The 56,595-nt window shown below is 60.8% G+C and carries 58 protein-coding genes and 1 pseudogene (1 of these 59 only partly in view); 56 read left to right on the top strand and 3 right to left on the bottom strand.

All coding sequences use genetic code 11. The features are described 5' to 3' along the window. The 43 genes and pseudogenes from flgK to AAEZ05_RS10465 form a co-directional block, all read left to right on the top strand. On the top strand, positions 1-2,000 hold the 3' portion of the coding sequence (gene flgK, locus AAEZ05_RS10675; RefSeq protein WP_350647302.1) for a flagellar hook-associated protein FlgK. 25 nt of this gene lie to the left of the window's left edge; only the last 2,000 of its 2,025 coding nucleotides appear in the window; its start codon lies beyond the left edge, outside the window; its stop codon occupies positions 1,998-2,000. A gap of 14 nt (positions 2,001-2,014) precedes the next feature. After that, positions 2,015-3,604: a flagellar hook-associated protein 3 gene (locus AAEZ05_RS10670; protein WP_350647300.1), complete on the top strand. Its 1,590-nt coding sequence runs from the start codon at positions 2,015-2,017 to the stop codon at positions 3,602-3,604. Between the two features lie 341 nt (positions 3,605-3,945). Further along, positions 3,946-4,872: a ketoacyl-ACP synthase III gene (locus AAEZ05_RS10665; protein WP_045058880.1), complete on the top strand. Its 927-nt coding sequence runs from the start codon at positions 3,946-3,948 to the stop codon at positions 4,870-4,872. Between the two features lie 241 nt (positions 4,873-5,113). Next, entirely contained in the window at positions 5,114-6,808 is a 1,695-nt protein-coding gene (locus tag AAEZ05_RS10660; protein WP_350647297.1) for a flagellin N-terminal helical domain-containing protein, read from the top strand. A gap of 86 nt (positions 6,809-6,894) precedes the next feature. Then, positions 6,895-7,239, top strand: a complete 345-nt coding sequence (locus AAEZ05_RS10655) for a flagellar protein FlaG (protein WP_350647295.1) — start codon at positions 6,895-6,897, stop codon at positions 7,237-7,239. 81 nt (positions 7,240-7,320) lie between these two features. Next, on the top strand, positions 7,321-8,694 hold the full coding sequence (gene fliD / locus AAEZ05_RS10650; protein ID WP_045058883.1) for a flagellar filament capping protein FliD: 1,374 nt from the start codon (positions 7,321-7,323) through the stop codon (positions 8,692-8,694). Between the two features lie 153 nt (positions 8,695-8,847). Then, positions 8,848-9,228 carry a flagellar export chaperone FliS gene (gene fliS, locus AAEZ05_RS10645; RefSeq protein ID WP_045058884.1) on the top strand — a complete coding sequence of 127 codons (381 nt, stop codon included), beginning with the start codon at positions 8,848-8,850 and terminating at the stop codon, positions 9,226-9,228. Between the two features lie 33 nt (positions 9,229-9,261). Beyond that, a complete protein-coding gene (gene fliT / locus AAEZ05_RS10640) occupies positions 9,262-9,558 on the top strand; it encodes a flagellar protein FliT (protein ID WP_350647293.1) in 297 nt (98 codons plus the stop codon). A gap of 173 nt (positions 9,559-9,731) precedes the next feature. Further along, the gene (locus tag AAEZ05_RS10635) at positions 9,732-11,207 is read left to right on the top strand and encodes a sigma-54 dependent transcriptional regulator (RefSeq protein WP_045058886.1); all 1,476 of its coding nucleotides are present in this window, start codon (positions 9,732-9,734) and stop codon (positions 11,205-11,207) included. 128 nt (positions 11,208-11,335) lie between these two features. After that, positions 11,336-12,502 (top strand): annotated as a pseudogene (locus tag AAEZ05_RS10630) (sensor histidine kinase); the annotation flags it as partial. 125 nt (positions 12,503-12,627) lie between these two features. Next, positions 12,628-14,001, top strand: a complete 1,374-nt coding sequence (locus AAEZ05_RS10625; RefSeq protein ID WP_205891939.1) for a sigma-54-dependent transcriptional regulator — start codon at positions 12,628-12,630, stop codon at positions 13,999-14,001. A 115-nt stretch (positions 14,002-14,116) separates the two neighbouring features. Beyond that, positions 14,117-14,446, top strand: a complete 330-nt coding sequence (gene fliE, locus AAEZ05_RS10620) for a flagellar hook-basal body complex protein FliE (protein ID WP_045058888.1) — start codon at positions 14,117-14,119, stop codon at positions 14,444-14,446. A 15-nt stretch (positions 14,447-14,461) separates the two neighbouring features. Next, positions 14,462-16,249 (top strand): flagellar basal-body MS-ring/collar protein FliF, encoded by a 1,788-nt coding sequence (gene fliF, locus AAEZ05_RS10615; RefSeq protein ID WP_205891940.1) that lies wholly within the window; start codon positions 14,462-14,464, stop codon positions 16,247-16,249. Beyond that, positions 16,242-17,261 carry a flagellar motor switch protein FliG gene (gene fliG / locus AAEZ05_RS10610; RefSeq protein ID WP_045058890.1) on the top strand — a complete coding sequence of 340 codons (1,020 nt, stop codon included), beginning with the start codon at positions 16,242-16,244 and terminating at the stop codon, positions 17,259-17,261. Before fliF ends, fliG begins: the two co-directional genes overlap by 8 nt. A 7-nt stretch (positions 17,262-17,268) precedes the next feature. After that, on the top strand, positions 17,269-18,069 hold the full coding sequence (gene fliH / locus AAEZ05_RS10605) for a flagellar assembly protein FliH (protein ID WP_045058891.1): 801 nt from the start codon (positions 17,269-17,271) through the stop codon (positions 18,067-18,069). Then, positions 18,059-19,417: a flagellar protein export ATPase FliI gene (gene fliI / locus AAEZ05_RS10600; protein ID WP_045058892.1), complete on the top strand. Its 1,359-nt coding sequence runs from the start codon at positions 18,059-18,061 to the stop codon at positions 19,415-19,417. Before fliH ends, fliI begins: the two co-directional genes overlap by 11 nt. 6 nt (positions 19,418-19,423) lie before the next feature. Continuing rightward, complete coding sequence (gene fliJ, locus AAEZ05_RS10595; protein WP_045058893.1) at positions 19,424-19,873, top strand: flagellar export protein FliJ; 450 nt, start codon at positions 19,424-19,426, stop codon at positions 19,871-19,873. A gap of 85 nt (positions 19,874-19,958) precedes the next feature. After that, positions 19,959-20,258 carry an STAS domain-containing protein gene (locus AAEZ05_RS10590; RefSeq protein ID WP_045058894.1) on the top strand — a complete coding sequence of 100 codons (300 nt, stop codon included), beginning with the start codon at positions 19,959-19,961 and terminating at the stop codon, positions 20,256-20,258. After that, positions 20,255-21,970, top strand: coding sequence for an ATP-binding SpoIIE family protein phosphatase (locus tag AAEZ05_RS10585; protein WP_350647291.1), 1,716 nt, complete (start codon positions 20,255-20,257; stop codon positions 21,968-21,970). Before AAEZ05_RS10590 ends, AAEZ05_RS10585 begins: the two co-directional genes overlap by 4 nt. Positions 21,971-22,001: 31 nt before the next feature. Continuing rightward, complete coding sequence (locus AAEZ05_RS10580) at positions 22,002-22,373, top strand: Hpt domain-containing protein (protein ID WP_045058895.1); 372 nt, start codon at positions 22,002-22,004, stop codon at positions 22,371-22,373. An 82-nt stretch (positions 22,374-22,455) separates the two neighbouring features. Then, entirely contained in the window at positions 22,456-23,739 is a 1,284-nt protein-coding gene (locus AAEZ05_RS10575; RefSeq protein WP_350647288.1) for a flagellar hook-length control protein FliK, read from the top strand. Positions 23,740-23,933: 194 nt separating this feature from the next. Next, positions 23,934-24,434, top strand: coding sequence for a flagellar basal body-associated protein FliL (gene fliL, locus AAEZ05_RS10570; protein ID WP_045058897.1), 501 nt, complete (start codon positions 23,934-23,936; stop codon positions 24,432-24,434). Positions 24,435-24,443: 9 nt separating this feature from the next. Further along, entirely contained in the window at positions 24,444-25,412 is a 969-nt protein-coding gene (gene fliM / locus AAEZ05_RS10565) for a flagellar motor switch protein FliM (protein WP_045058898.1), read from the top strand. A gap of 66 nt (positions 25,413-25,478) precedes the next feature. Continuing rightward, entirely contained in the window at positions 25,479-25,937 is a 459-nt protein-coding gene (fliN, locus tag AAEZ05_RS10560) for a flagellar motor switch protein FliN (RefSeq protein WP_045058899.1), read from the top strand. Then, positions 25,938-26,378 carry a flagellar biosynthetic protein FliO gene (gene fliO, locus AAEZ05_RS10555; protein ID WP_350647286.1) on the top strand — a complete coding sequence of 147 codons (441 nt, stop codon included), beginning with the start codon at positions 25,938-25,940 and terminating at the stop codon, positions 26,376-26,378. It begins immediately after the preceding gene. Beyond that, positions 26,378-27,136: a flagellar type III secretion system pore protein FliP gene (gene fliP, locus AAEZ05_RS10550; protein ID WP_205891945.1), complete on the top strand. Its 759-nt coding sequence runs from the start codon at positions 26,378-26,380 to the stop codon at positions 27,134-27,136. The genes fliO and fliP overlap by 1 nt, the downstream gene beginning before the upstream one ends. Continuing rightward, the gene (fliQ, locus tag AAEZ05_RS10545) at positions 27,133-27,402 is read left to right on the top strand and encodes a flagellar biosynthesis protein FliQ (RefSeq protein WP_007948918.1); all 270 of its coding nucleotides are present in this window, start codon (positions 27,133-27,135) and stop codon (positions 27,400-27,402) included. The genes fliP and fliQ overlap by 4 nt, the downstream gene beginning before the upstream one ends. Before the next feature lie 3 nt (positions 27,403-27,405). Further along, positions 27,406-28,191, top strand: a complete 786-nt coding sequence (gene fliR / locus AAEZ05_RS10540) for a flagellar biosynthetic protein FliR (protein ID WP_350647284.1) — start codon at positions 27,406-27,408, stop codon at positions 28,189-28,191. A gap of 3 nt (positions 28,192-28,194) precedes the next feature. Continuing rightward, the gene (gene flhB, locus AAEZ05_RS10535) at positions 28,195-29,334 is read left to right on the top strand and encodes a flagellar biosynthesis protein FlhB (RefSeq protein ID WP_205891946.1); all 1,140 of its coding nucleotides are present in this window, start codon (positions 28,195-28,197) and stop codon (positions 29,332-29,334) included. A gap of 236 nt (positions 29,335-29,570) precedes the next feature. Next, a complete protein-coding gene (gene flhA / locus AAEZ05_RS10530) occupies positions 29,571-31,700 on the top strand; it encodes a flagellar biosynthesis protein FlhA (RefSeq protein WP_350647282.1) in 2,130 nt (709 codons plus the stop codon). 11 nt (positions 31,701-31,711) lie between these two features. Next, positions 31,712-33,037: a flagellar biosynthesis GTPase FlhF gene (gene flhF, locus AAEZ05_RS10525; RefSeq protein ID WP_045058905.1), complete on the top strand. Its 1,326-nt coding sequence runs from the start codon at positions 31,712-31,714 to the stop codon at positions 33,035-33,037. A 116-nt stretch (positions 33,038-33,153) separates the two neighbouring features. Further along, on the top strand, positions 33,154-33,984 hold the full coding sequence (gene fleN / locus AAEZ05_RS10520) for a flagellar synthesis regulator FleN (RefSeq protein WP_045058906.1): 831 nt from the start codon (positions 33,154-33,156) through the stop codon (positions 33,982-33,984). Continuing rightward, positions 33,981-34,721: an RNA polymerase sigma factor FliA gene (gene fliA / locus AAEZ05_RS10515; RefSeq protein WP_045058907.1), complete on the top strand. Its 741-nt coding sequence runs from the start codon at positions 33,981-33,983 to the stop codon at positions 34,719-34,721. Before fleN ends, fliA begins: the two co-directional genes overlap by 4 nt. Positions 34,722-34,885: 164 nt before the next feature. Continuing rightward, a complete protein-coding gene (locus AAEZ05_RS10510) occupies positions 34,886-35,257 on the top strand; it encodes a chemotaxis response regulator CheY (protein WP_003183998.1) in 372 nt (123 codons plus the stop codon). A gap of 22 nt (positions 35,258-35,279) precedes the next feature. Then, entirely contained in the window at positions 35,280-36,068 is a 789-nt protein-coding gene (locus tag AAEZ05_RS10505; RefSeq protein WP_045058908.1) for a protein phosphatase CheZ, read from the top strand. A gap of 21 nt (positions 36,069-36,089) precedes the next feature. Continuing rightward, positions 36,090-38,327, top strand: coding sequence for a chemotaxis protein CheA (locus AAEZ05_RS10500; RefSeq protein WP_045058909.1), 2,238 nt, complete (start codon positions 36,090-36,092; stop codon positions 38,325-38,327). Between the two features lie 50 nt (positions 38,328-38,377). Then, the gene (locus AAEZ05_RS10495) at positions 38,378-39,514 is read left to right on the top strand and encodes a protein-glutamate methylesterase/protein-glutamine glutaminase (RefSeq protein WP_350598701.1); all 1,137 of its coding nucleotides are present in this window, start codon (positions 38,378-38,380) and stop codon (positions 39,512-39,514) included. Continuing rightward, on the top strand, positions 39,514-40,254 hold the full coding sequence (locus AAEZ05_RS10490; protein ID WP_045061205.1) for a flagellar motor protein: 741 nt from the start codon (positions 39,514-39,516) through the stop codon (positions 40,252-40,254). The genes AAEZ05_RS10495 and AAEZ05_RS10490 overlap by 1 nt, the downstream gene beginning before the upstream one ends. A gap of 15 nt (positions 40,255-40,269) precedes the next feature. Beyond that, positions 40,270-41,163, top strand: a complete 894-nt coding sequence (gene motD / locus AAEZ05_RS10485) for a flagellar motor protein MotD (protein ID WP_045061204.1) — start codon at positions 40,270-40,272, stop codon at positions 41,161-41,163. 42 nt (positions 41,164-41,205) lie between these two features. After that, complete coding sequence (locus tag AAEZ05_RS10480; protein WP_045061203.1) at positions 41,206-41,994, top strand: ParA family protein; 789 nt, start codon at positions 41,206-41,208, stop codon at positions 41,992-41,994. Positions 41,995-42,119: 125 nt separating this feature from the next. Then, on the top strand, positions 42,120-43,001 hold the full coding sequence (locus AAEZ05_RS10475; RefSeq protein ID WP_045061202.1) for a CheW domain-containing protein: 882 nt from the start codon (positions 42,120-42,122) through the stop codon (positions 42,999-43,001). 75 nt (positions 43,002-43,076) lie between these two features. Beyond that, positions 43,077-43,562 carry a chemotaxis protein CheW gene (locus AAEZ05_RS10470; RefSeq protein WP_007946765.1) on the top strand — a complete coding sequence of 162 codons (486 nt, stop codon included), beginning with the start codon at positions 43,077-43,079 and terminating at the stop codon, positions 43,560-43,562. Continuing rightward, complete coding sequence (locus tag AAEZ05_RS10465; RefSeq protein WP_045061201.1) at positions 43,563-43,955, top strand: DUF2802 domain-containing protein; 393 nt, start codon at positions 43,563-43,565, stop codon at positions 43,953-43,955. It begins immediately after the preceding gene. A 112-nt stretch (positions 43,956-44,067) separates the two neighbouring features. On the opposite strand, the gene AAEZ05_RS10460 is transcribed toward AAEZ05_RS10465, so the two are convergent. Then, on the bottom strand, positions 44,068-44,397 hold the full coding sequence (locus AAEZ05_RS10460) for an EscU/YscU/HrcU family type III secretion system export apparatus switch protein (protein ID WP_045061200.1): 330 nt from the start codon (positions 44,395-44,397) through the stop codon (positions 44,068-44,070). After that, positions 44,394-45,959 (bottom strand): flagellar hook-length control protein FliK, encoded by a 1,566-nt coding sequence (fliK, locus tag AAEZ05_RS10455; RefSeq protein ID WP_045061199.1) that lies wholly within the window; start codon positions 45,957-45,959, stop codon positions 44,394-44,396. Before fliK ends, AAEZ05_RS10460 begins: the two co-directional genes overlap by 4 nt. A 197-nt stretch (positions 45,960-46,156) precedes the next feature. Here fliK and ccmA point away from each other — a divergent pair, with 197 nt between their 5' ends. The 13 genes from ccmA (at position 46,157) to AAEZ05_RS10390 (ending at position 54,965) form a co-directional block, all read left to right on the top strand. Continuing rightward, positions 46,157-46,792: a cytochrome c biogenesis heme-transporting ATPase CcmA gene (gene ccmA, locus AAEZ05_RS10450; RefSeq protein WP_045061198.1), complete on the top strand. Its 636-nt coding sequence runs from the start codon at positions 46,157-46,159 to the stop codon at positions 46,790-46,792. Continuing rightward, positions 46,789-47,457 carry a heme exporter protein CcmB gene (gene ccmB, locus AAEZ05_RS10445; RefSeq protein ID WP_045061197.1) on the top strand — a complete coding sequence of 223 codons (669 nt, stop codon included), beginning with the start codon at positions 46,789-46,791 and terminating at the stop codon, positions 47,455-47,457. Before ccmA ends, ccmB begins: the two co-directional genes overlap by 4 nt. A 94-nt stretch (positions 47,458-47,551) precedes the next feature. Then, positions 47,552-48,307 carry a heme ABC transporter permease gene (locus AAEZ05_RS10440; protein WP_045061196.1) on the top strand — a complete coding sequence of 252 codons (756 nt, stop codon included), beginning with the start codon at positions 47,552-47,554 and terminating at the stop codon, positions 48,305-48,307. Continuing rightward, complete coding sequence (ccmD, locus tag AAEZ05_RS10435; protein WP_008055370.1) at positions 48,304-48,480, top strand: heme exporter protein CcmD; 177 nt, start codon at positions 48,304-48,306, stop codon at positions 48,478-48,480. Before AAEZ05_RS10440 ends, ccmD begins: the two co-directional genes overlap by 4 nt. Continuing rightward, positions 48,477-48,932, top strand: a complete 456-nt coding sequence (ccmE, locus tag AAEZ05_RS10430) for a cytochrome c maturation protein CcmE (protein WP_045061195.1) — start codon at positions 48,477-48,479, stop codon at positions 48,930-48,932. The genes ccmD and ccmE overlap by 4 nt, the downstream gene beginning before the upstream one ends. Before the next feature lie 3 nt (positions 48,933-48,935). Then, positions 48,936-50,939, top strand: coding sequence for a heme lyase CcmF/NrfE family subunit (locus AAEZ05_RS10425; protein ID WP_350647278.1), 2,004 nt, complete (start codon positions 48,936-48,938; stop codon positions 50,937-50,939). Next, a complete protein-coding gene (locus AAEZ05_RS10420; RefSeq protein ID WP_045061193.1) occupies positions 50,936-51,472 on the top strand; it encodes a DsbE family thiol:disulfide interchange protein in 537 nt (178 codons plus the stop codon). The genes AAEZ05_RS10425 and AAEZ05_RS10420 overlap by 4 nt, the downstream gene beginning before the upstream one ends. Further along, on the top strand, positions 51,469-51,942 hold the full coding sequence (locus tag AAEZ05_RS10415; RefSeq protein WP_045061192.1) for a cytochrome c-type biogenesis protein: 474 nt from the start codon (positions 51,469-51,471) through the stop codon (positions 51,940-51,942). The genes AAEZ05_RS10420 and AAEZ05_RS10415 overlap by 4 nt, the downstream gene beginning before the upstream one ends. Then, positions 51,935-53,134 (top strand): c-type cytochrome biogenesis protein CcmI, encoded by a 1,200-nt coding sequence (gene ccmI, locus AAEZ05_RS10410; RefSeq protein ID WP_350598713.1) that lies wholly within the window; start codon positions 51,935-51,937, stop codon positions 53,132-53,134. Before AAEZ05_RS10415 ends, ccmI begins: the two co-directional genes overlap by 8 nt. A 12-nt stretch (positions 53,135-53,146) precedes the next feature. Further along, entirely contained in the window at positions 53,147-53,548 is a 402-nt protein-coding gene (locus AAEZ05_RS10405) for a hypothetical protein (RefSeq protein ID WP_045061190.1), read from the top strand. A gap of 78 nt (positions 53,549-53,626) precedes the next feature. Continuing rightward, entirely contained in the window at positions 53,627-54,208 is a 582-nt protein-coding gene (gene phnN / locus AAEZ05_RS10400) for a phosphonate metabolism protein/1,5-bisphosphokinase (PRPP-forming) PhnN (RefSeq protein ID WP_350647275.1), read from the top strand. Between the two features lie 140 nt (positions 54,209-54,348). Then, complete coding sequence (locus AAEZ05_RS10395; RefSeq protein ID WP_045061188.1) at positions 54,349-54,561, top strand: type II toxin-antitoxin system HicA family toxin; 213 nt, start codon at positions 54,349-54,351, stop codon at positions 54,559-54,561. Continuing rightward, positions 54,561-54,965, top strand: coding sequence for a type II toxin-antitoxin system HicB family antitoxin (locus AAEZ05_RS10390; protein ID WP_045061187.1), 405 nt, complete (start codon positions 54,561-54,563; stop codon positions 54,963-54,965). Before AAEZ05_RS10395 ends, AAEZ05_RS10390 begins: the two co-directional genes overlap by 1 nt. A gap of 53 nt (positions 54,966-55,018) precedes the next feature. Here the strand turns inward: AAEZ05_RS10390 and AAEZ05_RS10385 are convergent, their stop codons facing one another. Further along, entirely contained in the window at positions 55,019-56,224 is a 1,206-nt protein-coding gene (locus AAEZ05_RS10385; RefSeq protein WP_350647273.1) for an MFS transporter, read from the bottom strand. Between the last annotated feature and the right edge of the window lie 371 nt (positions 56,225-56,595).

Here is a 56,595-nt window from a genome sequence, read left to right as displayed (position 1 = left end):
CGGGTCTCAACGCCAGTCAGGTGTCGTTGGCGACTGTCGGCAATAACATTGCCAACGCCAACACCGCCGGCTATTCACGCCAGCAGACCATTCAGACCAGCAATGCCTCGAACCTCAATGGCGGGGTGTTCATCGGCAGCGGCACGACCCTGGCGGATGTGCGTCGGGTATATAACGCCTATCTCGATCAGCAGCTGCAGACCAGCACTTCGCTGAGCAACGATGCCAACTCCTACCTTGAGCAGGTGAACCCGCTCGACAAGCTGTTCTCGGACAAAACCACCGGCATCAGTGCGGTGCTGAGCAGCTTCTTTGCTGCCGTGCAGACCTCGGCCGCCACGCCCAGCGACACAGCTGCGCGGCAGTTGCTGCTGACCAATGCGCAGACCCTGAGCAACCGCTTCAACGCGTTGTCGTCGCAGATGCAGCAGCAAAACGAAGGCATCAACAGCCAGCTGACCACCATGACCGAAAAGGTCAATCAGCTGACGGCCTCCATCGCCTCGCTGAACCAGCAGATTTCCCAGGCCGGCAGCTCGAACGGCAGCGGCCCGAACAACTTGCTCGATGCGCGTAACGAAGCCGTGCGCACACTCAATGAACTGGTCGGCGTGACCGTCCAGGAACAGAACGGCAGCTACAACGTATCCCTCGGTACCGGCCAGTCGCTGGTGTTGGGCAACACGTCCAACACCCTGACGACCGCCCGCACCGGCATCGACAAGAACCAGGTAACTATCCAGGTCAAATCGCCGTCTTCAGTGAGCGATGTGACCTCTGTCGTCAGCGGCGGCAAGATCGGCGGACTGCTGCGCTACCGCGACGACGTGCTGGTGCCGGCAATGAACGACCTGGGCCGCACCGCCATCGTGGTCGCCGACAAGATCAACCGCCAGCTGGGCCAGGGCCTCGACGCCAATGGCGAATTTGGCGCATCGCTGTTCTCCAGCATCAACAGTGCCGCAGCGATCAGCCAGCGCAGTCTCGCCGCCTCGAGCAACAGCGCGGGCTCGGGCAATCTCGACGTCACCATCACTAACACCAGTGCGTTGACCGCCTTCGATTACGAAGTGACGTTCACCGCTGCGGACAAGTACACGGTCAAGCGCTCCGACGGCAAAAGCATGGGCAGTTTTGATCTGAACCCGGCGGCCGAGATCGATGGGTTCAAGCTCAATCTCAACGGCGCTGCCCTGAGTGCGGGCGATACCTTCAAGGTGATCCCGACCCGCACCGGTGCCAGCAACATCACCACCCAGATGACCGACTCCAACAAGCTGGCCTTTGCCGGCGCCCTGGTCGCGACCAGCAACACCGGCAACGGCGGCACTGGCGCCTTGACCGCGCCCGCGCTGACCGTGCCGATGGATATCTATGCCGGCGCTGACCTGGCCGACCTGCAGGCCGGGATCAAGAATTCCATGCCGGTGACCCTGACCTTCAAGGACGCTGTCGGCGGCAGCCAGGGCTACGAAGTGTTCAACGCCAAAGGCCAGAGCATTGGCATCGGCACCATCGTGCCGGGGCAGGGCAACGACCTGACGATCAACGTGCCGATGCTCGACGCGACAGGCACAGCGATCCCGGGCAAATCGTTTTCCTTCAACACCACGGTCAGCGGCTCACCGTCGAAGAACGACAAGTACGAAGTCGCCTTCAACGTCGACGGCAAGAAAGACAACCGCAACGCCAACGAATTGTTGGGCCTGCAAACCAAGGCCACGGTCGGCGTCAGCGGCGGCAACGCCGGCATGAGCATGACCACCGCCTACAGCCGCCTGGTGGAACAGGTCGGCGCCAAGGCCAGCCAGGCCCTGGGTGACAGCACCGCCAGCGGGGCGATCCTGGCCCGCGCCAAGTCCGAAGTCGCCTCCGTGTCCCAGGTTAACCTGGACGACGAGGCCGCCGACCTGGTCAAGTTCCAGCAGTACTACACCGCGTCGTCGCAGATTATCAAGGCCGCGCAAGAAACCTTCAGCACGCTGATCAACAGTCTTTAAGGGAGTCTTCGACGATGCGAATTTCTACAGCCCAGTACTTTGAGACGAGTGCGGCCAAGTACCAGAACAACTTCTCCTCGATTGTGAAGACTCAGGAGCAGATCACTTCGGGCGTGCGTATTCAAAGTGCCGGTGATGATCCTGTCGGGGCTGCGCAGTTGTTGATGTTGCAGCAGCAGAAGGCGATGCTGGGGCAATACAGTACCAATATGGGCAGCATCAAGAGTTCGCTGTCTAACCAGGAGAGCGTCCTTGAAAGCCTGAATACCTCGATACAGCGCGGTCGCGAACTGGCGCTGCAGGCCGGCAACGGTGGCTACAGCGATGCTGATCGAAAGTCGATTGCCAGCGAAATCGGTGAGATCGAAGAGCAAGTATTGGGCCTGCTCAATAGCAAGGACCCGTCCGGCAACTACATGTTCTCCGGCTCGAAAACCCTGACTCCCCCCTATGTGCGTAACAACGATGGCACCTACTCTTATCAGGGTGATGACAACCAGTTGAGCTTGCAAGTCTCTGACATTTTGTCGATTGCGACCAACGACACCGGTAAGAGCGTCCTCGAGTCGGCCACGAACTCAGGTCGCACCCAGGCGGTACTCGATCCTTCCAAGCCTAATGACGGTACGGTTTCAGTGTCGGCAGGCCTGATGAAATCGAATGCGGCCTACACCAAGAACTTTGCTGCAGGCGAGCCTTACGAACTGAAGTTCGTCGACAGTACTCACTACACCATCGCTGATAAGGATGGTAACGACGTGACCACCGAAGTGTCCGGCAATGGCACTTTCGATGCGAGCAAGCAGGGTGGCTCGACCATCAATTTGCGCGGAGTGGAGTTCGACATCACGCTGCGACTAAAGGCGCCTATCGATCCGGTGACCACGTTGCCGATGACGCCTGATGAAGAAGTGAAGGATCACATTTTTTCGCTGGGCACCAAACCTGACAGCTTTAACTCTTCACGCACGCCGAGTAATACCTCGACTGCTCAGATCACCGGTTCTGGCGTCTCCAGCCAATCTGACTACGTCAACGGATTTCCTAACAGCGGCGTGGTGGTCAAATTCACCGATGCAACAAACTACGAAGTCTTTGCCCAGCCAATGGGCTCGGACAGCAAGCCAATCGGTGCTGGGGTGCTGGCTGCGGGCTCGATCACTGTAGCGGGGGTCAAGCTCGACTTCACCGGCGCCCCGGCAGCAGACGATCAATTCGTAGTAGGTGCCAGCAGCCATAAAACTCAGAGTGCACTGGATACATTGAGTCAGTTGCGCCAGGCGCTCGAAACACCTGCCGACGGCAATGATCTGGCTCAGATCAAGCTCAAGGACGCGGTGAATGCGGCAATCAGTAACCTGTCCAACTCCAGCGAGCAGATCGACAACGTTCGCGGGTCGATTGGGGCTCGATTGGGTGCGATTGACATCCAGAGCGCCGAAAACACCAGCATCGGTCTGGTAAACACCAGTACCCAGGCCGCCATTGGCGATACTGACGTGGCAACAGCATCTATCGACCTGGCCTTCCAGCAATCCTTGCTGCAAGCCTCCCAGCTGGCGTTCGTGAAAATCGCTCAATTGAGCCTGTTCAACAAGCTGTAACCCTCCTTGATTACCGGCACCCCAGGGTGCCGGCGATGCCTCGTTGACGCTCTTGTCTCCCTTCGTTTGATCTTTTTTACCCTCCAGTCGGCGGTTGATCGCCTGTTTGTGACTGGATGTTTGGTATAAGCCACGCATAATGCGTGACCTGCGAGTCATAAAGCGCATCTTCACTGTATTGTGTAAAAAAGGATGGGCAGGGGGCTGACCCTTGTCGGGCGTGTTTTCCGGATTGGCGGAGCGCCTGCGCCGTATTTTTTCACTCGGCGAAGTCCAGTATTGTCAGTACCTCTCGGTCTTGCGAGCGGTGATCTCCAGCTATTTAGTATTGGGAAGCCACAATGATTGGCATAAAAAGCATTGCCAGCTACGTGCCAGCGAGTGGGCTGGATAACTATGCTCAGGGTGCGAAGTTCGAAAAGGATGAAGAATTCATCCTTGGAAAAATCGGCTCGGCGTTCCTGCCGCGCAAGGACGCTGCCCAGGAAACCTCCGACCTGTGTGTCGAGGCCGCCAACGCGTTGTTCGCCAATAATCCGCAGCTCGATCGTCAAGCCATCGACGTATTGATCGTCGTCACCCAGAACGGTGACGAAGAAGGGCTGCCGCACACTTCCGCGATCGTCCAGGACAAGCTCGGCCTGTCGACTAACGTCGCAGCCTTCGACATCTCCCTTGGGTGCTCGGGTTATGTCTATGGCATCTACGCCATCAAGGGCTTCATGGAAGCTACAGGCCTGAAGAATGGCCTGCTGATCACCGCCGACCCGTATTCGAAGATCGTCGACCCTGAAGACCGCAACACCACCATGCTGTTCGGCGACGCCGCCACGGCCACCTGGATGGGTGAAGATGCAGCCTGGCAGCTCGGCAAAGCCAAGTTCGGCACCGACGGCTCCGGTGCTCCGCACCTGAAAGTCACCGACGGCGTGTTCTATATGAACGGCCGGCAGGTGTTCAACTTTGCCCTGCTCAAGGTGCCGGCGCATCTGCACGAGCTGCTCGATGAGTCTGGCCTGGTATCCCAGGACATCGATGCGTTCTGCATCCACCAGGGCAGTGCGGCCATCGTCGACGCTGTGGCCCGTCGTTTCGAAGGCGAGCCGGAGAAGTTCATCAAGGACATGGTCGAGACCGGCAACACCGTGTCGTCGAGCATTCCGCTGCTGCTGGAAAAGCACATGTTCGACTCCAGCTGGAAGCGCGTAGCGATCAGTGGTTTCGGTGTGGGTCTTTCCTGGGGTTCGGCAATTATTCACCGCCCCTGACGCGCCAGTTAAATAACGCCAAAAAAACGCCCATGGCCGCGAGGTCATGGGCGTTTTTGCTTTCTGGCGTGTCGATGTAAGCGCTTGAATCGCAAGGAGTGGCACGGTGCTAGTAAAAAAAATCAAAAAAGCGCTCAAGCAACCTGCTTTTACGACGATAACTATTACGAAGGTTCTCTAGGCCACACCCGGCGGTTGCCAGGGCCGGAAGCCGCAGCACCCAACCAACGAGGAATTCGTCATGTCTTTATCTGTTAATACCAACATCACCTCCCTGGGCGTTCAGAAAAACCTGAACAAGGCTTCCGATGCTCTGAGCACCTCGATGAGCCGTCTGTCTTCCGGCCTGAAAATCAACAGCGCTAAAGACGACGCTGCCGGCCTGCAGATCGCTAACCGTCTGACCAGCCAGATCAATGGTCTGAACGTTGCCGTGAAAAACGCCAACGACGGTATCTCCATCGCCCAGACTGCTGAAGGCGCGATGCAAGAATCCACCAACATCCTGCAGCGTATGCGTGAACTGGCTCTGCAATCGGCGAACGGTTCGAACAGCGATGACGACCGTACTTCCCTGAACCAGGAATTCACCGCACTGTCGGGTGAACTGAACCGTATCTCCAACACCACCACCTTCGGTGGCAAGAACCTGCTGGACGGTTCGTTCCAGAACACCAGCTTCCAGGTAGGCTCCAGCGCTAACGAAACCATTTCGTTCGGCATGGGTAACCTGAGCGCTTCGGGTCTGAAGGGTTCTTACAGCAGCGCCTCAGTCACTGGCGGCAACATGTCTGCCATGGCTGCTAGCGTACAAGGTACAACCACTACGCTCGCATCGACTACCGTAACGGGTGTTGCCGGTTCTGGCTACATCCCAACCGGTGATGAGAAGCTAAGTATAAACGGCGTTGATATTACGCTTACCGCAGCCATGGACGACAATACCAAGGTGGCAGCTGCTATCACTTCGCAGTTAACCACTGCTGGTGTAACAGGTTTTACTGTCACGGCAACTGGCGCTGATGCACTTAATATCGTAAATGCTTCTGGTCCTGTTTCTATCGCTGGTGCTGACGCCGGCAAATTCGGTCTGACCACTGGCACCACCAGCAACAATACTGTTGCTGCATCCACTGTTCCAAAAGCCGGCAGCATCAACGTTAACGGCACTGACCTAGTTATCGGCTCTGGCGATAGCATCACGTCTATTCTGGGCCAAATCAAAGGTGTGGCTGGTATTGGTAGTGCGACTATCACCAACGGCCAAATCTCCATCACGTCTAAAGACGGTACGGCGCTGACTCTGGCAGACAGTGCTGGTTCGACTAACAGCGGTTCGCTTTCGATGTTGGGCCTGAAAAGCGGTACTTCCGACGTTAAGATGTCCGCTGATTCTTCGCTGAAAATCGGAAGCACTGAAATCAAGATCACCAAGGGTAGCGATCTTGACTCTGTTATTTCCTCGATCAACAGCGCCAGTGCTGGCGCGACTGCAACCAAGACCGCCGATGGGAAGATTCAGCTGAGCGGCAAGGCTGACATCGTAATCTCGGCCGGTACCACTGGCTCGTTGGGTGATCTGGGCCTGACTGCCGGCGTTACCAATGCCAGCACAACCCAAACCACCGTTGGCGACCTGGACATCCTGTCCGCTGCCGGTTCCCAGCAATCGGTACAAGCTCTGGACGCTGCCATCCAGCAGATCGACAGCCAGCGCGCCGCACTGGGTGCCGTTCAAAACCGTTTCGACAGCACCGTAGCCAACCTGCAAAGCATCGCCCAGAACTCCACCGCTGCCCGCGGTCGCGTTCAGGATGCTGACTTCGCTTCCGAAACTGCCGAGCTGACCAAGCAACAAACCCTGCAACAGGCTTCCACCGCGATCCTGTCCCAGGCTAACCAGCTGCCGTCCGCTGTACTGAAACTGCTTCAGTAATTCCAGCGTCTGGTGATTGAAATGGAAGGGCGCGTCTAACGCGCCCTTTTGTTCATTCCGTTGGTTTCTCATGTGAGGAGATGGTAATGGACATGAGTGTCACGTTGAATCAAGCCCCGCCCGTGAATCCGGTGCAAGGGACAGTCAGCGCAAAACCGTCGGCGCAATCTGTCGATGTGAGCACAGTTACAAAAGTGGAACAGCCCAAGCGGGCAGAATTGGAAAAAGCAGTGACCGAGATCCGCGACTTTGTGCAATCGACCAAGCGCAATCTGGATTTCTCCATCGATGATTCGACGGGTCGAGTCGTGGTCAAGGTCATTGCTACAGAGAGCGGTGAAGTCATTCGCCAGCTACCTTCAGAAGCAGCATTAAAACTGGCAGCGAGCCTGCACGACGCCAGCAGCCTTTTGTTCGACGAAAGAGCCTGATCTGGCACGGGTTTTGATGCTGGCTGTTAAAGGTTAATCGCTCGTCAAGAACATGGCGACCGTCCGGGAAGGAGAAGAAACATGGCAAGTTCAACCGTCAGTGGCATTGGGTCAGGGATTGATACCCAGAAAATTGTCACCGCTTTGGTCGAAGCCGAAAAAGCGCCCAAACAAGCCCAGATCGACAAGCAGACCGCTTCCACCAGCACCACGCTGTCGGGTCTGTCGATCATCAAGAGCGCGCTGGACACCTACCGGGCAGCGATTGCCAAACTCAATACAGCCACCGCATTCGGCAGCATTTCCGGTGCGTCTTCGGATGAGAAAATCGCCAAGACCACGGTCAACGATGCCGCTACCAACGGTAGCTACGCACTTGAAGTGACCAAGCTGGCCACGGCCTCGAAGGTCTCCACGGCTGTGTTTGCCGGTGGCGCTTCGAGCGTAGTGAACAGCGGGACGCAGGCAACCACCCTGACCATTTCCCAATCGGGTAATGATTACGGTGTGATCATTGAGCCGGGTGCCACGCTGCAGGAAACCCGTGACGCGATCAACGAACAGCTTAAATCGAAGAACATCAGTGCCAACATTCTGACCGACGCCAACGGGTCTCGTTTGGTCTTGAGTTCGAACACCACCGGCAAAGGTACTGAGCTGACCCTCAGCGGTGCCGAGGAGCTGACCAAGGATTACGTGGTCACCACTGTTCCGCAGAATGCCGAGTACACACTTGATAATGTGAAATTGGAGTCTGCTTCCAACTCCATTTCCTCGGTGGTGAGCGGTGTTAACCTGGAGTTGATCACAGCAGGCAAGTCCACGATTACGGTGTCGAGCAGCACCGCGCAGCTGAAAACGTCTGCCCAGGCTTTCGTTTCGGCCTACAACGCGCTGATGACTGCCATCAATACACAAACCAAGGTGACTGCTACGGCGACCGCGACTGGCGGTGCGACAACGACTGCTGGAGCCCTGACCGGTGATGCGACCATGCGCAGCTTGGTGTCGTCAGTGCGCAATGAGCTGGTTTCCGCTGAAGCTGGGTCAGGCAACAGCGGCCTGAGCATGCTCTCGCAACTGGGCATCAACACTGACAAAAGCACGGGGTTGTTGACCCTTGACGATGCCAAATGGGACAAGGGCGTGAAAGCATTTGGTCCCCAGGTTGTCGAGCTGTTTACCGGCAAGACTGGGCTGATCAGTCGCATGACCAGCGCGACCGATGCGTTTGCAAAATCCGACGGAGTCCTGGCTCAGCGCCAGACCAGCCTGACTGAATCCCTGGATTCGCTCAAGGTCGATCAGGAAAGCCTGACACGCCGCATAGCGACCTTGCAGACCACGTTGACCGCCAAGTACACCGCGATGGATACCCTGGTTGCCCAGTTGAACGCGAGCTCCAAGAGCATCATGACCACGCTCAACGCGCTGAACAAAGTCAACGCCGACTGATGATTGCCTGACCGACAACCCGGACTCCTGTGCTCAGGCGCTCCGGGGTTTTTTTGTCTGGCGCGCCGCTCCAAGACTAAAGTTCTGCCGGCTTGGGTCGATAAAAAGTCATGGTAGATAATTGACCGTTTACAGTTTTTCAAGGAATCGAACATGAACCCTATGAGAGCCCTACGCCAGTATCAGAGCGTTAACTCGCACGCGCAGACTTCCGAGGCTAGCCCGCACCGCCTGGTGCAGATGCTGATGCAAGGCGGCCTTGATCGTATTGCCCAGGCAAAGGGCGCGCTGGAGCGCAACGATACTGCTGGCAAGGGCCTGTGCATCGGCAAGGCCGTGGCGATCATCGGTGGTTTGCGTGAGGGCCTGGACCCAGAGAAATCGCCAACGCCTTTGGCAGATCTCGACAGTCTTTACGACTACATGATGCGTCGCCTGACGGAGGCGAACATCAAAAGCGATCCGCTCATTCTCGATGAGGTCGCCGGGTTGCTCAGCAACATCAAGGAAGGATGGGATGCCATCGCGCCCTGATGGTCTTCGCTTTAATTCTCGAGGAACAACGCCATGAGTCAAGCATTGCAACGGATTGAACAAACCCGCGAAGCGCTCATCGATGCGCTGGCCGAGCGTGATTGGGATGCGATTGGCGAGCTGGATACGGCCTGCCGGGAATGCGTCGACGAGGTGCTCAGCGAAGCGCCAGTCGACGAGGAGGCGGTGCGGACCAATCTGGAAAGCCTGCTGGCGGTGTACAAGGATTTATTATCGGCGACGATGGGCGAGCGTCAGGCGATAGTAGACGAGATGTCGCAGATCACCCAAGCGAAGAGTGCGGCGAAGGTTTACCATCTGTTTGGCTAATTAATCCCCGGTTAATCCAGACATCTGCGCCATATATTTGACTATGCACGGTTTTTTGACTTAACTAGTGGCTGTTTACTGATTTCAGGCGTCTCATAGGCTTAACAGGTCTGCAAGCGTCTAGCTTGCCCACTCATTTCGGGCATCGAGTTGACTAGGGAAGTTGCTATTGCATGTGGCGTGAAACCAAAATTCTGCTGATTGATGACGATAGCGTCCGCCGCCGCGACCTGGCGGTGATTCTTAATTTTCTCGGTGAAGAAAATTTGCCCTGCGGAAGCCATGACTGGCAGCAGGCTGTGGGCTCTCTATCGTCTAGTCGTGAAGTGATCTGTGTCCTTATCGGGACGGTCAATGCTCCTGGTGCACTTTTGGGCTTGCTTAAGACACTCTCAACCTGGGATGAGTTCCTTCCGGTTTTGTTGATGGGCGATAATTCTGCCAGCGACTTGCCTGATGACCAGCGTCGACGCGTGCTGTCGACCCTGGAAATGCCGCCCAGCTACAGCAAATTGCTCGACTCCCTGCACCGTGCCCAGGTCTATCGCGAGATGTACGACCAGGCCCGCGAGCGCGGTCGGCATCGCGAACCCAATCTGTTCCGCAGCCTCGTCGGCACCAGCCGGGCGATCCAGCATGTGCGCCAGATGATGCAGCAGGTGGCTGACACCGACGCCAGCGTGCTGATCCTTGGCGAGTCGGGCACCGGCAAGGAAGTGGTGGCGCGCAACCTGCACTACCACTCCAAGCGTCGTGACGCGCCGTTCGTGCCGGTCAACTGCGGGGCGATCCCGGCCGAGTTGCTGGAAAGCGAATTGTTCGGCCACGAGAAGGGCGCGTTCACCGGGGCGATCACCAGTCGTGCCGGTCGCTTTGAGCTGGCTAATGGCGGCACGCTGTTCCTCGACGAAATCGGCGACATGCCGCTGCCGATGCAGGTCAAGCTGCTGCGCGTGCTGCAGGAACGCACCTTTGAGCGCGTGGGTAGCAACAAGACCCAGAGCGCCGATGTGCGCATCATTGCCGCGACCCACAAGAACCTCGAAAGCATGATCGAGATCGGCACCTTCCGCGAAGACCTCTACTATCGCCTGAACGTGTTCCCGATCGAGATGGCGCCGCTGCGTGAGCGCGTCGAAGACATCCCGCTGCTGATGAACGAACTGATCTCGCGCATGGAGCACGAGAAGCGCGGTTCGATCCGTTTCAACTCGGCGGCGATCATGTCGCTGTGTCGTCACGGCTGGCCGGGCAACGTCCGCGAGCTGGCCAACCTGGTGGAGCGCATGGCGATCATGCATCCGTACGGGGTGATCGGCGTGGTCGAGTTGCCGAAGAAATTCCGTTACGTCGACGACGAAGACGAGCAACTGGTCGACAGCCTGCGCAGCGACCTGGAAGAGCGGGTGGCCATCAACGGCCATACCCCGGACTTCTCCGCCAATGCCCTGCTGCCGCCGGAAGGCCTGGACCTCAAGGACTACCTCGGTGGCCTGGAACAGGGGCTGATCCAGCAGGCGCTGGATGATGCCAATGGCATCGTGGCGCGCGCCGCTGAACGCTTGCGTATTCGTCGAACCACCCTGGTGGAGAAGATGCGCAAGTACGGCATGAGCCGGCGTGATGGTGATGAACAGGCAGATGATTGACGCCTGTTTTTCAAGTCATTCATTTATATGCGGTTTTTTTTAGGCACGGGTATTGCTACATCCCTCGCAACGTTCCGTTTAACTGACGGTCAGCCAAGCGAGAGTGCCCGATGCCCCAAGCCGCCCAGATGTCTCCTGTCCCTGATGCTTCGGGGCCGCTGTCGTCCGTAGAGCAGGCCAGCCGGCTGGGCCTTGAGCAGTCGTTTGCCCTGTTCAACCAGATGTCGAGCCAGTTGACTGACTCCTACAGCATGCTCGAAGCCCGGGTGACCGAGCTCAAGGGCGAGCTGGAAGTGGTCAGCGCCCAGCGCATGCAGGAACTGGCGGAAAAAGAACGCCTGGCCAACCGCCTGCAAAACCTCCTTGATCTGTTGCCCGGTGGCGTGATTGTCATCGACGCCCAGGGCATCGTGCGCGAAGCCAATCCTGCGGCCTGTGAGTTACTTGGCCTGCCTCTGGAAGGCGAGTTGTGGCGCCAGGTGATTGCCCGCTGCTTTGCGCCGCGTGAGGACGATGGGCATGAAATCTCCCTCAAGGACGGTCGGCGCCTGTCGATCTCGACCCGCTCGCTGGATGCCGAGCCGGGCCAGTTGGTGCTGCTCAACGACCTGACTGAAACCCGTCACCTGCAGGACCAGTTGGCCCGGCATGAGCGCCTCTCGTCCCTGGGGCGGATGGTCGCGTCCCTGGCGCATCAGATCCGCACGCCGCTGTCCGCCGCCTTGCTTTACGCCAGTCACCTGACCGAACAGGCGCTGCCCGTCGCCACGCAGCAGCGCTTTGCCGGGCGTTTGAAAGAGCGGCTGCACGAGCTGGAGCATCAGGTGCGCGACATGCTGATTTTCGCCCGAGGCGAACTGCCGCTGACCGACCGAATCACCGCCAAAATGCTCATGCAGTCGCTTCAGGCGGCGGCCCAGGCGCATGTGCAGGGTCTGCCGATTCGCTGGCAATGCGACAGCCATGCCGGTGAGTTGCTGTGCAACCGCGACACCCTGGTGGGGGCGATCCTCAACCTGATCGAGAATGCCATCCAGGCCAGCGCCACGGACCTGCGATTGAAGGTGCATCTCTATGCCCGGGGCAACCACCTGCGGGTGGCGATCAGCGACAGTGGCAGCGGCATCGATCCCGCGGTGCTGGCGCGTCTGGGCGAACCTTTTTTTACCACCAAGGCCACCGGAACGGGCCTGGGCCTGACCGTGGTCAAGGCGGTCGCCCGTGCGCATCAGGGAGAATTGCTGCTGCGCTCGCGGCCCGGTCGCGGCACGTGCGCGCAGGTGATCCTGCCACTGTTTTCCAATGAACACCCCCCCTGCAGGAGCGAGCTCGCTCGCGAAAAACGAGAGAGCACCGCGGAGACTCTGGTCCCCGCCGCAATCGAAAACGTCCATCGCAAGCAGGGAGCGAAGTAACCCAAATGCCAATCAAGGTTCTGCTGGTCGAGGATGACCGGGCTCTGCGCGAAGCGCTGGCCGATACCCTGCTGCTCGCGGGGCACGATTACGTCGCCGTCGGCTCGGCAGAAGAGGCCCTGACGGCCGTCACCAAGGATGCGTTCAACCTGGTGCTCAGCGACGTCAACATGCCGGGCATGGATGGTCATCAACTGTTGAGCCTGTTGCGTGCGCGGCAGCCGCAGCTGCCTGTGTTGCTGATGACGGCCCACGGTGCGGTCGAGCGTGCGGTGGATGCCATGCGCCAGGGCGCGGTGGACTATCTGGTCAAGCCGTTCGAGCCCAAGGCGCTGCTGGATTTGCTGGCGCGGCACGCCTTGGGCAGTGTCCCAGCCGAGGGCGAGGGGCCGATTGCGTTCGAGCCGGCCAGCGCCCAGCTGCTGGACCTGGCCGCTCGCGTGGCCCGCAGTGATTCCACCGTGCTGATTTCCGGCGAGTCCGGAACCGGCAAGGAAGTGCTGGCGCGCTACATCCATCAACACTCCCATCGGGCTACCCAGCCGTTTATTGCAATCAATTGCGCGGCGATCCCCGACAACATGCTCGAGGCCACGTTGTTTGGCCACGAAAAGGGCTCGTTCACCGGCGCGATTGCCGCGCAGGCGGGCAAGTTCGAGCAGGCGGATGGCGGCACTATCCTGCTCGATGAGATATCCGAGATGCCCATGGGGCTGCAGGCCAAGCTTCTGCGGGTGTTGCAGGAACGCGAGGTCGAGCGGGTGGGTGCGCGCAAGCCGATCTCCCTGGACATCCGGGTGGTCGCCACCACTAACCGCGACCTGGCTGCGGAAGTGGCGGCGGGGCGCTTCAGGGAGGATCTGTACTATCGACTGTCGGTGTTCCCGCTGGCCTGGCGCCCGTTGCGCGAACGGACCGCCGACATTCTGCCGTTGGCTGAGCGTCTGCTGGCCAAACACGTCAATAAAATGAAGCATGCGGCGGCCAGGCTTTCGCCAGAAGCGCAGGCGTGCCTGATCGCTTATCCGTGGCCGGGGAATGTGCGCGAGCTGGATAACGCCATCCAGCGGGCGTTGATCCTGCAGCAGGGCGGGTTGATCCAGCCTCAGGATTTCTGCCTGGCCGGGCCGGTTGCCTGTGCGCCGTTGCCGGCATTGGCGGCGCCGCTGCCCCTGGTCGAGGCCGAGTCCGCCGGGGCGCTGGGGGATGATCTGCGCCGACGCGAGTTCCAGATGATCATCGACACCCTGCGCACCGAACGCGGCCGGCGCAAGGAAGCCGCCGAACGCCTGGGCATCAGCCCGCGCACCCTGCGCTACAAACTGGCGCAGATGCGCGATGCCGGGATGGACGTGGAAGCTTACCTGTTCGCCACCTGATCCCAGAGAACCTGATTTGTGATCAGTGCCCACATAGCTGGCACCCTTGTTGCTACCACCTGTATACCCGCCGAGTGAGCGTCAAAAAATTGCGGGTAGTCATTGGGAGTGGAACATGAGCCAAGGTATTGAATTTAATCGGTTGATGCTGGATATGCGAGCCATGCAAATGGACGCCATGTCTGCGCCTAAAGCGACTGCCGCCGTGCCTCAACTGCCGGGCAGCAGCTTCTCCGATATGCTCGGCCAGGCCGTCAATAAAGTGAACGAAACCCAGCAGGCGTCCAGCCAGCTGTCCACCGCGTTCGAGATCGGTAAAAGCGGTGTCGACCTGACTGACGTGATGATCGCCAAGGAAAAAGCCGGCGTGTCGTTCCAGGCCATCACCCAGGTGCGCAACAAGCTGGTCCAGGCGTATCAAGACATCATGCAGATGCCGGTTTAAGGACGATATTGAGTCATGGCAGAAGCAGCCAGCGATAACGTTCCGGCCAAGGCCAGCGCAATAGACGGCAAACCGCCGCTGTTCGGCTTGTCCTTCCTGGAAAACCTTTCCCAGATGACCATGTTGCGTCAGGTCGGCCTGTTGGTCGGGCTGGCAGCGAGCGTGGCCATTGGCTTTGCCGTGGTTCTGTGGTCCCAGCAACCGGATTACCGTCCGCTGTACGGCAGCCTCGCCGGAATGGACGCCAAGCAAGTGATGGACACCCTGGCGGCCGCTGACATTGCCTACTCCGTCGAACCCAATTCCGGCGCCTTGCTGGTCAAGGCCGAAGACCTGTCCCGCGCGCGGCTCAAGCTCGCGGGCGCTGGTGTCACTCCCAGCGACGGCAATATCGGCTTTGAAATCCTCGACAAGGACCAGGGCCTGGGCACCAGCCAGTTCATGGAAGCCACCCGTTATCGTCGCGGCCTCGAAGGCGAACTGGCGCGCACCATCTCCAGCCTGAACAACGTCAAGGGTGCCCGGGTGCACCTGGCCATTCCGAAAAGCTCGGTGTTCGTGCGCGACGAACGCAAGCCGAGCGCCTCGGTACTGATCGAACTGTACTCCGGCCGCTCCCTGGAGCCTGGCCAGGTGCTGGCGATCATCAACCTGGTGGCGACCAGCGTGCCTGAGCTGAGCAAGTCCCAGGTCACCGTGGTCGACCAGAAAGGCAACCTGCTATCGGACCAGGCGGAAAATTCCGAGCTGACCATGGCCGGCAAGCAATTCGATTACAGCCGCCGCATGGAAAGCATGCTGACCCAGCGCGTGCACAACATCCTGCAACCGGTGCTGGGTAACGATCGCTACAAGGCTGAAGTGTCCGCCGACGTGGATTTCAGCGCCGTCGAATCGACCTCCGAGCAGTTCAACCCGGACCAGCCGGCGTTGCGTAGCGAGCAGTCGGTGAACGAACAACGCACCACCAGCAATGGTCCGCAAGGCGTACCGGGGGCCCTGAGCAACCAACCGCCATCGCCGGCGTCCGCGCCTGCAACCACCGGTGGCGCTACCGCTTCTGCCGGCATGGTGCAGCCCGGCCAGCCGCTGCTGGACGCCAACGGCCAACAGATCATGGACCCTGCCACCGGTCAGCCGATGCTGGCGCCTTACCCGGCAGACAAGCGGCAGCAGTCCACCAAGAACTTCGAGCTCGACCGTTCCATCAGCCACACCAAGCAGCAGCAGGGGCGGTTGAATCGCCTGTCGGTGTCGGTGGTGGTGGACGATCAGGTCAAGATCAACCCGGCCAACGGTGAAACCAGCCGCGCGCCGTGGACCGCCGACGAATTGGCGCGCTTCACCCGTCTGGTGCAGGACGCGGTCGGCTTCGACGCCAGCCGTGGTGACAGTGTGAGCGTGATCAACATGCCGTTCTCCGCCGAGCGCAGCGAAGTGATTGCCGATGTGCCGTTCTATTCCCAGCCGTGGTTCTGGGACGTGATCAAGCAAGTGCTGGGCGTGTTGTTCATCCTGGTGCTGGTGTTTGGTGTGCTGCGCCCGGTGCTCAACAACATCACCAATGGCGGCAAAGGCAAGCAGCTGGTCGGCATGGGCAGCGACGTCGAGTTGGGTGGCATGGGCGGCCTGGATGGCGAACTGGCCAACGACCGCGTCAGCCTTGGCGGTCCGCAGAGCATCCTGCTGCCGAGCCCGAGCGAAGGCTATGATGCACAGTTGAACGCAATCAAGAGTCTGGTGGCAGAAGATCCGGGCCGTGTGGCCCAGGTCGTGAAAGAGTGGATTAACGCAGATGAGTGATAACCGAGCCGTTGCCGCCAAACTGTCCAAGGTCGACAAAGCCGCGATCCTGCTGCTGTCCCTGGGTTCTACCGATGCTGCTCAGGTGTTGCGCCACATGGGGCCCAAGGAGGTCCAGCGTGTGGGCGTGGCCATGGCGCAGATGGGCAACGTGCACCGCGAGCAGGTCGAGCAGGTGATGAGCGAGTTCGTCGACATCGTCGGCGACCAGACCAGCCTGGGCGTCGGTTCTGACGACTACGTGCGCAAGATGCTCACCCAGGCCCTGGGCGAAGACAAGGCCAACGGACTGATTGACCGGATCCTGCTGGGCGGCAACACCAGCGGCCTCGACAGCCTGAAATGGATGGAACCGCGCGCCGTCGCCGACGTGATCCGCTACGAGCACCCACAGATCCAGGCGATCGTCGTGGCGTACCTCGACCCTGACCAGGCTGGCGAAGTGCTGGGCAATTTCGACCACAAGGTACGCCTGGACATCATCCTGCGCGTATCCTCGCTGAACACCGTGCAGCCGGCGGCGCTGAAGGAACTCAACCAGATTCTCGAGAAGCAGTTCTCCGGCAACTCCAACGCCTCGCGCACCAACCTCGGTGGCATCAAGCGCGCAGCCGATATCATGAACTTCCTCGACAGCTCGATGGAAGGGCAGTTGATGGACTCGATCCGCGAAGTCGACGAAGACCTGTCCGGTCAGATCGAAGACCTGATGTTCGTGTTCAACAACTTGGCCGATGTCGACGACCGCGGCATCCAGGCGTTGCTGCGCGAAGTGTCCTCCGACGTACTGGTGCTGGCCCTCAAGGGTTCGGACGAGAACGTCAAGGAGAAGATCTTCAAGAACATGTCCAAACGAGCGGCCGAACTGTTGCGCGACGACCTCGAGGCCAAGGGCCCGGTGCGCGTCAGCGACGTGGAAACCGCACAGAAAGAAATCCTCACCATCGCCCGCCGTATGGCCGAAGCCGGAGAAATCGTTCTCGGCGGGAAGGGCGGCGAAGAGATGATCTAAGGTCACCATGTCGACCAAACACGATGAGTCCCAGACTGACCTGATCCGTGCCAAGGACGTCAGCACTGTCGATATCTGGTCCCTGCCCAGTTTCGATCCCTACGTCCCCGCGCCCGAGCCGGAACCTGTGCCCGAGCCTCCGGAAATGGAGGAGGTGCCGCTGGATGAGGTCCAGCCAATGACCCTCGAAGAACTCGAGAGCATTCGCCAGGAGGCCTACAACGAAGGCTTCGCCACGGGCGAGCGCGAGGGTTTCCACAGCACAACGCTCAAGGTTCGCCAGGAAGCCGAAGCGGCGCTGTCGGCCAAGGTCGGTGCGCTGGAAAAGCTCATGGGTCAGTTGTTCGAACCGATTGCCGAGCAGGACACCCAGATCGAAAAATCTTTAGTCGACCTGGTGCAGCACATCACCAAACAAGTGATCCAGCGCGAACTGGCGATCGATTCGACCCAGCTTGAACACGTCATGCGCGATGCCCTGAAGCTCTTGCCGCTGGGCGTGGGGAACGTGCGGCTGTACATCAATCCGCAGGATTTTGAACAGGTCAAAGCCCTGCGCGAGCGTCATGAAGAAACCTGGCGCATCGTCGAGGACGACACCTTGTTGCCCGGTGGTTGCCGGGTCGAGACCGAACACAGTCGCATCGATGCCACGGTGGAAACACGCCTGGCGCGGGTCATGGCCAAGCTGTTCGATCAACTTCACGAACAGGCCCTGCATCCTGCTGCCCCGGACTTGAGCGTGGAGCTGTCGGGGCGCAATCCGCCGCCAGTCGCCCCGGCGGCGGACGAACCTGATGCGCCTTGATCGCACCAGCTTCGCCAAGCGCCTGGGCAGTTACGCCGAGGCCACGCAACTGACCGGCGGCCCGATCCTGGAAGGCCGCCTGCTGCGCATGGTCGGCCTGACCCTCGAAGCCGAAGGCCTGCGCGCCGCCATGGGCAGCCGCTGCATGGTCATCAACGACGACAGTTACCAGCCAGTGCAGGTGGAAGCCGAAGTCATGGGCTTCTCCGGCAACAAGGTGTTCCTGATGCCGGTGGGCAGCGTCGCCGGTATTGCGCCGGGCGCCCGGGTGGTGCCGCTGGCCGATGCCGGTCGCTTGCCGATGGGCATGAGCATGCTCGGGCGGGTACTGGACGGCGCCGGTCGTGCGCTTGACGGCAAGGGCGGGATGAAAGCCGAGGACTGGGTGCCGATGGATGGCCCTACGATCAACCCGCTCAAGCGCGAGCCGATCAGCGAGCCGCTGGATGTGGGCATCCGCTCGATCAACGGATTGTTGACCGTGGGGCGCGGCCAGCGTCTGGGTCTGTTTGCCGGTACCGGCGTGGGCAAGAGTGTGCTGTTGGGCATGATGACCCGCTTTACCGAGGCCGACATCGTGGTCGTCGGCTTGATCGGCGAGCGCGGACGGGAGGTGAAGGAATTCATCGAGCACATCCTTGGCGAGGAAGGGCTCAAGCGTTCAGTGGTGGTGGCTTCGCCGGCGGACGATGCGCCGTTGATGCGCCTGCGTGCCGCGATGTACTGCACGCGCATCGCCGAGTATTTCCGCGACAAGGGCAAGAATGTCCTGTTGCTCATGGATTCCCTGACCCGATTCGCCCAGGCCCAGCGGGAAATCGCCCTGGCCATTGGCGAACCGCCGGCGACCAAGGGCTACCCGCCTTCAGTGTTTGCCAAGTTGCCGAAACTGGTCGAGCGCGCGGGTAATGCGGAGAAGGGCGGGGGCTCGATCACCGCGTTTTATACGGTGCTGTCCGAAGGCGATGACCAGCAGGACCCGATTGCCGACTCCGCACGGGGCGTGCTCGACGGTCACATCGTGCTGTCGCGGCGCCTGGCCGAGGAAGGTCACTACCCCGCTATCGATATCGAGGCGTCCATCAGCCGGGTCATGCCGTCGGTGGTGACGCCGGAGCACATGACCCGGGCGCAATACTTCAAGCAGCTGTGGTCGCGTTATCAACAGAGTCGCGACCTGATCAGCGTCGGCGCCTACGTGGCCGGCGGTGACCGCGAGACCGACCTGGCGATTGCCCTGCAACCGCAGCTGGTCAAATACCTGCGCCAGGGCTTGAACGACAACATCAGCCTGGGTGAGAGCGAAGCCTATCTTGGCTCGATCTTCGCCCCGGCGGCCGGCGGCTAACCGGCCATGGCCCAGAGTCGAGCTTCGCGCCTGGCGCCCGTGGTGGACATGGCCGAGAAGGTCGAGAAAGCCGCGGTGCAGCGCCTTGGGCATTTTCAGGGCCAGGTGCGCCTGGCCGAAAGCAAGCTCGCCGACCTTGAAGCCTTCCGCCTCGATTATCAGGAGCAATGGATCGTGCGCGGCAGCAGTGGGGTGTCCGGCCAGTGGTTGCTCGGCTATCAGGGGTTTCTCGCGCAACTGGGCACTGCTATCGATCAGCAGCGGCAAAGCCTGGCCTGGCACCAGAACAACCTGAACAAGGCGCGCGACACCTGGCAACAGGCCTATGCCCGAGTGGAAGGGCTGCGCAAACTGGTGCTGCGCTACATGGATGAGGCGCGCCGCCTGGAGGACAAGCGTGAGCAGAAGCTGCTGGATGAATTGTCCCAGCGGCTGCCGCGGCAAAACCCTTATTAATATCCGCCCCTTTTGATCTTGCTCCTGTCACCACCAAATGCTACACCTTGTACTAGCAAGTTCTCCGAAGACAAGGAAGCCAACAATGTCAGTCGTCTCAGAAGTTTCCCCGGATGGGCAAAAACTGACGATATCGATCAAGGGTCGTTTCGATTTCGCCAAGCATCAGGAGTTTCGCCAGTCCTATGAGGACAGGAATCTCAATGCTGTGGTGGTGGATCTGAAGGAGGCCACCTACCTCGACAGCTCCGCCTTGGGCATGCTGCTGTTGCTGCGCGATCACGCTGGCGGCGACCAATCCGACATTCGCGTGGTCAACAGCAGCATCGACGTGAAGAAAATCCTCGCCATTTCCAATTTCGACAAACTGTTCGACATCAGTTGAATTCGGTGCAGTCGCCGCTTGAAGCACTGACGATCCTGATCGCCGAGGACAGTGCGGCCGATCGCCTGTTGCTCTCGACCATCGTCCGCCGCCAGGGCCATGCGGTGTTGACCGCCGCCAACGGCGCCGAGGCAGTCGAAGCGTTTCGTTCGCAGCACCCGCAGCTGGTGTTGATGGACGCCATGATGCCGGTGATGGACGGTTTCGAAGCCGCACGACAGATCAAGGCGCTGGCCGGGGAAACCCTGGTGCCCATCATCTTTCTGACCTCGCTCACCGAAAGCGAAGCCCTGGCACGCTGCCTGGAGGCTGGCGGTGACGATTTTCTGGCGAAGCCCTACAACCAGGTGATCCTCGCCGCCAAGATCAAGGCAATGGACCGCTTGCGCCGCTTGCAGGCTACGGTGCTGGAGCAGCGTGACCAGATCGCCCGGCACCACGAATACCTGCTCAACGAGCAGCGCGTGGCCAAGGCGGTGTTCGACAAGGTGGCGCATTCCGGATGCCTGAACGCCCCCAACATCCGCTACCTGCAATCGCCGTATGCGTTGTTCAACGGCGATCTGCTGCTGGCCGCGTTTACCCCTGCGGGTGACATGCACGTGCTGCTGGGGGACTTCACCGGCCATGGCTTGCCTGCGGCCGTTGGCGCCATGCCTCTGGCCGAGGTCTTCTACGGCATGACTGCCAAGGGTTACGGGCTCTCGGAAACCCTGCGCGAGATGAACGCCAAGCTCAAGCGCATCCTGCCGGTGGACATGTTCTGCTGCGCGACGCTGCTGCGCCTGAGCTTTCAGAGCCGCTCGGTGGAAGTCTGGAATGGCGGCATGCCCGACGGCTACCTGCACCGGATCGCCACTGGCGAGCGCACGCCGTTGCCGGCCAGGCATTTGCCGCTGGGGGTGCTGAGCCCGCAGGCGTTTGACGATCGCACCGAAGTGCTGCCCATGGCGGTGGGTGATCGGGTGTTCCTGTTGTCCGATGGCGTGATCGACACCTGCGATGCCAACGAACAGCTGTTCGGAGTGGAGCGCCTGCAGCAAGTGTTTGCCGCCAACCGGCAGCCGGATGCACTGTTTCAGGAAATCGAGCAGGCATTGGGCGATTTTCGCGGGCAAGCCCGGGACGATGTCAGTCTGCTCGAAGTCAGCCTGATCGACGCGGCGCAAATGCGCCCACCGACACTGGTCTACTCCGACAGTGGGCAGTCGTGCCCGCTGGACTGGTCCGTCAGCTTCGAATTTCGCGCCGACTCGCTCAAGCGCTTCAACCCACTGCCCTACCTCCTGCAACTGCTCAGCGAAGTGCACGGCCTGCGGGCCCAGAGCGGAGCGATGTACAGTGTGCTGGCGGAGCTGTATTCCAATGCCCTGGAGCACGGCGTGCTCGGGCTCGATTCCAGTCTCAAGCGCGATGCCCTGGGATTTGCCCGCTATTATCAGGAACGCAACACGCGCCTGGATGCCCTGGACGCAGGTTACGTGCGCGTGCACCTGCAGGTGGTGCCGGAGGGCGAGGGGGGGTGCCTGACCATTCGGGTGGAAGACAGTGGCAAGGGATTTGATGTGGTGCGGGTGATCGAGCGGCCGCCGGACAGTGTCCGTTTGTCGGGACGTGGTATCAGCCTGGTCCGACAATTGGGGCGTAATGCCCGGTGGTCCGACGATGGTCGCAGTGCTCACGTGGAGTTTTTCTGGGAGGCTCTGGCATAATCCTGCCCATTCTTGATCAAGGAGTGAACAAGTGGATTCCCCACATCTGAATCGCGACGTTTTACGCGCCTTGCAGGAAGTCATGGAAGATGAATATCCGATGTTGCTGGATATCTTCCTTGCCGACGCCGAAGAGCGGTTGGTTATCTTGCGCGGGACGCAGGATGCCGCGCAGCTGATGGAAACTGCCCACAGTTTTAAAGGCAGTTGCAGCAACATGGGGGCGGTTCGCCTTGCAGAGTTATGCAATGAGCTGGAGCAGCGCGCCAAAAACGGCAGAAACACCGAACCTGCCCAGCTGGAAAAACTCGTCCATGCGATCGGCTCCGAGTTTGCCTTGGTTCTTCCTCTCTATCAGGCCGAGCGCTCCCTCGCAGGCAGTCACATCACGCGGTCCGTCTAGCGTCAGTTCAGCAAACCTGGCTCGACCTTTGCAGTAATCCACCCACTTGTATCATCGACCACAGTGCGGCGGAGACTGTCCCATGCCCGTTACCCCGAATTTGCTGCTTCAGGCCGCCGCCAAGGCCAAGGCTCAACCCGCATCCGCCAATCCCTTGGCGTCGCCCGCCGAGCCGGCGGGCAAGGCCTCGAGCTTCGCTAACGTGTATGCCCGGCAGGAGCGAACCAGGCCTGCTGACGGGTTTGACACTGCTGCCCGGACGGTGCGCGACAAGTCGCCTGACTTCGCTGCAAAGAAGGACTTGGGCAACGACAAGTCTGCCGCCGCGAAACCTCAAGTTGCCGATAGCGGCAAATCCTTGCCCGCCGATAAACCGGCGCAGGTCGACGATAAGGTCGCCAGTGACGAGACCGGCGACACAACGGTTGCGGCTGACCCTGCAACTGCAACTGCGCCCGTGGTTGAGTCGCCGCCCGCCGCCCCTGTGGCCGCCACCGAGCCTGCGCTCGACCCCGCTACAGCCGCAGCACTGGCGGCTGCAGCCGTCGCTGCCGACCCTGATTTCGATCCTGAAGCCGACCCCCTCGATGCGCTTCCAGCCGTGCGCATGGCCCTGGAGCAGAGCGGGCATGTGTCCGCTTCCAGTCAGGCGCAAGCCAAGGCTTCCCCGGCCCAGGCAGACGGCGAGCCGACTTCGGCGCAGAATTTCGCCTCCGGCCTGGCCAATATGCTGGACGTGCAAGCCGGCAAGGACAGTACCAGCCAGGGAGGAGAGAAGGCCTTCAGCGGCCTGATCGATGATGGCCTCAAGGACTTGAAAGCCTCGACCAGCGACACCCGCGTCGAAGATTTCGCCAACCGCCTGGCTGCACTGACCCAGGCGGCCACCCCCAAGACCGCCAACGCGATCCCGGTAAACCAGCCGATCGCCATGCACCAGAGCGGCTGGACCGAAGAAGTGGTCAACCGCGTGATGTATCTCTCCAGCGCCAACCTCAAGGCGGCCGATATCCAGTTGCAGCCGGCCGAGCTTGGCCGCCTGGACATCCGGGTGAACATGGTGCCTGACCAGCAGACCCAGGTGACCTTCATGAGCGCCCATCCCGGCGTTCGCGAAGCGCTGGACGGGCAAATGCACCGGCTGCGCGAGATGTTCGTGCAGCAGGGCATGGGGCAGGTCGACGTCAATGTCTCCGACCAGTCCCGGGGCCAGGATCAGCAACAGGCCCAGCAGAGTCAGGCTGGGCGCGCAGAAGCCGGTGGCGGTCGTCTGGATGCCATGGATGAAGACCTCGCCCCGGCGGTTGCGCAAGTGGCCGCAGCCACCAGCGTGATCGGCTCCAGTGCAGTCGACTATTACGCCTGAAATTGGGCGGTGCCCTTTCAAAATATCGCAGCCTGCGGCAGCTCCTACAGTGGGATGGTGTACACCCTGCAGGGGCTGCCGCAGGCTGCGATATTTTGCGCTTCCATCCCCACTCAATTTTTCCTACATGGCATAACACTTGCTCTTGCCTTCCCGTGCAACTGTGAAACCCCGAATAGTGACGGATTATTGGCATGGCGAAGAGCGACGCAGCAGTAAAAGACCCTGCAACCAAAGGCAAACTCAAGCTGATCATCCTGGTCGTGGTGGCGTTGCTGCTGGCGATCGGCGTGTCCGTGGGGGCGACCTGGTTCTTCATGCACAGCCCCGAAAGCAAGCCTGCCGTCGTTGCCGAAACCGCCGTGGCGGGCAAGCAGGCGGCGGTCTTCGAGCCTTTGCTGCCGGCGTTCGTTTCCAACTACAACCAGAACGGCCGCCAGCGCTACATGCAGGTGAGCATCACCATGATGGGTCGCAACCAGGCTGACATGGAAGCGCTCAAGGTGCACATGCCGGTCATCCGCAACAACCTGGTGATGCTGTTCTCCGGGCAGGATTTCGCCACCCTGGCCTCGCCGGTCGGTCAGGAAATGCTGCGTCAGAAGGCCACCGCCAGCGTCCAGGAAGTGGCGCAGAAAGAACTCGGCAAGGTCGCCATCGAGCAGTTGCTCTTCACTAATTTCGTACTGCAGTAGGAACACGACATGGCCGTGCAGGACCTGCTGTCCCAGGATGAGATCGATGCGCTGTTGCATGGCGTCGACGACGGTCTGGTACAGACCGACAACACCTCTGAACCCGGTGCTGTCAAAAGCTACGACCTGACCAGCCAGGATCGCATCGTCCGTGGACGCATGCCGACCCTGGAAATGATCAACGAGCGTTTCGCGCGGTACACCCGCATCAGCATGTTCAACTTGCTGCGCCGCTCGGCAGACGTGGCGGTCGGTGGCGTGCAGGTGATGAAGTTCGGCGAATACGTGCACTCGCTGTACGTGCCGACCAGTCTCAACCTGGTCAAGATCAAACCGTTGCGCGGCACTGCCTTGTTCATTCTCGACGCCAAGCTGGTGTTCAAGCTGGTGGACAACTTCTTCGGCGGCGACGGTCGCCACGCCAAGATTGAAGGTCGCGAATTCACTCCGACCGAGCTGCGCGTGGTGCGCATGGTGCTGGAGCAGGCCTTCATCGATTTGAAGGAGGCCTGGCAGGCAATCATGGAAGTCAACTTCGAGTACATCAACTCGGAAGTGAACCCGGCCATGGCCAACATCGTCGGCCCGAGCGAGGCGATTGTGGTGTCGACTTTCCATATCGAACTCGATGGCGGTGGCGGCGACCTGCACATCACCATGCCGTACTCGATGATCGAGCCGGTGCGCGAGATGCTCGATGCCGGCTTCCAGTCGGACCTCGACGATCAGGACGAGCGCTGGGTCAACGCCCTGCGCCAGGACGTGCTGGACGTCGACGTGCCGATTGGTGCCACTGTTGCCCGCCGTCAACTGCGCCTGCGGGACATCCTGCACATGCAGCCGGGGGACATCATTCCGGTGGACATGCCGGAAACAATGATCATGCGCGCCAATGGCGTGCCTGCGTTCAAGGTCAAGATGGGCTCGCACAAAGGCAACCTCGCGTTGCAGGTGATCGAGCCGATCGAGCGCCGGTGATCGGCGTCTTTATTCGTTTTTAACTGACGGCGTCCATCCGAGATGGGCGCTCGCCGAGGACACATGATGGCTAGCGATATGAATTCCCAGGACGACCAGGCACTGGCTGATGAATGGGCTGCGGCCCTGGAAGAATCCGGTGATGCTTCGCAGGACGAGATTGACGCGCTGCTGGCTGCTGATTCCGGCAGCTCGCCGTCCAATCGCCTGCAAATGGAAGAGTTCGGCGCCTCGCCGAAAAACCACGAGCAAGTGACCCTCGACGGTCCGAACCTGGACGTGATCCTCGATATTCCGGTGTCGATTTCCATGGAAGTGGGCAGCACCGATATCAATATTCGCAACCTGCTGCAGCTCAACCAGGGCTCGGTGATCGAACTCGATCGCCTGGCCGGTGAGCCGCTGGACGTGCTGGTCAATGGCACGCTCATCGCCCATGGCGAAGTGGTGGTGGTCAACGAGAAGTTCGGCATCCGCCTGACGGACGTGATCAGCCCAAGCGAACGCATCAAGAAGCTGCGCTGAGTGAAAAGGGTCCTGGGTTTTTTGTTGGCATTGCCCTTGAGCGTCCTGGCGGCCGAACCGGTGGCCACGGCTGCCGCGACGCCGGCGGTGAGCAGTGGGGTGGCGGGGCAATTGACGCAGTTGGTGTTCGGCTTGCTGCTGGTGCTGGGGTTGATCTTCTTCCTCGCCTGGTTGCTGCGCCGGGTGCAGCAGGCAGGCCCTGCCGGCAAAGGCCAGGTGATCGAACTGATCGGTTCGCGCGCACTCGGTCCGCGTGATCGCTTGATGCTGGTGCAGGTGGGCAATGAGCAGATCCTGCTCGGCCTGAGCCCTGGCAGCATCACCGCCTTGCATGTGCTCAAGGAGCCGGTGCAGGTGCCGGCCAGTTCGGAAAAAGCCACCCCGGAGTTCGCCCTGCGCCTGATGGAGCTGATGGGCAAGGACCAGAAGGATAAGAAGTAATGGGTGCGCTACGCATCGTCTTGACGCTGGCCTTGCTGCTGGCTGCACCACTGGCATTGGCCGCCGATCCGTTGTCGATCCCGGCCATCACGCTCGGCACCAATGCCGACGGCGCCCAGGAGTACTCGGTCAGCCTGCAGATCCTGCTGATCATGACGGCGCTGAGTTTCATCCCGGCGTTTGTCATGCTGATGACCAGTTTCACCCGGATCATCATCGTCTTCTCGATCCTGCGCCAGGCCCTGGGCCTGCAGCAGACGCCGTCGAACCAGATCCTCACGGGCATGGCGCTGTTCCTGACCCTGTTCATCATGGCGCCGGTGTTCGACCGGGTTAACCAGGATGCCCTGCAGCCGTACCTGGCCGAGAAACTGACCGCCCAGGATGCCGTGGCCAAGGCCCAGGTGCCGATCAAGGACTTCATGCTGGCGCAGACCCGCAGCAGCGACCTTGAGCTGTTCATGCGCCTGTCCAAGCGCACCGACATCGCCTCCCCGGATCAGGCCCCGCTGACTATTCTGGTGCCGGCATTCGTCACCTCCGAGCTCAAGACCGCGTTCCAGATCGGCTTTATGATCTTCATTCCGTTCCTGATCATCGACCTGGTCGTGGCCAGTGTGCTGATGGCCATGGGTATGATGATGCTGTCGCCGCTGATTATTTCCCTGCCGTTCAAGATCATGCTGTTCGTGCTGGTAGATGGCTGGGCACTGATCATCGGCACGCTCGCCAGCAGCTTCGGCGGTGTGTCGCCATGACGCCGGAAGTAGCGGTAGACATCTTCCGCGAGGCGCTGTGGCTGACCACCATGATGGTGGCCGTGCTGGTGATCCCGAGCTTGCTGGTGGGGTTGCTGGTGGCGATGTTCCAGGCAGCGACCCAGATCAACGAACAAACGTTGAGCTTCCTGCCGCGACTGCTGGTGATGCTGGTCACGCTGATCGTTGCCGGGCCGTGGCTGGTGCAGACCTTCATGGAATACATCCTGCAGTTGTACGGCAGTATTCCCCAGGTCATTGGCTAAGCCATGCAGTCGCTGCTGCAACTGACCGATACCCAGATCAGCACCTGGGTGGCGACCTTCATGTTGCCGTTGTTTCGCGTCGGCGCGCTGCTGATGGTTATGCCCATTGTCGGCACGACCCTGGTGCCCACTCGCGTGCGCCTGTACTTCACGCTGGCCATTACCGTGGTGATCGTCCCGGGCCTGCCGCCGATGCCGCCGGTGAATGCGCTGGACCTCAGTGGCCTGCTGCTGATCGCCGAGCAGATTCTCATCGGGGCGATCCTGGGCTTTGCCTTGCAGCTGTTTTTCCAGGCATTCGTGGTCGCCGGGCAGATCGTCTCGATTCAGATGGGCATGGGCTTCGCCTCGATGGTCGACCCCGCCAACGGCGTCTCGGTGGCGGTGATCGGGCAGTTCTTCACCATGCTGGTCACGCTGCTCTTCCTGTCCATGAACGGCCATCTGGTGGTGTTCGAAATCCTCACCGAAAGCTTCACCACCTTGCCCGTCGGCAGTGGCCTGATGGTCACCCATTTCTGGGAGCTGGCGGGCAAGCTGGGCTGGGTCCTGGGGGCCGCATTGCTGCTGGTATTGCCGGCGATCACGGCGCTGCTGGTGGTCAACATCGCGTTTGGCGTGATGACCCGGGCCGCGCCGCAACTCAACATCTTCTCCATCGGCTTCCCGCTGACCCTGGTGCTCGGGCTGTTCATCGTCTGGGTCGGGCTTGCCGACATCATCAATCAGTATCAACCACTGGCCTCCGAGGCCCTGCAGTGGTTGCGCGAACTGGCACGGGCGCGCTGAGCCATGGCAGAGAGCGAGAGCGGTCAGGACAAGACAGAAGACCCCACGGAAAAAAAGAAAAAGGACGCCCGGGAGAAGGGCGAGATCGCCCGTTCCAAAGAGCTCAACACCCTGGCCATCATGCTCGCCGGTTCGGCCGCGCTGCTGATCTTCGGCGGGGCGCTCGCCCAGGAAATGATGGACCTGATGCGCATGAATTTCTCGCTGTCGCGCGAAGTCATCCTCGATCAGCGGTCCATGGGGACCTTCCTCCTGCATTCAGGGCTGATCGCCTTGCTGGCCATCCAGCCGGTGATGATCACGCTGTTGCTTGCGGCCCTGATCGGCCCGATTTCCCTGGGCGGCTGGCTGTTCTCCGCCGGCACCATGGCGCCCAAGTTCAGCCGCATGAACCCCGGCGCCGGGCTCAAGCGCATGTTCTCGTCGAAGGCCGTGGTAGAGCTGCTCAAGGCCCTGGCCAAGTTCTTCATCATCCTGTTCGTGGCCCTGGCCGTGTTGTCCTCGGACATCGACGACCTCTTGCGCATCGCCCACGAACCGCTGGACATGGCGATCATCCACAGCCTGCAGGTGGTCGGCTGGAGCTCGTTGTGGATGGCTTGCGGCCTGATCATCATCGCCGCCGTGGACGTGCCGGTGCAGCTGTGGGAAAGCGCCAAGAAACTGAAGATGACCAAGCAGGAAGTGCGCGACGAGCACAAGGACCAGGAAGGGCGGCCGGAGGTCAAGCAGCGCATTCGGCAACTGCAGCGCGACATGTCCCAGCGCCGGATGATGGCGGCCATTCCTGATGCCGACGTGGTCATCACCAACCCGACTCACTACGCCGTGGCGCTCAAGTACGACCCGGACAAGGGCGGGGCGCCGATGCTGGTGGCCAAGGGCAGCGATTTCCTGGCGTTGAAGATGCGTGAAATTGCCGTGGCGAATAATGTGCTGCTGCTGGAATCGCCGGCGTTGGCGCGGTCGATCTACTACTCCACGGAGCTGGACCAGGAAATACCCGGTGGCTTGTACCTGGCCGTTGCCCAGGTACTGGCGTATGTCTATCAGATTCGCCAATACAAGGCAGGCAGGGGCAAGCGCCCGGACCCGCTCAAGGATGACTTGCCGATTCCGCCGGACCTGCGGCGCGATTCTTGAGTTGTGTGCGGGTGATGCCGGCCCCCACTGGAGCAGGAACAACCGCCCAATCACCCGACGATACACAACCTGTGGGAGCGGGCTTGCCCGCGATGAGGCCCGCCCAGGCAACACCACAATCCCTGAATAAACCCCTCTGCTTCAACACTCCGCGAAAGTTGGAAGGTTTCTTGCAATAGCGGCTTTGCGCCTGCTTCTGGCGTCAAAAGTTTGCTTTACAGGAACGAGGAAAATCGGTGGATCGCTCTCAGTTATTCAACAGTGCTCGCACAAACGTTGCCGACTTAAGTCGGGGCAATCTGGGCGTGCCGTTGTTGCTGCTGGTCATGCTGGCGATGATGATGTTGCCGATGCCGCCGTTCCTGCTGGACGTGTTCTTCACGTTCAACATTGCGTTGTCCATCGTGGTCCTGCTGGTGTGCGTCTACGCGTTGCGGCCGCTGGATTTTGCGGTATTCCCCACCATCCTGCTGGTGGCGACGCTGCTACGGCTGGCGTTGAACGTGGCCTCCACACGCGTGGTGATGCTGCACGGCCAGGACGGTCACGCCGCTGCGGGCAAGGTGATCCAGGCCTTCGGTGAGGTGGTGATCGGCGGCAACTACGTGGTCGGTATCGTGGTGTTCGCGATCCTGATGATCATCAACTTCGTCGTGGTGACCAAGGGTGCCGGGCGGATTTCCGAGGTGAGCGCACGTTTCACCCTCGATGCGATGCCCGGCAAGCAGATGGCGATCGACGCCGACCTCAATGCCGGTTTGATCGACCAGAACCAGGCCAAGGCGCGCCGTTCGGAAGTGGCCCAGGAAGCCGAGTTCTACGGTTCGATGGACGGTGCCAGCAAGTTTGTGCGCGGTGACGCCATTGCCGGCCTGTTGATTCTGTTTATCAACCTGATCGGCGGCATGGCGGTGGGTATCTTCCAGCACGGCATGACGTTTGCCGACGCCGGTAAGGTGTACGCGCTGCTGACCATCGGTGACGGTTTGGTGGCGCAATTGCCATCACTGCTGTTGTCCACCGCAGCGGCAATCATGGTGACCCGTGCTTCCGGTTCGGAAGACATGGGCAAACAGATCAGTCGCCAGATGTTCGCCTCGCCCAAGGCCCTGGCCGTGGCCGCCGGCTTGATGGCGGTGATGGGTCTGGTGCCCGGCATGCCGCACTTTTCCTTCCTGAGCATGGCGGCGCTGGCGGCAGGTGGTGCGTACCTGTTCTGGAAGAAGCAGAACGGCGTCAAGGTGCAGGCCCTGGAAGAGGTCAAGCGCCAGCAGGAACTGCTGCCATCGCCGGCCCGCGCCCAGGAAACCAAGGAACTTGGCTGGGACGACGTGACGCCGATCGACATGATTGGCCTGGAAGTGGGCTATCGCCTGATTCCGCTGGTCGACCGCAATCAGGGTGGGCAGTTGCTCGCGCGGATCAAGGGCGTGCGAAAGAAGCTGTCCCAGGACCTGGGTTTCCTGATGCCCACTGTGCACATTCGTGACAACCTCGACCTGGCGCCGAGTGCCTATCGCCTGACCCTGATGGGCGTGATCCTGGCCGAGGCGGAGATTTACCCGGACCGCGAACTGGCGATCAACCCGGGGCAGGTCTACGGCACGCTCAACGGCATCACCGCCAAAGATCCGGCTTTTGGTCTGGAGGCGGTCTGGATTGAAGTCAGCCAACGTGCCCAGGCGCAGTCGCTGGGATACACTGTGGTCGATGCCAGTACAGTAGTGGCCACTCACTTGAACCAGATTCTGTACAAGCACTCCAGCGAGCTGATCGGGCACGAAGAAGTGCAGCAACTCATGCAATTGCTGGCCAAAAGCTCGCCCAAGCTGGCAGAAGAGCTGGTGCCGGGCGTGGTGTCGCTGTCGCAGTTGCTCAAGGTGCTGCAGGCTTTGCTCGCCGAACAGGTGCCGGTTCGGGACATTCGCAGCATCGCCGAGGCCATCGCGAACAACGCGGCCAAGAGTCAAGATACCGCCGCGTTGGTGGCTGCCGTGCGGGTCGGCGTATCCCGCGCAATCGTCCAAAGCATTGTAGGTACTGACTCCGAGCTGCCAGTTATCACGCTGGAGCCAAGGTTGGAACAGATATTGCTCAATAGTCTGCAGAAGGCAGGACAGGGCTCGGAAGAGGGCGTCCTGCTGGAGCCAAGCATGGCTGAGAAGCTGCAGCGTTCGTTGATCGATGCCGCGCAGCGTCAGGAAATGCAAGGTCAACCGGTGATTCTGCTGGTGGCCGGTCCGGTTCGCGCGATGCTCTCGCGGTTCGGTCGGCTGGCAGTCCCGGGTTTGCACGTGTTGGCGTATCAGGAAATCCCTGACAACAAGCAAGTGACCATCGTTGCGACAGTAGGGCCCAACGGCTGAGGTAGTGGTTTATGCAAGTTAAGCGTTTTTTCGCCGCCGATATGCGTCAGGCCATGAAACTGGTTCGTGACGAGCTGGGCGCCGATGCCGCGATCATCGGCAACCGCCGAATCGCCGGCGGCGTGGAGCTGACGGCTGCCCTCGATTACAAGCTGTCGGCGCTGGCACCGCGGGTTCCGAACATGGAACTCGAGGACGAATTGCGCAAGACCCAGTCGCGGATCGTCACCGCCCAGGCCGAACTGAGCCTGCGCAGCGAAGGCGAGAGCGACAAGGCCACCAATCGCCAGCTGTTCGCCGGCTTGCCCCTGACTGCCGCCGAACCGCTGGTCGAACCCACCTACACCGAGCCTGCACGCCCGGCGCCGGCGCCCGCTGCCACTGGCGGTGTCGATCCGCGTGCATTTGACTCGATGCGCTTTGAACTCAACAGCCTGCGCGAACTGATGGAAGTGCAGTTGGGCTCCCTGGCGTGGAATCAGCTGCAAGGCAGCCGCCCGGCCCAGGCCAACCTGTGGCGCCGGCTGCAACGCATTGGCCTGTCCGGTCCGCTGTCGCGGGATCTGCTGGCAATGATCGGCGACATTGACGAGCCTCGCCAGGCCTGGCGCATGCTGCTGGCGCACCTGGCGCGGATGATCGCCACACCGGAAATCGAACCCCTGGAAGAGGGTGGCGTGATTGCCATGGTCGGCCCTGCCGGCATGGGCAAGACCACCACCCTGGCCAAACTCGCTGCCCGCTACGTGCTCAAGTACGGCGCGCAGAACATTGCGCTGGTGAGCATGGACAGCTACCGGATCGGCGCCCAGGAACAGCTCAAGACCCTGGGCCGCATCCTCAATGTGCCGGTGACTCATGTCGACCCGGGGCAGTCGCTGGTGCAGGCGCTGGAGCCTTTGTTGCGCAAGCGTGTGGTGTTGATCGATACCGCCGGCCTGCAGGCCAGCGATCCGGCACTGCGCATGCAGCTCGAAAGCCTGGCCGGACGTGGCATCAAGTCAAAAAATTACCTGGTCCTCGCAACCACCAGCCAGAAACAGGTTCTAACCGCCGCTTATCACAGTTACAAGCGCTGCGGGCTCGCCGGCTGCATCCTGACTAAACTGGATGAAACGGCCAGTCTGGGCGATGTGTTGAGCCTGGCCATCAGTCATGAACTGCCGGTGGCCTACCTGACCGATGGGCCACGGATCCCGGATGACTTGCATCTGCCGCGGCGTCATCAATTGGTCAGTCGCGCAGTCAGCGTGCAAATGCAGGAAGAACCCAGCGAAGAAGCCATGGCTGACATGTTCGCTGATATTTACCACAGTCCCACCAAGCAGGTTGGCTGAGGTATTAATGAATCGTTTTTGTACCTACATCGATGGTCTGCCATGCATTGTTCAGATGATGAACGCGCAGCCAGTAATGTGGCCTCCGTCTATGCAAGACAAGGTAAAGAAATAACATGGGCAGCATGCATCCCGTACAGGTGATCGCGGTGACCGGCGGCAAAGGTGGCGTCGGCAAAACTAACGTGTCAGTGAACTTGTCGCTGGCTTTGGCTGAGCTCGGACGGCGCGTCATGCTTCTGGACGCCGACCTTGGGCTGGCGAACGTCGACGTCCTTTTGGGGCTGACACCCAAACGTACCCTGGCCGACGTGATCGAAGGCCGCTGTGAGCTGCGCGACGTTCTGTTGCAAGGCCCGGGCGGCATTCGTATCGTGCCGGCCGCGTCCGGCACCCAGAGCATGGTGCACCTGACACCGGCTCAACACGCCGGCCTGATCCAGGCCTTCAGCGACATCGGCGATAACCTCGATGTGCTGGTGATCGACACGGCTGCGGGCATTGGTGATTCGGTGGTCAGCTTTGTGCGCGCCGCCCAGGAAGTCCTGCTGGTGGTGTGCGACGAGCCGACCTCGATCACTGACGCCTATGCGTTGATCAAGTTGCTCAACCGCGACTACGGCATGAACCGCTTCCGCGTCCTGGCCAATATGGCCCAGAGCCCGCAGGAAGGGCGCAACCTGTTCGCCAAGTTGACCAAGGTCACGGACCGCTTCCTCGACGTCGCCCTGCAATATGTCGGCGCGGTGCCATACGACGAAAGCGTGCGCAAGGCCGTGCAAAAACAGCGTGCGGTTTACGAAGCGTTTCCGCGTTCCAAATGTTCGCTGGCGTTCAAGGCGATCGCGCAGAAGGTCGATACCTGGCCGCTGCCGGCGAACCCGCGCGGGCACCTGGAATTTTTCGTTGAGCGCCTCGTACAACAAACGGCAGGGCCGGTGCTATGACCGCCAGTGGCTATAACCTCTACAAGATATCGGCCCGCGATGCGCAGTGCGAGCTGATCGAGCGTTACGCGCCACTGGTAAAACGGATTGCCTACCACCTGTTGGCGCGTTTGCCGGCCAGTGTCCAGGTCGAAGACCTGATCCAGGCCGGGATGATCGGCCTGCTTGAAGTATCCACCAAATACGACGCCAGCAAAGGCGCGAGTTTCGAGACGTACGCGGGCATTCGAATCCGCGGCGCGATGCTCGATGAAGTGCGCAAGGGGGACTGGGCGCCACGTTCGGTCCACCGCAATACCCGAATGGTCAGCGACGCAATTCGCTCGATTGAAGCTAAAACAGGTCGCGACGCTAAAGATCACGAAGTTGCGGCCGAACTCCAATTGAGTCTTGACGATTATTACGGGATTTTGAACGACACCCTGGGCAGCCGCCTCTTCAGTTTCGACGACCTGTTGCAGGACGGCGAACACGAAGGGCTGCACGAGGATGGAGCAAGTGCTCATACGGAGCCGTCGCGTGACCTGGAAGATGAACGCTTCCAGGCCGCGCTGGCGGACGCGATTGCCAATTTGCCGGAGCGTGAGCGACTGGTGTTGGCGCTGTACTACGACGAAGAGCTGAACCTCAAGGAAATCGGTGAGGTCCTGGGTGTCAGCGAATCTCGGGTCAGCCAGTTACACAGCCAGTGCGCGGCCCGTTTGCGGGGGCGTTTGGGGGAGTGGCGAGCGCGCTGAAGGCAGTGTGGGGACACTGCGAACGGGCTGGCGGGTGTTAAACGCGCCGGTCGCGATCTGTTGTGCTCCAGACAGTCATCGAGTGTTTTGCCGGATTGAATGAAATGGCGTGTCCAGGTGCTGGGCGCGTTTAAGACTGCTTGGAGGTCGAATTGGACAAGAACATGAAAATCCTCATCGTTGATGACTTCTCAACGATGCGGCGGATCATAAAAAACCTGTTGCGTGACCTTGGGTTCACCAACACGGTCGAGGCGGATGACGGCACTACGGCCATTCCGGTCCTCAACAGCGGTAGCATCGACTTTCTGGTAACGGACTGGAACATGCCCGGCATGACCGGCATCGATCTGCTGCGCCACGTGCGTGCCGACGAAAAGCTCAAGCACCTGCCAGTGCTGATGGTGACCGCCGAAGCCAAGCGCGAGCAAATCATTGAAGCAGCCCAGGCCGGTGTTAACGGCTATGTGGTCAAGCCCTTCACGGCCCAGGCGTTGAAAGAAAAAATCGAAAAGATTTTCGAACGCATAGGCTGAGTCACTGCGCCACGGGGGAGCTATGGAGCAAAAAGAAATTTCACAGGGCGATTTCGAATCGACCCTGAAAAAACACGCCGTCGAATTGGTCGAGAGCCTTGAAAAAGGCAAGTTCGGCGACGCCGTGCAACTGATCCATGAGCTCAACCAGACCCGTGACCGCGGCCTGTACCAGGAGGTGGGCAAGCTCACCCGCGAGTTGCATAGCGCGATCGTCAATTTCCAGATTGATCCGAATATGCCGCAAGCCGAGGAGGTCTCTCAGATCACCGACGCCACCGAGCGCCTGGGGTACGTGGTCAAGCTCACCGAAGCCGCCGCCAACCGCACCATGGACCTGGTGGAAAACGCCACGCCGCTGGTTAACAGCCTGAGCCAGGAAGCCGAGGCCTTGAGCACGGACTGGGGACGGTTCATGCGCCGCGAAGTCGGGGCCGAAGAGTTCCGCGAGCTGGCCCGGCGGGTCGACGGTTTCCTGACACGCAGCAGCGAAGACAATCGCGTGGTGGCGGGCAACCTCAACGACATTCTGCTCGCTCAGGATTACCAGGACCTCACCGGCCAGGTGATCAAGCGCGTGACTCAATTGGTCACCGAAGTTGAAAGCAATCTGCTCAAGCTCGTGCTGATGGCCAGTCAGGTGGACCGCTTTGCGGGCATCGAACATGACCGTCAAGCGATGCACGCGGAAAAAGATCCACAAAAACATCTCTCTCAGGGTGAAGGTCCGCAGATTCATGCCGATAAAAGAGAAGACGTTATGTCCGGTCAGGACGATGTGGACGATTTGCTATCCAGCCTTGGATTTTAGACCTGTAGGAGCACCCCATTAATGAGCTTCGGCGCCGATGAAGAGATCCTTCAGGATTTCCTGGTTGAGGCCGGCGAGATTCTAGAGCAACTGTCCGAACAACTGGTCGAGCTGGAAAGCCGACCGGATGATGCGGATTTGCTCAATGCAATTTTTCGCGGTTTTCACACTGTAAAAGGGGGCGCCGGCTTCCTCCAGCTCAACGAGCTGGTGGAGTGCTGTCACATCGCCGAGAACGTGTTCGACATCCTGCGCAAGGGTGAGCGTCGCGTCGACTCGGAACTGATGGACGTAGTTCTCGAAGCACTGGACGCGGTGAACGGCATGTTCACCGAAGTCCGCGAGCGCAGCCCGATCACGGCGGCCACGCCTGAGTTGCTGGCAGCCCTGGCCCGTCTGGCCGAGCCGCAATCGGCCGACGAAGCCGCACCGGTTGCCGAAGTGGCGCCGGTGGCAGAAAGCACATCGGGTGACATTACCGACAACGAATTCGAGCAACTGCTGGACTCGTTGAACGCCGTCAAGGCCCAGGCCGAGGCGGCGCCTGCCGCACCAGCACCCGTCAGCACCACGGCTGCAGCCAGCGACGAAATCACCGACGACGAGTTCGAGTCGTTGCTCGATCAGTTGCACGGTAAAGGCCAGTTCGCCATCGACGCCGTGGTTGCCCCGGCGGCACCTGCCGCACCGGCTGCACCAAAGGCCGCAGGCGACAGCTCGGACATCACCGACGAAGAATTCGAAGCACTGCTCGATCAGCTCCATGGCAAGGGTAACTTCGCCGTCGAAGCGCTGGAGTCGGCGATTGCGTCGGCGCCCGTCGCGGCAGCACCAGTCGCCGCCGCAGTGGGCAGCGACCTGATCTCCGATCACGAATTCGAAGCGCTGCTCGACGAATTGCACGGTAAAGGCAAGTTCTCCGAAGTCGGCACGGCTACGGTCGCTGCCAGTGCTGCTGTTGCCGCGCCGGTAGCCAAGGCCGCAGCGCCCAAGCCGGTGGCGAAAGCCCCTGAGCCAAAAGCCGAAGCCGCCAAGCCTGCCCCGGCTCGCGCACCGGCCACGCCGCCGGCGGAAAAGCCGGCCAGCGAAGCCGAGACTACCGTGCGGGTCGATACCGCACGCCTCGACGAAATCATGAACATGGTCGGCGAACTGGTGCTGGTGCGTAACCGCCTGGTGCGCCTGGGTGCCAACAGCGCCGACGAGGCAATGTCCAAGGCCGTGTCCAACCTCGACGTGGTCACGGCGGACCTGCAAACCGCGGTGATGAAGACCCGCATGCAGCCAATCAAGAAGGTCTTCGGGCGTTTCCCGCGCCTGGTTCGCGACCTGGCTCGCCAGCTCAAGAAAGAGATCAACCTGGAACTGGTCGGCGAAGAAACCGACCTCGACAAGAACCTCGTCGAGGCCCTCGCCGACCCGCTGGTCCACTTGGTACGCAACGCCGTCGACCACGGTATCGAGTCGCCGGAAGAGCGCGAAGCCGCGGGCAAGTCCCGTGGTGGCAAGGTCATTCTTGCGGCCGAGCAGGAAGGCGACCACATCCTGTTGTCGATTTCCGATGACGGCAAAGGCATGGACCCCAACATCCTGCGCGCCATTGCGGTCAAACGCGGGGTCATGGACAAGGACGCCGCCGATCGCCTGAGCGACACCGAGTGCTACAACCTGATTTTTGCCCCGGGCTTCTCGACCAAGACCGAGATCTCCGACGTGTCAGGGCGTGGCGTGGGCATGGACGTGGTGAAAACCAAGATCTCCCAGCTCAACGGCTCGATCAACATTTACTCGGCCAAGGGCCAGGGCTCGAAGATCGTCATCAAGGTGCCGTTGACCCTGGCGATCATGCCGACGCTGATGGTCATGCTCGGCAACCAGGCGTTCGCGTTCCCGCTGGTGAACGTCAACGAGATCTTCCACCTCGACCTGTCGCGCACCAACGTGGTCGATGGCCAGGAAGTGGTGATCGTGCGCGACAAGGCGTTGCCACTGTTCTACCTCAAGCGCTGGCTGGTCGCTTCCGCCGCTCATGAAGAGCAGCGTGAAGGCCATGTGGTGATCCTTTCGGTGGGCACCCAGCGGATCGGCTTTGTCGTCGATCAACTGGTAGGCCAGGAAGAAGTGGTCATCAAGCCATTGGGCAAGATGCTCCAGGGAACCCCGGGCATGTCGGGCGCCACCATCACCGGTGATGGCCGTATTGCGCTGATTCTCGATGTTCCGAGCATGCTCAAGCGTTACGCCACCCGGCGTATTTGATTCTGGTGGAGCAGGGCGATCGCGCCTTCGCTCCATCTAACGGAGTGTTTATGGCAGTCAAGGTCCTGGTGGTGGACGATTCGGGTTTTTTCCGTCGCCGCGTCTCGGAAATTCTTTCGGCGGATCCGAACATCCAGGTCGTCGGTACCGCGACCAACGGCAAAGAGGCGATCGACCAGGCGTTGGCCCTCAAGCCGGATGTGATCACCATGGACTACGAGATGCCCATGATGGACGGCATCACGGCGGTGCGGCACATCATGCAACGCTGCCCGACCCCGGTATTGATGTTCTCCTCGCTGACGCACGAAGGCGCCCGGGTCACCCTGGATGCGCTGGACGCTGGTGCGGTGGATTTCCTGCCGAAGAATTTCGAAGACATCTCGCGCAACCCGGACAAGGTCAAGCAACTGCTGTGCGAGAAGATCCATACCCTCTCGCGCAGTAATCGGCGCGCCGGTGCCTACAGTGCGCCGGCCCCCGTTGCCGCGCCCGTAGCCGCACCTGCGCCCGCGCCGTCGAGCGTTGGCAGTTACAGCAGCAGTGCGCCTGCGCGTCCGGCACCGGCACCGATTGCCTCGCGCGCCCCGGCCCCGGCCCCGTCGTCGCCTGCCCCCAAGCGCAAGGGCTATAAGCTGGTGGCAATCGGTACGTCCACTGGCGGCCCGGTCGCGCTGCAACGGGTACTGACCCAGTTGCCCGCGAATTTCCCGGCGCCCATCGTGCTGGTGCAGCACATGCCGGCGGCGTTTACCAAGGCCTTTGCCGAACGCCTGGACAAACTCTGCCGCATCCACGTGAAGGAAGCCGAAGACGGCGACATCCTGCGTCCGGGCCTGGCGCTGCTGGCGCCGGGCGGCAAGCAGATGATGATCGACGGTCGTGGCGCGGTGAAGATTCTGCCGGGCGACGAGCGCCTCAACTACAAGCCGTGCGTGGACATCACCTTCGGTTCGGCGGCCAAATCCTACGGTGACAAAGTTCTGGCGGTGGTACTGACCGGCATGGGGGCCGACGGCCGCGAAGGCGCGCGCCTGCTCAAACAGGGGGGCAGCACCATCTGGGCCCAGGATGAAGCCAGCTGCGTGATCTACGGGATGCCCATGGCCATCGTCAAGGCCGAGCTCGCCGACGCGGTGTACAGCCTGGACGAAATCGGCAGGCATCTGGTCGAGGCGTGTGTCTAATGGATGTACTGAGCCTCATCGGGATCATCATGGCGTTCGTCGCCATCATCGGCGGCAACTACCTGGAAGGTGGTCACCTCGGCGCACTGGCGAACGGTCCGGCGGCACTGATCGTTATCGGCGGTACCGTCGGTGCGGCGCTGCTGCAGTCGCCGATGAGCGCCTTCAAGCGCGCGATGCAAATCCTGGTGTGGATTCTGTTCCCGCCGCGGGTCGACCTGGCCGGTGGCGTCGATCGCGTGGTCAACTGGAGCCTCACCGCCCGCAAGGAAGGGCTGCTGGGCCTGGAAGGGGTGGCCGACGCCGAACCCGACAACTACTCGCGCAAGGGCTTGCAACTCCTGGTCGATGGCGCAGAGCCTGAGGCCATCCGCAGCATCCTCGAGGTCGATTTCTATACTCAGGAAAGCCGGGACATCGAGGCGGCCAAAGTCTTTGAAAGCATGGGCGGCTACGCGCCGACCATCGGCATCATCGGTGCGGTAATGGGCCTGATTCACGTCATGGGCAATCTGGCCGATCCGTCGCAACTGGGCAGCGGCATTGCCGTTGCGTTCGTTGCCACCATCTACGGCGTGGCCAGCGCCAACCTGGTGCTGTTGCCCATCGCTGCCAAACTCAAGGCCATCGCCCTGCGGCAGTCGCGTTATCGCGAAATGTTGCTGGAAGGCATTCTGTCGATCGCCGAAGGTGAAAACCCTCGCTCTATCGAATTGAAGCTCCAGGGCTTCATGGATTGATGGGGGTTATGGAAGATGGCACGTCGCCGGCAACCTGAAGAACATGTGAACCATGAGCGCTGGCTGGTTTCCTACGCCGACTTCATCACGCTGCTGTTCGCGTTTTTCGTGGTGATGTACTCGATCTCGTCGATCAACGAAGGCAAGTACAAGGTGATTTCCGAGGCGCTGATCGGCGTGTTCAACGACTCCGATCGAGCGCTGAAACCCATCCCCATCGGCGATGAACGCCCCAAGACCGTGACCCCCGCCAAGCCTCTGGTCAAGGACAGCGAGCAGGTCGACGCCGGCATCGCGCAGGCGGGTGAAAACCCTCTGCAAAGCATTGCCGATGATATCAGTGCCGCGTTCGGCGACCTGATCAGCTCCAACCAGATGACCGTGCGTGGCAACGAGTTGTGGGTGGAGATCGAACTCAATTCCAGCCTGTTGTTCGGCAGCGGCGACGCCATGCCCAGCGACATCGCCTTTAACATCATCGACAAGGTCGCGGCCATCCTGAAGCCGTTCGACAACCCCATCCATGTCGAAGGCTTTACCGACGATCAACCGATTCGGACCGCGCAATACCCCACCAACTGGGAGCTGTCTTCTGCCCGCTCGGCGAGCATCGTGCGCATGCTGGCGATGCAGGGAGTGAACCCGGGGCGTCTGGCGTCGGTGGGTTATGGCGAGTTCCAGCCGGTGGCCAATAACGCCACCGCTGAAGGCCGCGCGCGCAACCGGCGGGTGGTGCTGGTGGTGTCACGAAACCTGGATGTACGGCGCAGCCTGACAGGCACCGGTACCGCCAATGCACAACCGGATGCTGCATTGAAGCGTGCTGGCACACAAACTGCACCTGCACCGGTCAAGCCGCCGGGACGAGAGAGCGCCGTCAATTCTCCGTCACCCGCATTAACACGCTGAGCTATTTCTCGGTCGGCATTTCGACCGGGAGGAATCATTCGAATGAGAGTCTGGGCAGTCGCCAATCAAAAGGGTGGTGTTGGTAAAACCACATCCTCCATCGCTTTAGCCGGGTTGCTGGCCGAGGCGGGCAAGCGTGTGGTCGTGGTCGACCTCGATCCCCACGGCTCCATGACCAGCTATTTCGGGTATGACCCCGACGCCCTGGAGCACAGCAGCTACGACCTGTTCCTGCACAAGGGCAGCGTCCCCGCCGGGTTGCCGGGTCAACTGTTGTTGCCCACCAGCCATGAGAACATCTCGCTGCTGCCTTCGAGCACCGCCCTGGCGACCCTGGAACGGCAGTCGCCGGGCCAGAGTGGCCTGGGCCTGGTGATCGCCAAGAGTCTGGCGCAGTTGTGGCAAGACTTCGATTACGCGGTCATCGACAGCCCGCCGCTGCTGGGGGTGCTGATGGTTAACGCCCTCGCCGCGAGCCAGCAGTTGGTGATCCCGGTGCAGACCGAGCATCTGGCCGTCAAGGGCCTGGAACGCATGGTCAACACCCTGGCGATGATCAACCGTTCGCGCAAACAGCCGCTGCCGTTCAGCATCGTGCCGACCCTGTTCGATCGACGGACCCAGGCGTCCATTGGCACGCTGCGAGTGGTGCGCGACATGTTCCCGGAAGAAACCTGGCAGGGTTATATCCCGGTCGACACGCGCCTGCGTGATGCCAGCCGTGCCGGTCTCACGCCGTCGCAGTTCGATGGCAAGAGCCGCGGCGTATTGGCGTATCGCTCGTTGCTCAAGCATTTGCTGGAGCAGCAGCTTGTCCCGGCGGTGGCGTAGATGAACCCGATCCCAGCAGGAGCTGCCGCAGGCTGCGATCTTTCGATCTTGCCTGGCGGCATCCTTGAAAAAAACCAGATCGGCAGATCGAAACCTGCGGCAGCTCCTACGGTGGAGGTGTGTCTGTGAATCGGCCGGTCAAGATCACGTCACGTCCGCAACTGGCGTTGCAGTCCTACCTGGACAGCCTGCTGATGGACGCGACCGAAGACCTGCCGGTTGAAGTTCAAGCGCCTGTTGAAGCGGTCGAAGTCGAAGCGACTCTGGACGAGTTCCAGGCGGCAGTGCTTGAAGAGCAGGTCCGGGATGCGCGTAAGCCAGAGGCGGTTGTTGCTCCGGTAGTGGCTGCGGTTGAAGAGGTTCAGGTTGAGCAGGCCAGGGTAGTGCTGGTAGAAGCACCTGCGCTGGCCCTGGCATCCGTGTCGACCATCGCGCCGCTGCTTCAGGCCCTGGTTCCACCGGTTGTCGAAGTCCACCTGCCGCCCGGTAACAGGCTGCCGCCGGCGGACAGCAATGGCAGGCCCGCCTGGGCCGCCGAGCCCTTCGAATGCCTGTTGTTCGATGTGGCCGGGTTGACCCTGGCGGTGCCGCTGGTGTGCCTGGGCTCGATCTACTCGCTGGAAGGCCATGAGCTGACACCCTTGTTCGGCCAGCCGGATTGGTTTCTCGGGATTCTGCCGAGCCAGGCCGGTAACCTGAAAGTCCTCGATACCGCGCGCTGGGTCATGCCCGACCGCTACCGCGACGATTTTCGCCAGGGCCTGCAATACGTGATTTCGGTCCAGGGTTACGAATGGGGGCTGGCGGTGCATCAGGTCAGCCGCTCCCTGCGCCTGGACCCGAATGAAATCAAATGGCGCAGCCAACGGGGCCAACGCCCCTGGCTGGCCGGTACCGTGATTGAACACATGTGTGCGTTGCTTGATGTTGCCGAGTTGGCGGAGTTGATAGCCAGCGGCGGGGCAAGGCACATGGGCGGCAAAAAGCCAGCCCACACACCGACATAACAAACAGGCAGCGACCTATCGAGGGCCGCTGTGCCGAACACACACCGCCACGGCGGTTTTTTGAGGGGTCAGGGTATGAATGACAAGGCGACGGCGGCAAAGGGTTCTGAAGATCCGATCCTGCAATGGGTAACCTTCAAGCTGGACAATGAAACCTACGGCATCAACGTAATGCGCGTTCAGGAAGTACTGCGCTACACCGAGATCGCCCCGGTTCCGGGTGCCCCAAGCTACGTGCTCGGCATCATCAACCTGCGCGGTAATGTCGTCACCGTGATCGACACCCGTCAGCGCTTCGGCCTGATGAACGCCGAGATCAGCGACAACACCCGCATCGTCATCATCGAAGCCGACAAGCAAGTGGTCGGGATCATGGTCGACAGCGTGGCGGAAGTGGTTTACCTGCGTCAGTCGGAAATCGAAACCGCGCCTAACGTCGGGAATGAAGAGTCCGCCAAGTTCATTCAGGGCGTGTGCAACAAGAACAACGAACTGCTGATCCTGGTCGAGCTGGACAAGATGATGAGCGAAGAAGAATGGTCGGACCTGGAGAACATCTGATTGATTCTTGAGGTCGCGGTCATTGTCCTGTTCCTTTTGTGGGCAGGCACCCTGGCAATGTTCCTGGCGTACGTGCGTACGCAAAAACCGCTCGCGGCGAAACAGGTCGAGGGCGACGCGCTGCGCGATCAGCGGATCAAGGACCTGACCCGACGCGTCGAGAACTACCAGGACGGTAACGTGCGCATGGGCCAGGAACTGCAGGAACTGCGCGCGGTAGTCGGGCCAATACCGGACAAGCTGGTGGCGCTTGAGCAGCGCGACCCGTCGAGCCTGTCCTTTGCCCAGGCAGCGCGCCTGGTTGGCATGGGCGCCAGCGCCGAAGAGCTGACGGCGTCCTGTGGCCTGACCCAGGCCGAGGCGGAGTTGATGCGCAAGTTGCACAAGAGCTGATAGATCAAAAGATCGCAGCCTCGTTTCACTCGACAGCGCCTACGGGACTGTAAGCGTTCCACTGTAGGAGCTGCCGAGTGAAACGAGGCTGCGATCTTTTACAAACGGCACCTCAATAATCATCCCCACGTGCAGTCACGTCCTTCTCCACCATCGGCGCATCCGGATCCTGCCCTTGCGGAAATTTCCCCTTCAACCTCCAGGCAAACGCAATAATCTCCGCAATCGTTCGATACAACTCTTCCGGAATACTCTCGCCCAACTCCATTCGCGCCAGCAACTTCACCAGTTCGGCGTTCTCGTAGATGGGTACTTCGTAATCACGGGCAATCTTCAGGATGGCTTCGGCCAGGGCATCGTCGCCTTTGGCCGTGAGCGTCGGGGCGTGGGTGCCGTCGTACTTGAGGGCGATGGCCTGGCGTGGGGTGTCGGAATGGCTCATGCGGTTTCATCCACCCAGCGTTGTTCGAGACGGGTTTGCGGGCCTTGGGGTGGGGTTCCGAGGTGACAGTCGATGTCGCCCACGTTCAGGCCAGAATCGAGCAGTTGTTGCCGCAGGGCTGCCAGGTTGCTTTCGATCAGGCTGGCGGTGTACGGCCGCTCGGCCCACAGCTGGCCAGACAGGCTGCCACTGATCAGCTGGGCCTGAACCTGCAACGGCCCCAGCGGTTCCATGTCGAACGCCAGCTCGACTCGCCACAGTTGCTGCTTGGGTGGGCGTTCTTCATGACGATCTTTTGGCTGTTCTTTTTCCGGCGCGTCTTCACGCTGGAATTTGACCTGCAGCGGCACAATGTCCTGCAGGTTGCGCATCGGGATTTCCAGCTGCCAGGTACTCATCAAGCGCCCGTCGGCGGTCACCCCTGTCTGTTCCAGGCTCGACAGCTGGTGACTTTGCAGGCGCGATACTGCAGCGGCCGCCAAGCGCAGCAGGTGTTCGAGATCATCCTCACCTTCGGCACTCTGCAACAGGCGATCGGCCAGCGGAAAGCTGGTCGGCGAGGGCTTGGCGCTCACCTGGCTGAGCATGCCCAGGGCATTGCGCATGAAGCTCGGCATGGCCTGGGCCAGGGTGTTGGCGGCAATGATCGCGTTCATGTGCGTGTTGGGGGCCGGGCTCAGTTGGGCGATCAGCCTGAGCAGATCACCTTTCATATCCGGGGCCAGCGACGGATTCAGCCCGCCCAGGAGCTTTGATTCGAGGAACACGCCGCTGTTCGCCAGGGCCAGCGCCAGGCCTTTCGGGCTGCTCAATTGCTGAATATCCGGCAGACCAGCGAGCAGCTTTTCGGCAGCGGCGCGCAAGTCGCTGGAGGTCTGGCTCCCGGCGGGCAGGTTCTGCAGAAGCTTCAGCAGGCCGTCCAGGGAGCCTTGCCGGCTGTGCTGGCTGGCCAGTTGCTGGGTCACTGCCAGTTGCTCCGAGCGGCTGCCGAGCGGGACGAATTTGAGTGTCTGGCTGTCTTGCACCAGGGCGCTGAGCAAAGTGCCGATGCGCAGTGGCGTCGGGCTGTCGATGCTCAAGGTACTGCCGCTCAGAGCAGTGTTGAGCAGGCCGACCATTGAGCGATACACCGTGGGCTGGCCGGATTCCTGCGGCAGCACCTGGGACGTCAGGACCTTGCCTTGCAGCAGCGTGCCGGCGGGCAATTGCGCCGGGTCGAGGCGGGTGAGGGTGGCCGCGCCAGAGGCGAGGGCCTGTTGCAGGGTGATCGCCAGGTTGCCCGCCGAGGGTTGTGTGATTGCCAGGCTGGAGCCTTGGGGCAAAGGCTGGGCACTGATGGCCTGGAGCGTCGTCTGGCGCCCGTTCTCCAGGGTGATCTTGAGCAGCAATTGAAAGGCCTGGTCGGCCTGCTTGAGTGACAGCACTTCGGCGTTGGCGGATTGGCCGGCGGATATCAGGCCCTCCATGGGTGTCAGCAACTTGAGCAGTTCGCCGCCGGTTTGCGGGCGTGAAGTGGCCGGCGCATTCTGCAAGATCGGGAGGATGTTCATTTCGCCTGTCATACGCGGTCACAACCTGAGGAAATTGCACTCTTGAGAGTAGGGGATGGCATGTATAATGCCGCCCCGTCGTCTATGGGGCGCGCGAAACAATGCATTTGTTTGACGCAGCTCCCCATAACGGGCCGCCAATGCATTTATCCTGCATCTCTTTAGCGGCCGCAATACCGCCGACTTGAACCGTAAAGGCCCGTGATCTCTTGACCAGTCCAGTCCTGCAAACCGTTGCCCTTGCCTGTGAGCGAGACCTTCGGCTGCTTTTCGAAAATCTCGAATTGAGACTGGCCAGTGGCGAAATGGTGCAAATCAGCGGGCCCAACGGCAGCGGCAAGACCAGTTTGCTGCGGCTTTTGTCAGGCTTGATGCAGCCGACCGCCGGTCAAGTGTTGCTCAACGGCCAGCCGCTCAGCGAGCAACGGCACGAACTGGCACGCAACCTGTTGTGGATTGGCCATGCCGCCGGGATCAAGGACCTGTTGACTCCGGAAGAGAACCTGAGCTGGCTCTGCGCCCTGCATCAACCTGCCTCCCATGACGCCATCTGGCAGGCGCTCGGCGCCGTCGGGCTGCGTGGCTTCGAGGATGTGCCCTGTCACACCCTGTCCGCCGGCCAGCAGCGGCGTGTGGCGCTGGCGCGGTTGTACCTGGACAGTCCGCCGTTATGGATTCTCGATGAACCCTTCACCGCGCTGGACAAACAGGGTGTGGCGCAACTCGAGGAACACCTTGCAGCCCACTGTGAGCAGGGCGGCATGGTCGTACTGACGACCCACCACACGCTGAGCCGTATGCCGGCCGGCTACCGCGACATTGATCTGGGGAACTGGGCCGTATGAGTGTTTTTGGCCTGTTGGTTGCCCGCGAGGCGCGCTTGCTGTTCCGTCGTCCGGCCGAACTGGCCAATCCGCTGGTATTTTTCGCCATCGTGGTTTCACTGTTCCCTTTGGCGGTCGGGCCCGAGTCTCAATTGTTGCAAACCTTGTCTCCGGGACTGGTCTGGGTAGCGGCCCTTTTATCGGTTTTGCTCTCGCTGGACGGGCTCTTCCGCAGTGATTTCGAAGATGGTTCTCTTGAACAGTGGGTCCTTTCGTCGCACCCCCTGGCCCTTCTGGTTTTAGCCAAGGTACTGGCACACTGGGCCTTCTCCGGCCTGGCTCTGGTTTTGCTCGCACCACTGCTGGCGTTAATGCTCGGATTGCCTGCCGCCTGTCTGCCGGTGTTGCTGCTTTCCTTGTTGCTGGGTACACCAGTGCTGAGCCTGCTGGGTGCAGTGGGCGCGGCGTTGACCGTGGGTTTGAAGCGTGGTGGCTTGCTGCTGGCGCTTTTGATACTGCCGCTGTACATCCCGGTATTGATTCTCGGCAGTGGCGCCTTGCAGGCGGCACTGATGGGCATGCCGGCGACCGGTTATCTGTTGTGGCTTGGTAGCCTGACCGCCTTGGCGATAACCCTTACACCCTTTGCAATAGCTGCTGGCCTGAAGATCAGCGTCGGCGAATAATAATGAGGTCTGGTCATTTTTTGATCGTTTTCTTTTGAAAAAAAGGCAGACCCTTGGCTCTTCATAGCGAAGAGCAACCGTGATGGAAACAGTAATGAACTGGACCTGGTTTCATAAGCTCGGCTCACCCAAATGGTTCTACGGCATCAGCGGCAAACTGCTGCCGTGGTTGAGCATCGCGGCGTTGCTGCTGATAGGTATTGGCGTGGTCTGGGGCCTGGCCTTCGCGCCGCCCGACTATCAGCAAGGCAACAGCTTTCGCATCATCTATATCCATGTACCGGCTGCCATGCTGGCGCAGTCGATCTATGTGATGCTGGCGGTGTGCGGCATCGTCGGGCTGGTATGGAAGATGAAACTGGCCGACGTCGCCCTGCAGTGCGCTGCGCCCATCGGCGCCTGGATGACCGCCGTGGCGCTGGTCACCGGCGCGATCTGGGGCAAGCCGACCTGGGGCTCGTGGTGGGTCTGGGATGCGCGACTAACGTCCATGCTGATCCTGCTGTTCCTGTACTTCGGTCTCATTGCGCTGGGCAACGCCATCAGCAATCGTGAGAGCGCCGCCAAGGCGTGTGCGGTGCTGGCGATTGTCGGGGTGATCAATATCCCGATCATCAAGTATTCGGTGGAGTGGTGGAACACCCTGCACCAGGGCGCCACCTTCACCCTGACCGAAAAGCCTGCGATGCCCGCTGAAATGTGGCTGCCGCTGCTACTGACCGTGCTGGGTTTCTATTGCTTCTTCGGCGCGGTGCTGTTGCTGCGCATGCGCCTCGAAGTGCTCAAGCGCGAAGCCCGGGCCAGTTGGGTGAAAGCCGAAGTGCAGCACAGCCTGGAGGCCGCGCGATGAGTTTTGCTTCATTCGGCGACTTCCTCGCCATGGGCCATCATGGCCTTTATGTCTGGTCAGCCTACGGCATCTGCCTGGCAGTGTTGGCCCTGAACGTGGCGGCGCCGATCCTGGCCCGCAAGCGGTATCTGCAACAAGAGGCGCGTCGTCTGCGCCGGGAGAACGGCAAGTGAATCCGCTGCGCAAAAAGCGTCTTATCATCATTCTCGCGATCCTGGTCGGGGTTGGCGCTGCTGTCGGCCTGGCCCTGAGCGCCCTGCAGCAGAACATCAACCTGTTCTACACACCGACCCAGATCGCCAGCGGCGAAGCCCCGCAGGACACGCGCATTCGCGCCGGTGGCATGGTCGAGGCCGGTTCGCTGAAACGTTCCGGCGATTCCCTGGACGTGAAATTCAACGTCACCGATTTCAACAAGACCGTGACCATCAGCTACCGCGGCATCCTTCCCGATCTGTTCCGTGAAGGGCAGGGGATCGTGGCGTTGGGCAAGCTCAACGCCGAGGGCGTGGTGGTGGCCGACGAAGTGCTGGCCAAGCACGATGAAAAATACATGCCGCCGGAAGTGACCAAGGCCTTGAAAGACAGTGGCATGTCGGCACCTACTCCTGCGAAAGAGGGCTAACTGATGACTGCTGGACTCTATAGCGCCGGGTTGTACATCCCGGAACTGGGCCACCTGGCCATGATCCTGGCGCTGTGTTTTGCCCTGGTTCAGTCGGTAGTGCCCTTGCTCGGCGCCTGGCGCGGCGATCGCCTGTGGATGAGCCTCGCGCAACCTGCGGCCTGGGGACAGTTCGCGTTCCTGCTGTTTGCCTTTGGTTGCCTGACCTATGCGTTCATGGCGGACGACTTCTCCGTGGATTACGTCGCCAGCAACTCCAACAGCGCGTTGCCGTGGTACTACAAATTCAGCGCCGTGTGGGGCGCGCACGAAGGCTCGCTGCTGCTTTGGGCATTGATCCTGGGCGGCTGGACCTTCGCTGTATCCGTGTTCTCACGGCAACTGCCGCAGGTGATGCTGGCCCGGGTGCTGGCGATCATGGGCATGATCAGCACGGGTTTCCTGCTGTTCCTGATCCTGACGTCCAACCCGTTCGCACGCATCCTTCCGCAAATCCCGGCCGACGGTCGTGACCTCAACCCGTTGCTGCAGGACATCGGCCTGATCGTTCACCCGCCGATGCTGTACATGGGTTACGTGGGCTTCTCGGTAGCGTTCGCGTTCGCCATCGCCGCGCTGTTGGGCGGTCGTCTTGATGCAGCCTGGGCGCGCTGGTCGCGTCCGTGGACCATCGTCGCCTGGGCCTTCCTCGGAATCGGCATCACCCTGGGCTCCTGGTGGGCCTATTACGAGCTCGGCTGGGGTGGCTGGTGGTTCTGGGACCCGGTGGAAAACGCCTCCTTCATGCCTTGGCTGGTCGGCACCGCACTGATTCACTCATTGGCCGTCACGGAAAAACGTGGCGTGTTCAAGAGCTGGACCGTGTTGCTCGCCATCGCTGCGTTCTCCCTGAGCCTGCTGGGAACCTTCCTGGTGCGTTCCGGGGTTCTGACCTCGGTGCACGCGTTCGCCTCTGATCCGGAGCGCGGCGTGTTCATCCTGATTTTCCTGCTGTTCGTGGTCGGTGGTTCGCTGACGCTGTTCGCCCTGCGTGCGCCGGTGGTGAAGAGTCAGGTCGGCTTCAACCTCTGGTCCCGGGAAACCCTGTTGCTGGGCAACAACCTGGTGCTGGTGGTGGCGGCTTCGATGATCCTGCTCGGCACCTTGTACCCATTGATCCTGGATGCCATGACCGGGGCCAAGCTGTCGGTCGGCCCTCCGTATTTCAACGCGCTGTTTATCCCGCTGATGGCACTGCTGATGGTCGTCATGGCCGTTGGCATGCTGGTGCGCTGGAAAGACACGCCGGTCAAATGGCTGGTGGGCATGCTCACTCCGGTGTTGCTGGGCAGCGCTGCTTTAGCCGTGATCGCTGGCGTCGCCTATGGCGATTTCAATTGGGCCGTGATCGCGACCTTCATGCTGGCGGCCTGGGTGTTGCTGGCCGGCGTGCGCGACATCTTTGACAAGACTCGTCACAAGGGCCTGATCAAGGGCCTGCCGACCCTGACCCGCAGCTACTGGGGCATGCAGATCGCGCACCTGGGCATCGCCGTGTGTGCCCTGGGCGTGGTCCTGTCGAGCCAGAACAGTGCCGAGCGCGACCTGCGCCTGGCGCCGGGTGAATCCATGAGCCTGGGCGGTTACCAGTTTGTATTCGAAGGTGCCAAACACTTCGAAGGCCCGAACTTTACCTCTGACAAGGGCACCGTTCGGGTGATCAAGGACGGCAAGGAAATCAGCGTGCTGCACCCGGAAAAACGCCTCTATACCGTGCAGAACTCGGTCATGACCGAGGCGGGGATCGATGCCGGTTTCACCCGTGACCTCTACGTCGCCCTCGGCGAACCTCTGGGCGATGGCGCCTGGGCGGTACGCGTCCACGTCAAGCCGTTCGTGCGCTGGATCTGGTTCGGCGGATTGCTGACCGGTTTCGGTGGATTGCTGGCGGCGCTGGACCGGCGTTATCGGGTCAAGGTCAAAAGCCGCGTGCGTGAAGCGCTGGGCATGTCGGGAGCCACTGCATGAGACGTTGGTTGATGTTGCTGCCGCTCGCGATTTTCCTGGTGGTGGCGGTTTTTCTGTACCGCGGGTTGTACCTGGACCCGGCCGAGCTGCCGTCGGCGATGATCGGCAAGCCGTTCCCGGAGTTCTCGCTGCCTGCGGTGCAGGGTGACAAGACGCTGACCCGGGCAGACATCCTTGGCAAGCCGGCGCTGGTCAACGTGTGGGGCACCTGGTGCATTTCCTGCCGCGTCGAGCACCCGGTACTGAACAAGCTGGCCGAGAAGGGCGTGGTGATCTACGGCATCAACTACAAGGACGTCAACGCCGACGCCTTGAAGTGGCTGACGGAGTTTCACAACCCTTACCAGCTGGATATCCGCGACGACGAAGGTACCCTGGGCCTGAACCTCGGTGTCTACGGCGCACCGGAAACCTTCTTTATCGACGCCAAGGGCATCATCCGCGACAAATTCGTGGGGGTCATCGACGAACAGGTCTGGCGCGAAAAACTGGCCGCCAAGTATCAGGCGCTGGTCGACGAGGCCAAGCCATGAAGCGCTGGATTGCCGCCGCAGTGCTGGGCTTGAGCATGGCCGGGATGGCTCATGCGGCCATCGACACCTATGAGTTCGCCAAGGAAGGTGACCGCGAGCGTTTTCGCGAACTGACCAAGGAGCTGCGGTGCCCCAAGTGCCAGAACCAGGACATCGCCGACTCCAACGCGCCGATCGCCGCTGATCTGCGCAAAGAGATTTTCCGCATGCTCGGCGAGGGCAAGGACAACCAGCAGATCATCGACTTCATGGTCGATCGCTACGGTGATTTCGTCCGTTACAAACCCGCGCTGAATGCCAAGACCGCACTGCTCTGGTTCGGCCCCGCCGGCTTGCTGCTGGGCGGTTTTGTGATCATTGCCGTGATAGTTCGCCGTCGTCGCGTCCTGCGCACCGATAGCCCGGACTCGCTTTCCGTGGATGAACGCGAGCGCCTCGACCACCTGTTGGATAAAACCAAGAATGATTGATTTCTGGCTCGCTGCAGGTCTGCTGCTTCTGGTTGCCCTGAGTTTTCTGTTGATCCCTGTTTTGCGCGGCCGTCGCGCCCAGCTTGAAGAGGATCGTACTGCCCTGAACGTCGCGTTGTATCAGGAACGCGTGGCTGAGTTGCAGACTCAGCAGGAAGAGGGCGTGCTCAACGCAGCGCAAATGGACACCGGTCGTGCCGAAGCGGCCCGTGAGCTGCTGGCTGATACCGAAGGCGTCGCGGCACCGCGTGTTTCGCGCCTGGGCAAACCATGGCCGCTGCTGGCGGCGATTCTGGTGCCGGTGCTGGGCCTTGGTCTGTACCTGCACTTCGGTGCCAGCGACAAAGTCGAGCTGACCCGTGAATTCGCCCAGGCTCCGCAGTCCATGGAAGAGATGACCTCGCGCCTGGAGCGCGCGGTCGCGGCTCAGCCCGATTCTGCGGAAGGCCTGTACTTCCTGGGTCGTACCTACATGGCCCAGGACCGCCCTGGTGATGCGGCAAAGATGTTCGAACGCACCGTGGCGCTGGCCGGTCGTCAACCTGAGCTGCTCGGCCAATGGGCGCAAGCGCAGTACTTCGCCGACGGTAAGAAATGGTCGGACAAGGTACAGGCCTTGACTGACGAAGCATTGAAGGCCGATCCGAAAGAAGTCACCAGCCTGGGGCTGCTGGGTATCGCGGCATTCGAGGGCGAGCGCTATCAGGACGCCATCGATTACTGGAACCGGCTGCTGGCGCAATTGCCGCCCGAAGACAATTCCCGTGCAGCCTTGCAAGGCGGGATCGCCCGGGCCAGCGAGAAACTCGAAGCCGGCGGCGGCAAAGTTGCCCAGGCGCCGGTCGCCAAGGCGGCACTGCTGAAAGTCACGGTGGACCTTGCCCCCGAGTTGAAGGCCAAGGTACAGCCCGGTGACAGCGTGTTCATTTTTGCCCGCGCAACGTCCGGCCCTCCGGCACCTTTGGCGGCCAAGCGCCTGACTGTGGCCGACTTGCCCGCGAGCGTCGAACTGGGTGATGCCGACGCGATGATGCCGCAGTTGAAACTGTCCAACTTTCCTGAAGTCCAACTGGTTGCGCGAATCTCCCGTGCCGGTCAACCGACTGCCGGCGAGTGGATCGGTCGCAGCCAGCCACTGGCCAGCAGCACCTCAGCGCCACAAAAACTGACCATCGACAGCCCGGACAAATAACAGGAACCGCCTATGACCGCCATCGCCCGTATCACCCTGCTCAGTATGGTCCTGGGGTTAAGCGCTTGTGCGGTCCAGCGGCCCGAACCTGCGCCGTTGCCGCCGATCCCGCCATCGCAGCCCAAGCCGACCCCCTCGACTTCACCTGCGCCGAGCAAACCGAACGTCCCGGCCAAACCGGCCAAGCCAGTACCGCGCACTTCGGCGAGCTTCGCGCCGCCACCGGGTGGCAACAGCCATTGGGATGCCAAGCTCGGCGTGTATGTGCTCGATGACCAGACCAATACCTTCTATCGCCAGCGCACCTATTATCGCTGGAACAACGGCTGGAGCCGCTCTGTCAGCCCGAATGGTCCATGGGAAGACACTGACATCCACGGCGTGCCCAGTGGTTTGGGCCGGCAGTTCAAGTGACGCAAAGGCGACCTCAGGGTCGCCTTCTTGATTGCCCCACGTGTACCCAATCCTGCGAAAAATGAAGAGAGTGAATGGATGGCAGGCAGGTTGATCTATCTCATCGGACCTTCAGGTTCGGGCAAGGACAGCCTGCTGCATGCCGCGCGAACGCGGTTGGCCGAACGTAACTGCCGCATCGTGCGGCGCGTGATTACCCGCTCGGCTGAAGCCCTGGGTGAGTCGGCGCTGGGCGTGAGCCTGGATCAATTCACCCGGCTCGAGGCCCGGGGCGAGTTTGCACTGAGCTGGCGCGCCAACGGGTTGTGCTACGGCATCCCCCGTGAAATCGACGATTGGCTGGCCGCAGGACAGAACGTCCTGGTCAATGGCTCGCGCGGTCATCTGCCGGCAACCCGGCAGCGTTATCCGGATTTGCTTGTCCTGTTGCTGACCGTGGAGCAGAGCGTGCTGCGTGAGCGTTTGCGGGCTCGGGGGCGTGAATCGGTCGAAGAGATCGAGGCACGGCTGGCGCGCAATGCGCGGTTCAGTGAACAGGTACTTGCGGAGCACGATCCGGCGCTGTGTGTGATCGATAACTCGGGGGCGCTGGAGGATACGGTTGAGTGCTTGTTGAGGTGTATTGACGGAGAGTCGACTGCATCCACCCCGCACCAATAGGCTGATAGCCGCTCGGCCAGTAATTTGATTCCCCAGAATCACATACTGCAAAACACCCGCCCGTGAAAATTCGAATTTTTGTGCTTGAATAAAGATAACTCTAGGGTTATCTTTATTTTGGTGTGGTAAGGAGGCTCGCGGTGCAGAGCAGATTATTGATCAAGGAGCTGGAGGAGGCAGGTTGGGTGCTGGATCGGGTTACTGGCAGTCATCACGTCTTCACTCACCGTTACAACCCGTACACCATCCCCGTGCCGCATCCGAAAAAGGATTTGCCGGTGGGCACGGTCAAGAGCATCAGGAGGCGTGCGGGGCTCGACTACCCGACGGCCAATTGCGCAGGAGATCCATAATGCAATACCCAATCTGTATCGAGTGGGGCGACGAGAACACCGCCATCGGTATTCAGATCCCCGATATTCCTGGCGCAGTGACGGCCGGAGATACCTTTGAAGATGCTTACAATGCGGCCGTCGAGATCGCCCACATCATGCTGCAGGAGATTGCCAGTGGAGGGGACACGATTCCCATGCCGACCTCCGCAGCCGAGCACCGTGGTAATCACGACTTTGCAAACATGGGGTGGGGCATGCTGGAGCTGGATATCTCGCCATACATGGGCAAGACCGAGAAGGTCAACGTGACACTTCCCGGGTACGTCATCCAGCGCATTGATCGCTACGTGCGCGACCACAACATCAAGAGCCGCTCGTCCTTCCTTGCAGATGCTGCGATGGAAAAGCTGGTTCGCCAATGATTGCGACTACCAGCGCGCGGGCAGCAGTGCGCCTGCCCGCAACACTTGGTGCTTTACGCGGCTGCCAGTGAGCGTTTTTCTGAAACACTCAGGAACCGCAACAACGCCAGAACAGGAAAAGCGCTGCCCACGATCACGATCCACAACCAGCCGCCGTGTTCGTACACCGCACTCGCCACGGAGGAGCCGAAGGCGCCGCCGATGAAGATGCTGGTCATGTACAAGGCGTTCAAGCGGCTGCGGCTCGTGGCGTCCAGCGCGTAGACCGCACGTTGCCCAAGCACCATGTTCATCTGCACGCAGAAATCCAGCACTACGCCGGTCACCGCCAGGCCTATGACGCTGTAGAGCGGGTGGATGAAGGCCGGCAGGAAACTCAGGCTGGCGAACACCAGGGCCAGCAGTGAGGCGATGCGCGTGTGCCCGGCATCAGCCAGACGCCCGGCGATAGGGGCCGCGATTGCACCGATGGCGCCGACCAGGGCGAAAATGGCGATCTGGGTTTGCGACAATCCATGATTACGCGCCAGCTCCAGCGGCACCGCGGTCCAGAACAGGCTGAAGGTTGCAAACATGCAGCCTTGGTAGAACGCGCGCTGACGCAGCACTGGCTGATTACGCAGCAGCGTCCACAGCGAGCCAAGCAGTTGTCCGTAGGACGCGCTGTGATCAGGCTTGCGCTTGGGAATGGTCAGGGCCAATACGACGCTGATTGCCGCCATCAACACCGCGGCAATCACGAACATCGCACGCCAGCCGAAGTGGTCCGCGATCACACTGGAGACCGGCCGTGCCAACAAGATCCCCAGCAACAAACCGCCCATGATCCCGCCGACCACGCGCCCACGGGATTCCTCCGGGGCCAGGTGTGCGGCGAGGGGGATCAGGATCTGCACTGACACCGAACTGAAGCCCACCAGCAATGAGATCAGCAGGAACAGGTTCGGCTGATCGGTAAACGCCGCGCCCAGCAGGCTGGCAATGGCCACCAGCGTGGTGATGATCATCAACCGCCGATTTTCCAGCAGATCACCCAGAGGAACCAGGAAAAACAGCCCCAGCGCGTAGCCAATCTGCGTCAATGAAACGATCAGGCTGGCCATGGTGCTGGTCAGGCCGATGTCCGGCGCGATCAGGCCAATGATCGGCTGGGCATAGTAGATGTTGGCCACGATCGCGCCACAGCAAAAGGCAAATAGCAGGACCATGCCGCGGGTCATCGTCGCGGTGCCCTGAGGCACTGGGTTCGCTGGAGTCATGAGGTGTCTCGTGAACAATTGAGGAATGTGTGCAGGCTAAGCGGCAGGGCGGAGGGGTGGAAGCGATTTTGGAGTGATAGTAATCATGCCCTTGCGCAATGATTGAGGAGCAACCGCGTGCCTTACTAAGGCTGATGATACATTTACTTACATGTGCTGCCATAGCGAACATGACCATGCAGCACTTGTGTTCGGCGGACATCTCTGTGGGAGCGAGCCTGCTCGCGATGGCGTCTGCACATTCGACAACGATGCGGCAGGGAGATTGCCATCGCGGGCAAGCCTTGCTCCCACGGTAGTGCTGGTGGACGCAGCATTTATGTACGGCGCAGATCACTGTGGGAGCCAGCCTGCTGGCGATGGCGTCTGCA

The sequence above is a fragment of the Pseudomonas sp. HY13-MNA-CIBAN-0226 genome (genome assembly GCF_040310305.1).
In the GTDB taxonomy this organism is placed as follows: Bacteria; Pseudomonadota; Gammaproteobacteria; order Pseudomonadales; family Pseudomonadaceae; genus Aquipseudomonas; species Aquipseudomonas gregormendelii.
This window is presented reverse-complemented; position numbering and strand designations above follow the sequence as displayed.

Bases quoted from the DNA above. Each gene is read 5' to 3' on its own strand.
- AAEZ05_RS10470 (WP_007946765.1), top strand. From the start codon at position 43,077: ATGAATGACAAGGCGACGGCGGCAAAGGGTTCTGAAGATCCGATCCTG.
- fliF (WP_205891940.1), top strand. From the start codon at position 14,462: ATGGCAGAAGCAGCCAGCGATAACGTTCCGGCCAAGGCCAGCGCAATA.
- AAEZ05_RS10420 (WP_045061193.1), top strand. From the start codon at position 50,936: ATGAGACGTTGGTTGATGTTGCTGCCGCTCGCGATTTTCCTGGTGGTG.
- AAEZ05_RS10385 (WP_350647273.1), bottom strand. From the start codon at position 56,224: ATGACTCCAGCGAACCCAGTGCCTCAGGGCACCGCGACGATGACCCGC.
- ccmD (WP_008055370.1), top strand. From the start codon at position 48,304: ATGAGTTTTGCTTCATTCGGCGACTTCCTCGCCATGGGCCATCATGGC.
- fliK (WP_045061199.1), bottom strand. From the start codon at position 45,959: ATGACAGGCGAAATGAACATCCTCCCGATCTTGCAGAATGCGCCGGCC.
- AAEZ05_RS10390 (WP_045061187.1), top strand. From the start codon at position 54,561: ATGCAATACCCAATCTGTATCGAGTGGGGCGACGAGAACACCGCCATC.
- fliJ (WP_045058893.1), top strand. From the start codon at position 19,424: ATGGCCCAGAGTCGAGCTTCGCGCCTGGCGCCCGTGGTGGACATGGCC.
- fliG (WP_045058890.1), top strand. From the start codon at position 16,242: ATGAGTGATAACCGAGCCGTTGCCGCCAAACTGTCCAAGGTCGACAAA.
- AAEZ05_RS10490 (WP_045061205.1), top strand. From the start codon at position 39,514: ATGGATGTACTGAGCCTCATCGGGATCATCATGGCGTTCGTCGCCATC.
- AAEZ05_RS10405 (WP_045061190.1), top strand. From the start codon at position 53,147: ATGACCGCCATCGCCCGTATCACCCTGCTCAGTATGGTCCTGGGGTTA.
- fleN (WP_045058906.1), top strand. From the start codon at position 33,154: ATGGGCAGCATGCATCCCGTACAGGTGATCGCGGTGACCGGCGGCAAA.
- AAEZ05_RS10505 (WP_045058908.1), top strand. From the start codon at position 35,280: ATGGAGCAAAAAGAAATTTCACAGGGCGATTTCGAATCGACCCTGAAA.
- AAEZ05_RS10670 (WP_350647300.1), top strand. From the start codon at position 2,015: ATGCGAATTTCTACAGCCCAGTACTTTGAGACGAGTGCGGCCAAGTAC.
- AAEZ05_RS10500 (WP_045058909.1), top strand. From the start codon at position 36,090: ATGAGCTTCGGCGCCGATGAAGAGATCCTTCAGGATTTCCTGGTTGAG.
- fliD (WP_045058883.1), top strand. From the start codon at position 7,321: ATGGCAAGTTCAACCGTCAGTGGCATTGGGTCAGGGATTGATACCCAG.
- fliS (WP_045058884.1), top strand. From the start codon at position 8,848: ATGAACCCTATGAGAGCCCTACGCCAGTATCAGAGCGTTAACTCGCAC.
- phnN (WP_350647275.1), top strand. From the start codon at position 53,627: ATGGCAGGCAGGTTGATCTATCTCATCGGACCTTCAGGTTCGGGCAAG.
- motD (WP_045061204.1), top strand. From the start codon at position 40,270: ATGGCACGTCGCCGGCAACCTGAAGAACATGTGAACCATGAGCGCTGG.
- fliN (WP_045058899.1), top strand. From the start codon at position 25,479: ATGGCTAGCGATATGAATTCCCAGGACGACCAGGCACTGGCTGATGAA.
- AAEZ05_RS10425 (WP_350647278.1), top strand. From the start codon at position 48,936: ATGACTGCTGGACTCTATAGCGCCGGGTTGTACATCCCGGAACTGGGC.
- fliA (WP_045058907.1), top strand. From the start codon at position 33,981: ATGACCGCCAGTGGCTATAACCTCTACAAGATATCGGCCCGCGATGCG.
- AAEZ05_RS10575 (WP_350647288.1), top strand. From the start codon at position 22,456: ATGCCCGTTACCCCGAATTTGCTGCTTCAGGCCGCCGCCAAGGCCAAG.
- ccmB (WP_045061197.1), top strand. From the start codon at position 46,789: ATGAGTGTTTTTGGCCTGTTGGTTGCCCGCGAGGCGCGCTTGCTGTTC.
- fliI (WP_045058892.1), top strand. From the start codon at position 18,059: ATGCGCCTTGATCGCACCAGCTTCGCCAAGCGCCTGGGCAGTTACGCC.
- fliP (WP_205891945.1), top strand. From the start codon at position 26,378: ATGGGTGCGCTACGCATCGTCTTGACGCTGGCCTTGCTGCTGGCTGCA.
- AAEZ05_RS10480 (WP_045061203.1), top strand. From the start codon at position 41,206: ATGAGAGTCTGGGCAGTCGCCAATCAAAAGGGTGGTGTTGGTAAAACC.
- fliQ (WP_007948918.1), top strand. From the start codon at position 27,133: ATGACGCCGGAAGTAGCGGTAGACATCTTCCGCGAGGCGCTGTGGCTG.
- ccmI (WP_350598713.1), top strand. From the start codon at position 51,935: ATGATTGATTTCTGGCTCGCTGCAGGTCTGCTGCTTCTGGTTGCCCTG.
- AAEZ05_RS10510 (WP_003183998.1), top strand. From the start codon at position 34,886: ATGAAAATCCTCATCGTTGATGACTTCTCAACGATGCGGCGGATCATA.
- fliR (WP_350647284.1), top strand. From the start codon at position 27,406: ATGCAGTCGCTGCTGCAACTGACCGATACCCAGATCAGCACCTGGGTG.
- AAEZ05_RS10495 (WP_350598701.1), top strand. From the start codon at position 38,378: ATGGCAGTCAAGGTCCTGGTGGTGGACGATTCGGGTTTTTTCCGTCGC.
- AAEZ05_RS10440 (WP_045061196.1), top strand. From the start codon at position 47,552: ATGAACTGGACCTGGTTTCATAAGCTCGGCTCACCCAAATGGTTCTAC.
- fliT (WP_350647293.1), top strand. From the start codon at position 9,262: ATGAGTCAAGCATTGCAACGGATTGAACAAACCCGCGAAGCGCTCATC.
- AAEZ05_RS10460 (WP_045061200.1), bottom strand. From the start codon at position 44,397: ATGAGCCATTCCGACACCCCACGCCAGGCCATCGCCCTCAAGTACGAC.
- fliL (WP_045058897.1), top strand. From the start codon at position 23,934: ATGGCGAAGAGCGACGCAGCAGTAAAAGACCCTGCAACCAAAGGCAAA.
- AAEZ05_RS10635 (WP_045058886.1), top strand. From the start codon at position 9,732: ATGTGGCGTGAAACCAAAATTCTGCTGATTGATGACGATAGCGTCCGC.
- AAEZ05_RS10655 (WP_350647295.1), top strand. From the start codon at position 6,895: ATGGACATGAGTGTCACGTTGAATCAAGCCCCGCCCGTGAATCCGGTG.
- AAEZ05_RS10415 (WP_045061192.1), top strand. From the start codon at position 51,469: ATGAAGCGCTGGATTGCCGCCGCAGTGCTGGGCTTGAGCATGGCCGGG.
- fliE (WP_045058888.1), top strand. From the start codon at position 14,117: ATGAGCCAAGGTATTGAATTTAATCGGTTGATGCTGGATATGCGAGCC.
- fliM (WP_045058898.1), top strand. From the start codon at position 24,444: ATGGCCGTGCAGGACCTGCTGTCCCAGGATGAGATCGATGCGCTGTTG.
- AAEZ05_RS10625 (WP_205891939.1), top strand. From the start codon at position 12,628: ATGCCAATCAAGGTTCTGCTGGTCGAGGATGACCGGGCTCTGCGCGAA.
- AAEZ05_RS10590 (WP_045058894.1), top strand. From the start codon at position 19,959: ATGTCAGTCGTCTCAGAAGTTTCCCCGGATGGGCAAAAACTGACGATA.
- fliH (WP_045058891.1), top strand. From the start codon at position 17,269: ATGTCGACCAAACACGATGAGTCCCAGACTGACCTGATCCGTGCCAAG.
- AAEZ05_RS10665 (WP_045058880.1), top strand. From the start codon at position 3,946: ATGATTGGCATAAAAAGCATTGCCAGCTACGTGCCAGCGAGTGGGCTG.
- flhB (WP_205891946.1), top strand. From the start codon at position 28,195: ATGGCAGAGAGCGAGAGCGGTCAGGACAAGACAGAAGACCCCACGGAA.
- AAEZ05_RS10660 (WP_350647297.1), top strand. From the start codon at position 5,114: ATGTCTTTATCTGTTAATACCAACATCACCTCCCTGGGCGTTCAGAAA.
- flhF (WP_045058905.1), top strand. From the start codon at position 31,712: ATGCAAGTTAAGCGTTTTTTCGCCGCCGATATGCGTCAGGCCATGAAA.